The sequence below is a fragment of the Cellulomonas sp. ES6 genome (genome assembly GCF_030053835.1).
Lineage (GTDB): Bacteria > Actinomycetota > Actinomycetes > Actinomycetales > Cellulomonadaceae > Cellulomonas.
This window is the reverse complement of record NZ_CP125655.1, coordinates 1,877,576-1,934,753: the sequence shown is the minus strand read 5'-3', so window position 1 is coordinate 1,934,753 and position 57,178 is coordinate 1,877,576. Positions and strand designations below refer to the sequence as shown.

Annotated in this window: 54 protein-coding genes (2 of these 54 cut by a window edge); 42 read left to right on the top strand and 12 right to left on the bottom strand. The window is 75.6% G+C overall.

What is annotated here, in order from left to right:
- From P9841_RS09130 to mmsB, 15 genes are all read left to right on the top strand, one after another.
- Positions 1–781: the final stretch of an Ig-like domain-containing protein gene (locus P9841_RS09130; protein WP_283321701.1), read on the top strand. The gene continues 1,421 nt to the left of window position 1, outside the view; 781 of the gene's 2,202 nt are visible here — the last part of the coding sequence; the start codon falls outside the window, past its left edge; the stop codon is at positions 779–781.
- 26 nt (positions 782–807) lie between these two features.
- Positions 808–2,355 (top strand): DUF7059 domain-containing protein, encoded by a 1,548-nt coding sequence (locus tag P9841_RS09125; protein ID WP_283321700.1) that lies wholly within the window; start codon positions 808–810, stop codon positions 2,353–2,355.
- Between the two features lie 139 nt (positions 2,356–2,494).
- Positions 2,495–3,784, top strand: a complete 1,290-nt coding sequence (locus P9841_RS09120) for an efflux RND transporter periplasmic adaptor subunit (RefSeq protein WP_283321699.1) — start codon at positions 2,495–2,497, stop codon at positions 3,782–3,784.
- Entirely contained in the window at positions 3,777–4,514 is a 738-nt protein-coding gene (locus P9841_RS09115; protein WP_283321698.1) for an ABC transporter ATP-binding protein, read from the top strand. The genes P9841_RS09120 and P9841_RS09115 overlap by 8 nt, the downstream gene beginning before the upstream one ends.
- A complete protein-coding gene (locus tag P9841_RS09110; RefSeq protein ID WP_283321697.1) occupies positions 4,511–5,743 on the top strand; it encodes an ABC transporter permease in 1,233 nt (410 codons plus the stop codon). Before P9841_RS09115 ends, P9841_RS09110 begins: the two co-directional genes overlap by 4 nt.
- Positions 5,744–5,769: 26 nt before the next feature.
- The gene (locus tag P9841_RS09105) at positions 5,770–6,705 is read left to right on the top strand and encodes a hypothetical protein (RefSeq protein WP_283321696.1); all 936 of its coding nucleotides are present in this window, start codon (positions 5,770–5,772) and stop codon (positions 6,703–6,705) included.
- Positions 6,698–8,977, top strand: coding sequence for a permuted SH3 domain-containing protein (locus P9841_RS09100; protein WP_283321695.1), 2,280 nt, complete (start codon positions 6,698–6,700; stop codon positions 8,975–8,977). Before P9841_RS09105 ends, P9841_RS09100 begins: the two co-directional genes overlap by 8 nt.
- Positions 8,978–9,129: 152 nt before the next feature.
- Entirely contained in the window at positions 9,130–9,978 is an 849-nt protein-coding gene (gene proC, locus P9841_RS09095; protein WP_283321694.1) for a pyrroline-5-carboxylate reductase, read from the top strand.
- A gap of 40 nt (positions 9,979–10,018) precedes the next feature.
- Positions 10,019–11,017 carry a LacI family DNA-binding transcriptional regulator gene (locus tag P9841_RS09090; protein ID WP_283321693.1) on the top strand — a complete coding sequence of 333 codons (999 nt, stop codon included), beginning with the start codon at positions 10,019–10,021 and terminating at the stop codon, positions 11,015–11,017.
- A gap of 131 nt (positions 11,018–11,148) precedes the next feature.
- The gene (locus P9841_RS09085) at positions 11,149–12,750 is read left to right on the top strand and encodes a xylulokinase (protein ID WP_283321692.1); all 1,602 of its coding nucleotides are present in this window, start codon (positions 11,149–11,151) and stop codon (positions 12,748–12,750) included.
- Between the two features lie 31 nt (positions 12,751–12,781).
- The gene (locus P9841_RS09080) at positions 12,782–13,537 is read left to right on the top strand and encodes an L-ribulose-5-phosphate 4-epimerase (protein WP_222171165.1); all 756 of its coding nucleotides are present in this window, start codon (positions 12,782–12,784) and stop codon (positions 13,535–13,537) included.
- Complete coding sequence (araA, locus tag P9841_RS09075) at positions 13,534–15,039, top strand: L-arabinose isomerase (protein ID WP_283321691.1); 1,506 nt, start codon at positions 13,534–13,536, stop codon at positions 15,037–15,039. Before P9841_RS09080 ends, araA begins: the two co-directional genes overlap by 4 nt.
- A gap of 429 nt (positions 15,040–15,468) precedes the next feature.
- Positions 15,469–16,614: a multiple monosaccharide ABC transporter substrate-binding protein gene (gene chvE, locus P9841_RS09070; protein WP_283321905.1), complete on the top strand. Its 1,146-nt coding sequence runs from the start codon at positions 15,469–15,471 to the stop codon at positions 16,612–16,614.
- A 104-nt stretch (positions 16,615–16,718) separates the two neighbouring features.
- The gene (gene mmsA, locus P9841_RS09065; RefSeq protein WP_283321690.1) at positions 16,719–18,257 is read left to right on the top strand and encodes a multiple monosaccharide ABC transporter ATP-binding protein; all 1,539 of its coding nucleotides are present in this window, start codon (positions 16,719–16,721) and stop codon (positions 18,255–18,257) included.
- Positions 18,254–19,435 (top strand): multiple monosaccharide ABC transporter permease, encoded by a 1,182-nt coding sequence (mmsB, locus tag P9841_RS09060; protein WP_222171168.1) that lies wholly within the window; start codon positions 18,254–18,256, stop codon positions 19,433–19,435. The genes mmsA and mmsB overlap by 4 nt, the downstream gene beginning before the upstream one ends.
- Positions 19,436–19,555: 120 nt before the next feature.
- On the opposite strand, the gene P9841_RS09055 is transcribed toward mmsB, so the two are convergent.
- From P9841_RS09055 to P9841_RS09040, 4 genes are all read right to left on the bottom strand, one after another.
- Positions 19,556–20,776, bottom strand: a complete 1,221-nt coding sequence (locus P9841_RS09055) for a PP2C family protein-serine/threonine phosphatase (RefSeq protein ID WP_283321689.1) — start codon at positions 20,774–20,776, stop codon at positions 19,556–19,558.
- A gap of 157 nt (positions 20,777–20,933) precedes the next feature.
- Entirely contained in the window at positions 20,934–22,106 is a 1,173-nt protein-coding gene (locus P9841_RS09050; protein ID WP_283321688.1) for an ROK family transcriptional regulator, read from the bottom strand.
- A complete protein-coding gene (locus P9841_RS09045; protein ID WP_459349115.1) occupies positions 22,103–22,816 on the bottom strand; it encodes a potassium channel family protein in 714 nt (237 codons plus the stop codon). The genes P9841_RS09050 and P9841_RS09045 overlap by 4 nt, the downstream gene beginning before the upstream one ends.
- 25 nt (positions 22,817–22,841) lie before the next feature.
- Positions 22,842–24,218 (bottom strand): TrkH family potassium uptake protein, encoded by a 1,377-nt coding sequence (locus tag P9841_RS09040; RefSeq protein ID WP_283321687.1) that lies wholly within the window; start codon positions 24,216–24,218, stop codon positions 22,842–22,844.
- A gap of 111 nt (positions 24,219–24,329) precedes the next feature.
- Here P9841_RS09040 and P9841_RS09035 point away from each other — a divergent pair, with 111 nt between their 5' ends.
- The 8 genes from P9841_RS09035 (at position 24,330) to arfA (ending at position 32,616) form a co-directional block, all read left to right on the top strand.
- Complete coding sequence (locus P9841_RS09035; protein WP_283321686.1) at positions 24,330–25,508, top strand: acetoin utilization protein AcuC; 1,179 nt, start codon at positions 24,330–24,332, stop codon at positions 25,506–25,508.
- 203 nt (positions 25,509–25,711) lie between these two features.
- Positions 25,712–25,957 carry a helix-turn-helix domain-containing protein gene (locus P9841_RS09030; RefSeq protein WP_222171172.1) on the top strand — a complete coding sequence of 82 codons (246 nt, stop codon included), beginning with the start codon at positions 25,712–25,714 and terminating at the stop codon, positions 25,955–25,957.
- 195 nt (positions 25,958–26,152) lie between these two features.
- Entirely contained in the window at positions 26,153–26,251 is a 99-nt protein-coding gene (locus P9841_RS09025; RefSeq protein WP_003792170.1) for a 30S ribosomal protein bS22, read from the top strand.
- 356 nt (positions 26,252–26,607) lie between these two features.
- Positions 26,608–27,954, top strand: a complete 1,347-nt coding sequence (locus P9841_RS09020) for an extracellular solute-binding protein (protein ID WP_283321685.1) — start codon at positions 26,608–26,610, stop codon at positions 27,952–27,954.
- Positions 27,955–27,970: 16 nt separating this feature from the next.
- Positions 27,971–28,945, top strand: a complete 975-nt coding sequence (locus tag P9841_RS09015) for a carbohydrate ABC transporter permease (protein WP_222171174.1) — start codon at positions 27,971–27,973, stop codon at positions 28,943–28,945.
- Positions 28,935–29,858, top strand: coding sequence for a carbohydrate ABC transporter permease (locus tag P9841_RS09010; RefSeq protein ID WP_283321684.1), 924 nt, complete (start codon positions 28,935–28,937; stop codon positions 29,856–29,858). The genes P9841_RS09015 and P9841_RS09010 overlap by 11 nt, the downstream gene beginning before the upstream one ends.
- A 148-nt stretch (positions 29,859–30,006) precedes the next feature.
- On the top strand, positions 30,007–31,017 hold the full coding sequence (locus tag P9841_RS09005) for a LacI family DNA-binding transcriptional regulator (protein WP_283321904.1): 1,011 nt from the start codon (positions 30,007–30,009) through the stop codon (positions 31,015–31,017).
- 93 nt (positions 31,018–31,110) lie between these two features.
- Positions 31,111–32,616: an arabinosylfuranosidase ArfA gene (gene arfA / locus P9841_RS09000; protein WP_283321683.1), complete on the top strand. Its 1,506-nt coding sequence runs from the start codon at positions 31,111–31,113 to the stop codon at positions 32,614–32,616.
- 50 nt (positions 32,617–32,666) lie between these two features.
- Here the strand turns inward: arfA and P9841_RS08995 are convergent, their stop codons facing one another.
- A complete protein-coding gene (locus tag P9841_RS08995; protein WP_283321682.1) occupies positions 32,667–33,227 on the bottom strand; it encodes a GNAT family N-acetyltransferase in 561 nt (186 codons plus the stop codon).
- Positions 33,224–34,051 carry an HAD family hydrolase gene (locus P9841_RS08990; RefSeq protein ID WP_283321681.1) on the bottom strand — a complete coding sequence of 276 codons (828 nt, stop codon included), beginning with the start codon at positions 34,049–34,051 and terminating at the stop codon, positions 33,224–33,226. The genes P9841_RS08995 and P9841_RS08990 overlap by 4 nt, the downstream gene beginning before the upstream one ends.
- Positions 34,052–34,085: 34 nt before the next feature.
- Between P9841_RS08990 and P9841_RS08985 the strand changes: the two genes are divergently transcribed.
- Together P9841_RS08985 and P9841_RS08980 are read left to right on the top strand one after the other, a co-directional pair.
- A complete protein-coding gene (locus tag P9841_RS08985) occupies positions 34,086–34,391 on the top strand; it encodes a glutaredoxin family protein (protein ID WP_283321680.1) in 306 nt (101 codons plus the stop codon).
- Positions 34,392–34,400: 9 nt separating this feature from the next.
- Positions 34,401–35,075, top strand: coding sequence for a redox-sensing transcriptional repressor Rex (locus P9841_RS08980; protein WP_283321679.1), 675 nt, complete (start codon positions 34,401–34,403; stop codon positions 35,073–35,075).
- Positions 35,076–35,163: 88 nt separating this feature from the next.
- Here the strand turns inward: P9841_RS08980 and P9841_RS08975 are convergent, their stop codons facing one another.
- Positions 35,164–35,718 (bottom strand): YceI family protein, encoded by a 555-nt coding sequence (locus tag P9841_RS08975; protein ID WP_283321678.1) that lies wholly within the window; start codon positions 35,716–35,718, stop codon positions 35,164–35,166.
- Between the two features lie 164 nt (positions 35,719–35,882).
- Here P9841_RS08975 and P9841_RS08970 point away from each other — a divergent pair, with 164 nt between their 5' ends.
- From P9841_RS08970 to ccsB, 6 genes are all read left to right on the top strand, one after another.
- A complete protein-coding gene (locus tag P9841_RS08970) occupies positions 35,883–36,416 on the top strand; it encodes a MarR family winged helix-turn-helix transcriptional regulator (RefSeq protein WP_283321677.1) in 534 nt (177 codons plus the stop codon).
- A 61-nt stretch (positions 36,417–36,477) separates the two neighbouring features.
- Entirely contained in the window at positions 36,478–37,134 is a 657-nt protein-coding gene (locus P9841_RS08965; RefSeq protein ID WP_283321676.1) for a histidine phosphatase family protein, read from the top strand.
- Positions 37,131–37,733 carry a TlpA family protein disulfide reductase gene (locus P9841_RS08960; RefSeq protein WP_283321675.1) on the top strand — a complete coding sequence of 201 codons (603 nt, stop codon included), beginning with the start codon at positions 37,131–37,133 and terminating at the stop codon, positions 37,731–37,733. Before P9841_RS08965 ends, P9841_RS08960 begins: the two co-directional genes overlap by 4 nt.
- 50 nt (positions 37,734–37,783) lie before the next feature.
- Positions 37,784–38,608, top strand: coding sequence for a cytochrome c biogenesis CcdA family protein (locus P9841_RS08955; protein WP_502848878.1), 825 nt, complete (start codon positions 37,784–37,786; stop codon positions 38,606–38,608).
- A 1-nt stretch (position 38,609) separates the two neighbouring features.
- Positions 38,610–40,316, top strand: a complete 1,707-nt coding sequence (gene resB, locus P9841_RS08950) for a cytochrome c biogenesis protein ResB (protein ID WP_283321673.1) — start codon at positions 38,610–38,612, stop codon at positions 40,314–40,316.
- Positions 40,317–40,333: 17 nt separating this feature from the next.
- Positions 40,334–41,452, top strand: a complete 1,119-nt coding sequence (gene ccsB, locus P9841_RS08945; protein WP_283321672.1) for a c-type cytochrome biogenesis protein CcsB — start codon at positions 40,334–40,336, stop codon at positions 41,450–41,452.
- 31 nt (positions 41,453–41,483) lie between these two features.
- Here ccsB and P9841_RS08940 read toward each other — a convergent pair whose 3' ends face one another.
- On the bottom strand, positions 41,484–41,894 hold the full coding sequence (locus P9841_RS08940) for a PLD nuclease N-terminal domain-containing protein (RefSeq protein ID WP_283321671.1): 411 nt from the start codon (positions 41,892–41,894) through the stop codon (positions 41,484–41,486).
- 76 nt (positions 41,895–41,970) lie between these two features.
- Here P9841_RS08940 and P9841_RS08935 point away from each other — a divergent pair, with 76 nt between their 5' ends.
- Entirely contained in the window at positions 41,971–42,330 is a 360-nt protein-coding gene (locus P9841_RS08935; protein ID WP_283321670.1) for a DUF4229 domain-containing protein, read from the top strand.
- A 29-nt stretch (positions 42,331–42,359) separates the two neighbouring features.
- Here P9841_RS08935 and P9841_RS08930 read toward each other — a convergent pair whose 3' ends face one another.
- Both P9841_RS08930 and menE read right to left on the bottom strand, forming a co-directional pair.
- Positions 42,360–43,229 carry a 1,4-dihydroxy-2-naphthoate polyprenyltransferase gene (locus P9841_RS08930; RefSeq protein ID WP_222171186.1) on the bottom strand — a complete coding sequence of 290 codons (870 nt, stop codon included), beginning with the start codon at positions 43,227–43,229 and terminating at the stop codon, positions 42,360–42,362.
- Positions 43,230–43,307: 78 nt separating this feature from the next.
- Positions 43,308–44,492 (bottom strand): o-succinylbenzoate--CoA ligase, encoded by a 1,185-nt coding sequence (menE, locus tag P9841_RS08925; RefSeq protein WP_283321669.1) that lies wholly within the window; start codon positions 44,490–44,492, stop codon positions 43,308–43,310.
- 68 nt (positions 44,493–44,560) lie between these two features.
- Between menE and P9841_RS08920 the strand changes: the two genes are divergently transcribed.
- Complete coding sequence (locus tag P9841_RS08920; protein WP_283321668.1) at positions 44,561–45,625, top strand: DUF3048 domain-containing protein; 1,065 nt, start codon at positions 44,561–44,563, stop codon at positions 45,623–45,625.
- Between the two features lie 28 nt (positions 45,626–45,653).
- Here the strand turns inward: P9841_RS08920 and P9841_RS08915 are convergent, their stop codons facing one another.
- Entirely contained in the window at positions 45,654–46,634 is a 981-nt protein-coding gene (locus tag P9841_RS08915) for a 1,4-dihydroxy-2-naphthoyl-CoA synthase (RefSeq protein WP_283321667.1), read from the bottom strand.
- A 108-nt stretch (positions 46,635–46,742) separates the two neighbouring features.
- On the opposite strand from P9841_RS08915, the gene P9841_RS08910 reads away from it, so the two are divergent.
- From P9841_RS08910 to P9841_RS08890, 5 genes are all read left to right on the top strand, one after another.
- A complete protein-coding gene (locus P9841_RS08910) occupies positions 46,743–47,066 on the top strand; it encodes a DMT family transporter (RefSeq protein ID WP_283321666.1) in 324 nt (107 codons plus the stop codon).
- On the top strand, positions 47,063–47,677 hold the full coding sequence (locus P9841_RS08905) for a TetR/AcrR family transcriptional regulator (RefSeq protein ID WP_283321665.1): 615 nt from the start codon (positions 47,063–47,065) through the stop codon (positions 47,675–47,677). The genes P9841_RS08910 and P9841_RS08905 overlap by 4 nt, the downstream gene beginning before the upstream one ends.
- A 5-nt stretch (positions 47,678–47,682) precedes the next feature.
- Entirely contained in the window at positions 47,683–48,633 is a 951-nt protein-coding gene (locus tag P9841_RS08900) for an o-succinylbenzoate synthase (RefSeq protein WP_283321664.1), read from the top strand.
- The gene (menD, locus tag P9841_RS08895; protein WP_502848779.1) at positions 48,630–50,486 is read left to right on the top strand and encodes a 2-succinyl-5-enolpyruvyl-6-hydroxy-3-cyclohexene-1-carboxylic-acid synthase; all 1,857 of its coding nucleotides are present in this window, start codon (positions 48,630–48,632) and stop codon (positions 50,484–50,486) included. The genes P9841_RS08900 and menD overlap by 4 nt, the downstream gene beginning before the upstream one ends.
- Positions 50,487–50,609: 123 nt before the next feature.
- Complete coding sequence (locus P9841_RS08890; RefSeq protein WP_283321663.1) at positions 50,610–52,469, top strand: S1C family serine protease; 1,860 nt, start codon at positions 50,610–50,612, stop codon at positions 52,467–52,469.
- 289 nt (positions 52,470–52,758) lie between these two features.
- On the opposite strand, the gene P9841_RS08885 is transcribed toward P9841_RS08890, so the two are convergent.
- On the bottom strand, positions 52,759–54,090 hold the full coding sequence (locus tag P9841_RS08885; protein ID WP_283321662.1) for an isochorismate synthase: 1,332 nt from the start codon (positions 54,088–54,090) through the stop codon (positions 52,759–52,761).
- Between the two features lie 177 nt (positions 54,091–54,267).
- On the opposite strand from P9841_RS08885, the gene P9841_RS08880 reads away from it, so the two are divergent.
- The 4 genes from P9841_RS08880 to P9841_RS08865 form a co-directional block, all read left to right on the top strand.
- Positions 54,268–54,969 (top strand): demethylmenaquinone methyltransferase, encoded by a 702-nt coding sequence (locus P9841_RS08880; RefSeq protein ID WP_283321661.1) that lies wholly within the window; start codon positions 54,268–54,270, stop codon positions 54,967–54,969.
- A 144-nt stretch (positions 54,970–55,113) separates the two neighbouring features.
- Positions 55,114–56,409 (top strand): geranylgeranyl reductase family protein, encoded by a 1,296-nt coding sequence (locus P9841_RS08875; protein WP_283321660.1) that lies wholly within the window; start codon positions 55,114–55,116, stop codon positions 56,407–56,409.
- Between the two features lie 87 nt (positions 56,410–56,496).
- Positions 56,497–56,865 carry an NADH-quinone oxidoreductase subunit A gene (locus tag P9841_RS08870; protein ID WP_283321659.1) on the top strand — a complete coding sequence of 123 codons (369 nt, stop codon included), beginning with the start codon at positions 56,497–56,499 and terminating at the stop codon, positions 56,863–56,865.
- Between the two features lies 1 nt (position 56,866).
- On the top strand, positions 56,867–57,178 hold the 5' portion of the coding sequence (locus P9841_RS08865) for a NuoB/complex I 20 kDa subunit family protein (RefSeq protein ID WP_222171197.1). It continues 240 nt past the right edge of the window; only the first 312 of its 552 coding nucleotides appear in the window; its start codon is at positions 56,867–56,869; the stop codon falls past the right edge of the window.

The following is a 57,178-nucleotide window of genomic DNA, read 5'->3' as shown; positions in this document are numbered from 1 at the left end:
CACCTACGGCCTGCCCGCGACCCTGACGGCGACCGTGTCCGGGCTGGTGCCGGCCGGTGCCTCCGTCGCGGTCGACGGGGTGGAGCTCGGCGGCGTCACCAGCGACGGCGCCACGGTCACGGCGTCGGTCGCCGCCGCGGCGTACGACGTGGGCGACCACGAGGTGGCGGTCGCGGTGCGGCGCGAGGCCGGCGGCGAGGTCGTCGCGACGGCGACCGCGCTCCTGCGGGTGCTGCCGGCCGCCACCACCACGACGGTCGACCCGGGGCCGGGTGCGTCGCGCCCCGCGGGCGAGGCCCTGCCCGTCACCGGGACCGTCGCGGGCGAGCACGGCACGGTGCCCGGCGGCTCCGTCGAGCTGCTCGCCGCCGGGGAGGTCGTCGCGACCGCGGACCTCGGGGCGGACGGCTCGTACGCGACCGAGGTCCCCGCCCCGGCGGTCGTGCCCGGCGAGCTCGCCCTCGAGGCCCGGTACGCCGGCGACACGAACCACCTCGCCTCGTCCGCGTCGGCGAGCGTCCAGGTCCGTGCCTCCGACCCACCGGTCCCGACGCCCGAGCCGACGGAGCCGGTCGAGCCCGTGGACCCGGTCGACCCGGTGGACCCCGTCGACCCGGTGGACCCGCCCGCGCCGGCCGGCCCGGCGGGCGAGGCCGCGCCGAGCGGCCCCGCCTCGGCGGTCCTGGCGGTGACCGGGCCCGGCGGCCTCGCGGCCCTGCTCGCGGCGGCGGTCCTCGTCATCGCGCTCGGTGTCGTCCTCGTCCGGAGGCGGCGCGCCTGACGACGGCGATCGGGGAGGATGGGCGGGTGCAGCCCCCCACCTCCCCGGACGCCGCCCCCGTCGACCTGCTGGACGCCCTGCGCGCCGACCTCACCGGCGCGGGCTTCACGGTCGCGGGCGTCGCCGACCTGCTCGGCCCGGTGGCGTCGGCGGCGCTGCACCGGGAGGAGGCGGTCCCGGCGCTGCGGGTCACGGCCGCCGCCACCGACCCGCGGGCCACGCTCGTCCGCGCGCTGGTGCTCGGGGTCCCCGTGCCGGCGTCCCGCCTGGCCGCCGCGCTGCCCACCCTCGGCGTCGACGGTGCGCGGCGCCTCGGGCTCGTGTCCGCCGCGGGCTCGGCCCCGGACGACGAGGTGCGGGCGCTGGTCGACCTGCGGCCCTACGAGGCCGAGGACGGCGCCGGCGCCGTGGACTGGTGGATCGCGTCGGACCTGGGTGAGCTGGCGACCGGCGGCGCGCTGCGCACCGACCACGTGCTCGGCGTCGGGGGCGCGTCCACGACGCTGGCCCAGGTGACGGTGCGCGACCCGCGCGGCCGGACGCTCGACCTCGGCACGGGCTGCGGCATCCAGGCCCTGCACGCGTCGCGGCACTCGGCGTCCGTGGTCGGCACCGACATCTCCGCGCGGGCGCTGGCGTTCGCCCGGTTCAACGCCGCGCTGGCGGGGGTGGGCGCGCTCGACCTGCGGCTCGGGTCGATGCTGGAGCCGGTCGCCGGGGAGCGGTTCGACCTGGTGGTGAGCAACCCGCCGTTCGTGATCACGCCGCGGGCGGCCGGGGAGGTGCCCACGTACGAGTACCGCGACGCGGGCCGCACCGGGGACGCCGTCGTGGCGGACCTCGTGACGTCCGTCGGCGGGGTGCTCGCGCCCGGCGGCGTCGCGCAGCTGCTCGGCAACTGGGAGGTCCGCCGGGGCGAGCGGTGGGACGAGCGGGTGGGCGCGTGGCTCGACGCGTCCGGGCTGGACGGCTGGGTGGTGCAGCGCGAGCTCCAGGACCCCGCGCAGTACGCCGAGACGTGGATCCGCGACGGCGGGACGACGCCGGACCGGGACCCGGAGGCGTGGCGCACCCGGTACGCCGCGTGGCTCGACGACTTCGCGTCGCGCGATGTCGAGGCGATCGGGTTCGGGATCGTCGTCCTGCGCCGGCCCGGGTCGCACGGTCCCCTGGTGCGCCGGCTCGAGGAGGTCACCGGCACCGTGCGGCAGCCTCTCGGCCCGGCCATCGGGGCGAGCCTGGCCGCGCAGGAGCTGCTGCGCGGGCAGGACGACGCGGCGCTCGCGGCGGCACGGCTGCGCGTCGCGCCGGACGTGACGGAGGAGCGGTACCTGCGGCCCGGCGACGTCGACCCGCAGGTGGTGCTGCTGCGGCAGGGCGGCGGCTTCGGGCGCACCGTGCGCGCGGGCACCGCGCTCGCCGGGTTCGTCGGCGCCTGCGACGGGGAGCTGACCGTCGGGCAGATCGTCGGTGCGCTCGGTGCGCTGCTCGGCGTGGACGCCGCGGGCGTCGCGGCCGAGGTGCTGCCCGCGGCGCGCGGCCTGCTCGCGGACGGCCTGCTGCTGCCCGCCTGACCGGCTGGCCGGCACCCGGCCACGGCCTCCTGACGGCCGCCCACAGCCTCGGCACAGGTGGGTGATACGACCGCTCCAGGCACCCTCCCTACGGTCCTGACCAGCCGCGACACCGCGCGGGACCGTCGTGAGGGAGAACATGCTGAGGCTGTGGAGACGCACCCGCGCCTGGGTGCGCGTGGTGGGCGTGGTGCTGCTGGTCGGTGTGGCGGGGGCGGGCGGGTACCTGCTCGCGCTGCGGGAGGAGCCGGCGCAGGCCGCGGCCCCGGCGTCGACGACGAGCGCCGTCGCCGCGAGCCTGTCGACCATCGAGCAGTCCGTCTCGGCCAGCGGCACGCTGACGCCGGCCGTGCAGGAGGACGTCGCGTTCGCCGTGAGCGGGACCGTGCAGTCGGTCGACGTCGCGGCGGGGGACACCGTCACCGCCGGGCAGCAGCTCGCCACGGTCGACACCCTGCAGCTCGACGCGGCGCTGCTGTCCGCGAAGGCCGACCTGGCGTCCGCCCAGGCGTCGCTCGCGGACGCCGAGGACGAGGCGGACGGCTCGGACGCCTCCGACGCGCAGGTCGCCGCCCTCACCGCGCAGGTCGAGGTCGCGCAGGCGGCCGTGGACGCGGCGCAGGAGGACCTGGCCGGGGCGACGCTGACCGCACCGGTGGCGGGTCTCGTGACCTCGGTGGACCTGGAGGTCGGCGACGTCGTCGCCGGGAGCTCGGGGTCGAGCGGGTCGTCGACGAGCGGCTCGGCGGGTTCCGGTGCCTCCGGCGGGGCCGTCGGGGCCTCCCAGGGGTCCAGCGCGTCCAGCGCGTCCACGAGCAGCTCCACCGCGCAGTTCGTGATCGTCGGCACGGACGCCTGGCAGGTGTCCGTGTCGGTCGGGGAGTCCGACGTCGCGCTGGTCGACGTCGGCGACCAGGTGGAGCTGACCGTCGACGACGTGGCGGACACCGTCTACGGCACGGTCGGGGAGGTCGGGCTCGTCCCGTCGAGCTCCTCGGGCGTCGCCACCTACCCGGTGACGGTCGACGTCACCGGGTCCCCGGAGGGCCTGCACGACGGCGTGTCCGCGGACGTCTCGATCATCTACGAGCGCCGCACCGACGTGCTGACCGTGCCCGCGGCGGCGGTGACCACCGTGGACGGCCGCTCCGTCGTCACGCAGGAGGGTGCGGACGGCGAGCAGGTCACCACGGAGGTCACCGTCGGCGAGACCTCCGGCACCCTGGTGGAGATCACCGACGGGCTGGCCGAGGGCGACGAGGTGCTGGTCACGGCGTTCACGCCGCGCGCCGGCACGGGCTCCGACGACGAGCAGCAGGGCGGCGGCCAGGTGCCGGACTTCTCGGGCGGGATGCCGGACTTCTCCGGGGAGATGCCGGACTTCTCCGGCGGGTTCCCGGACGGGTTCCCGGGCGGCGGCAATGGCTGAGGCCGTGCTGGAGCGCCGGCCGCCGGACCCGACCCCGGAGGGCGCCCCGGTCATCGAGCTCGCCGGCGCCCGCAAGACCTACCGCACCGGCAGCATCGAGTTCGAGGCGCTGCGCGGGGTGGACCTCGGCATCGCGACCGGCGAGTACGTGGCGATCATGGGCCCGTCGGGCTCGGGCAAGTCCACCCTGATGAACATCGTCGGGTGCCTGGACGTCCTGACCGCCGGGACGTACCGGCTGGCGGGCGAGGACGTGGGCGACCTGGACGAGGAGGAGCTCGCGGAGGTCCGCAACCGGCGCCTGGGGTTCGTGTTCCAGCAGTTCCACCTGCTGCCGTCCCTGCCGGCCTGGCGGAACGTCGAGCTGCCGCTGGTGTACGGCCGGGTGCCGGCCGCCGAGCGGCGCGACCGGGCGGTGGCCGCTCTCGAGCGGGTGGGGCTCGGGGACCGGCTCGAGAACCGCCCGGGCGAGCTGTCCGGCGGTCAGCAGCAGCGCGTCGCGGTCGCCCGCGCCCTCGTCGGGGAGCCGGCGCTGATCCTCGCGGACGAGCCGACGGGCAACCTCGACTCGGCCTCCACCGAGGACGTGCTCGCGCTGCTGGACGACCTGCACGCGCAGGGCCGCACGATCGTGCTCATCACGCACGAGCTGGAGGTGGCGCAGCACGCGCGGCGCATCGTCTTCGTGCGGGACGGCGTCATCCAGTCCGACGAGGTGAACCCGCGATGACGTGGTCCGAGACCCTGCGCACCGGCTGGTCGGCGGTGCGCGGGCACAAGCTCCGCTCGCTGCTGACCGTGCTCGGCATCCTCATCGGCATCGCCGCGGTGATCCTCACCGTCGGCCTCGGCCTGGGCACCCAGAAGGACGTGAGCGAGCAGATCAGCGCGCTCGGCTCGAACCTGCTCATCGTGACGCCCGGGTCCTCGACGGACTCCGACGGGCTGCGCGGCGGGTTCGGCACCGGCGCGACGCTCACCCGCTCGGACGCCGAGGCGCTCGCCTCGCCGGTGAACGCCCCCGACATCGGGGCGGTGGCGCCGGAGAAGGAGTCGTCGCTGTCGGTCGAGGCGAACGACACGAACTGGACGACGAGCGTCGTCGGGACGACCGTCGACTGGCCGTCGGTGCGCTCGCGGACCGTCGCCTCCGGGGAGTTCTTCACGGCGGAGGACGACGCGGCGGGTGCCGCCGTCGCCGTGGTCGGCGCGACGACGGCCACCGAGCTGTTCGGCACCACCCGCGTCGTCGGGCAGCAGCTCACGATCGCCGACACCCCGTTCACCATCGTCGGGGTGCTGGCGGAGGCCGGGTCGAGCACGGACAGCGACCTGGACGACGTCGTCGTCGTACCGCTGACGACCGCGGCCGACACGGTCTCCGGCAGCCTGACGCGCAGCTCCCTCACCACCGTGTACGTGCAGGCGGCGTCGGCCGACCAGCTCTCGGCCGCCTACCAGGAGGCGCAGACGCTGCTGCTCAACCTGCACGGGATCACCGACGCGGACAGCGCCGACTTCAGCATCGACAGCCAGGACGCCCTGGTCAGCACCGCCACGTCCGTGTACCGGACGCTCACGGTCCTGCTCACCGGCATCGCGGCGCTGTCGCTGCTGGTCGGCGGGATCGGCGTCATGAACATCATGCTGGTGTCCGTCACGGAGCGGACCCGTGAGATCGGCCTGCGCAAGGCGCTCGGCGCCCCGCCGTGGGCGATCCGCCGGCAGTTCCTCGTCGAGGCCGCCGTGCTCGGCCTGGCCGGCGGCCTGCTCGGCGCCGTGCTCGGCGTCGTCGCGGCGGCCGTGCTGCCCGGCCTGCTCGGCACGTCGGTCGTCGTGTCCGGCGCCGCCGTCGCCGGTTCCGTCGCCGTGGCCCTCGCGATCGGCCTCGTGTTCGGCGTCTACCCCGCCACCCGGGCCGCCCGGCTCGCCCCCATCGACGCGCTGCGGTCCGAGTGACCCCCGCCCGCACCCCGAGGAGAGACATGACCACCACCACGCGCACCCGCCGGACGCTGCGACCCCGCGCCGGCAGGTCCGGCGCCGTCGGCGCGATCGGCACCGTGGCGCTGCTGACCCTGGTCGGCGCGTGCTCGTCCGGCACCGCCGCGTCCGAGGCGGCTCCGGCCGCGACCTCGGGGACCGCCCAGGACCCCGCCGCCGCGGCGGGCACGGGCCGCGGGCCGGGCGGCGGCACCAGCGGCGAGATCGCCGCCGTGTCGGACGCGCTGATGCAGGTGCAGGGCGACGACGGGCAGACCGCGGTGACGTGGGACGACGGCACGACGATCACGCAGACGGTCGCGGCGTCGCTCGCGGACGTGACCGTCGGGTCGTGCGTCGTCGTGCTCGGCGCGGGCGACGACACGGCGGCGACGAGCGTCGCCGTGAGCGCCGCGACCGACGGCGCGTGCACGGCGGGCCCCGGCGGCTCCGGCGGCGGCGCGTGGGGGGACGGCGAGCGGCCCTCGGGCATGCCGACGGACATGCCCGACGCGCCCGCGGACGGCGAGCGGCCCGACGGAGCCCCGACGGGCATGCCCGACGGGATGGTGCCCGGCGGCGGTCTGACCGCCGGGCTCGTCACCGAGGTGTCCGGCAGCACGATCACCGTGGAGAGCACCGGCATCCCGACGGGCGACGACGACGGCACGGCGGCAGGCGGCGACGCGACCACCACGACGGTCACCGTCGACGACGCGACGGCCTACACGACGACCGCCGCGACCGACGCGTCCGCCATCGCGGTCGGGCTCTGCGTGCTCGCGCAGGGCGAGGCCGACGACTCCGGGCAGGTCGCCGCCACGAGCCTGACGCTGTCCGAGCCGGGCGACGACGGCTGCACCAGCGGGTTCGGCGGCGGGTTCGGCGGGATGCCGGGCCGTCCCGGCGCCGAGGACGGGGAGGCCGCCGGTGCGTGACAGCCTGCGCCGCGTCCGCCCCCGGGTCCCGCGGCGGTGGCGGGACGGACCCGCGCGGCCGCCGCGGCCCTCGCGCCGCCCCCGCCGGCACCGGCGCGTCGTCGCGGGCGGCGTGGCCGGTGCGCTCGCCCTGCTGCTGGCGGGCGGCGGGGTGGCCCTCGCGCTGACCCGGACGTCCGGCCCGGGCTACCGGACCGCGACCGCGGAGCCCGGGACGGTGGACCAGACGGTCGACACCACCGGGACGGTCGCCTCCGCGACCCGCTCGGACCGGGCGTTCCCGGTCGCCGGGACGGTGGCGGACGTCGCCGTGGCGGTCGGCGACACCGTCACCGCGGGGCAGGTGCTGGCCTCGCTGGACCCCACCTCCCTGGAGGACGCCGTGACCGACGCGGAGCAGGCGCTCGCGGACGCGCAGCAGCAGCTCGAGGACGACATCGAGTCGCAGACCTCGACCAGCAGCACCTCGACCGACGCGTCGAGCGGGGCGTCGTCGGCCGGTGCCTCGGGCGCCGGGGATGCGACGGCCGCCGACGGCGCGGCCACCCCGTCCGCGCCCGCCGCGCAGACCTCGACGGGGTCGGGCAGCGGGGGCTCGGGCTCGTCGGGACAGGGCTCGGGCTCGTCGGACCCGGGCGGGTCGGGCGGCTCGGGCGGGTCGGACCAGGGCGCCGCCGCGGCTGCCGTCGCCGCGGTGACGGCGGCGCAGCGCGCGCTGCTGGCGCAGTACGAGACCGCGCAGGGGCTGCTGGTCACCGCCTCGGACGCGGTCACCACGGCCCGGGACACCTGCCAGCCGTTCCTCGACCTCGACGGGACCACGGACGGCGGGGGCGGGGACACGGGCGGCACGGACGGCGACGACGGGTCCGGCGGCACCGGCGGGTCCGGCGACGGCGGCGCGGACGAGGCGGGCGGCACCGCGGGCTCGGCCGACGGCGCCACCACCGAGGACGGCACGACCGAGGACGGCACCGCCACCGACGGCACCGCCACCGACGGCACCGCCACCGAGGACGCGACCACCGCGCAGACCAGTGCGCTCACCACCGGGTCGACCCCCGCGGTGGTCCTGGCGGCGGCCGTCACGACGGACGCCACGGGCACCGCCGACGCGCAGGAGCAGCTCGCCGCGTGCCAGGACGCGACCGCCGCGGTGCTCGACGCGCAGACCGCGGTGGACGAGGCGCAGAGCGCGCTGCAGCAGCTCGCCGCCGACCTGGACGAGGCTGTCACCGACGCGCTCGCGGCCCTGTCCTCCGGCACCGGCGGCACCGGCGGCACCGACGGCTCCGGCGGGTCGGGCACGGACGGCACCGACGGCACGGGCACCGACGGCACGGGCACGGGCACGGACGGCACGGGCACCGCGCCCACCACGGGCACGGGCGGGCAGGACGCCGGCGCGGAGGCTCCCGCCGGCACCACGTCGGGATCGGGTGCGTCCGCCTCCGGGACGTCCGCGGCCGGGGCCACGGGCGGCGGCGTGGTCGCGAGCGCCGCCGACCTGCTGGCCGACCAGGCCCGGATCGACGAGGCGGAGGCCGACCTGGCGGTGGCGCAGAGCCGGCTCGCCCTGGTGGACCTCACCACGCCGGTCGCCGGCACGGTGGCGGCGGTGTCGATCGCGGCGGGCGACACGGTCGAGGCCGGGTCGACGTCGGCGGTCATCACCGTCCTGGGCGACGACGGCTGGACCGTGTCGACCACGGTGCCGCTCACCCAGGTGGACCTGCTCGAGGTCGGGCAGTCCGCGGACGTCTCCGTGGCGACCTCGGACGCGGACCTCACGGGGACGGTGACGGCGATCGGCGTGCTGAACGCGTCGACCTCGTCCGCGGACCCGTCGTACACCGTGGACATCGCCCTGGACGCGCAGGAGGCGGCCCTGTTCGACGGGTCGTCCGCGCAGGTGTCGGTCGCGGTGGCGTCGTCGGCGGACACGCTGACGGTGCCGTCCTCCGCGGTGCACCTGGACGGCACGACGGCGACGGTGCAGGTGCTGCGCGACGGCGTGGTGCAGGACGTCGAGGTGGAGCGCGGGGCGGTCGGCGCGGAGCGCACGGAGATCGTCGAGGGGCTGTCCGCGGGCGACGAGGTCGTCCTGGCGGACCTCGGCGTGGAGCTGGACCCCGGCGACGACGCGTCGAGCTCGGGGCTGACGGGCCTGTCCGGGTCGTCGAACGACAACCGGCAGCAGGTCGGAGGCGGCATGATGGGTCCGGGTGGTGCAGCCGGCGGCGCCCAGGGGATGGCCCCGCCGGGCTCCTGAGCCGCTCCCACGGACGGCGTCCGGTCCGACCCGCCTCCCCCTGCGCCGGTCGGGCCGGGCGCCCCGCGTCCCGCCCGGGGTCCGCGTGCCGGACTAGGCTCGCCCACCGACGGCCGGTGCGCGCGGCCGCGTCCCCGGCACGAGGAGCGTCCATGTCCGACAGCACGGCTCGACCGCACACGGCGGTCCTCGGCGGCGGCGTCATGGGCGAGGCCCTGGTCACCGCCCTCCTCGCGGCGGGCTGGACGGCGGACGACGTCGACGTCACGGAGCGCTCGGCGGCGCGGGCGACCGAGCTGTCGGGCCGCTACGGCGTGCGGGCGGCGGACCCGAACGCGAAGGCCGCCCGCCGGGCCGGCCTGGTGCTGGTGGCGGTCAAGCCGCAGGTGGTGCCGGAGGTGCTGGCGGAGATCGCGCCGGCGCTGCGCCCGGGGACGCTCGTGGTGTCCGTCGCGGCGGGCGTGCCGCTGGCGGTGTACGAGAACGCCCTGCCCGAGGGCACCCCGGTCGTGCGGGTCATGCCGAACACGCCGGCGCTGGTCGGCAAGGGGGCGAGCGCGATCGCCGCCGGGACGCACGCGACCGAGGAGCACCTGGCGCTGACGGAGACCGCGCTGGCGGCGACCGGCCTCGTGGTGCGGGTCGCGGAGAAGGACCTCGACGCGGTGACGGCGGTGTCCGGCTCCGGCCCGGCGTACGCCCTGTACCTGGTGGACGCCATGGCCGAGGCCGGCGTGCTGCTCGGGCTGACCCGCGAGCTCGCGACGCGGCTGGCGGTCGCGACCGTCGAGGGCGCCGGTGCGCTCGCGGCGTCCACGGGCGACCACCCGGTGGTGCTGCGCGAGCGCGTCTCGTCGCCCGGCGGGACCACGGTGGCGGCGGTGGCGCAGCTCGACGCCCACGGCGTGCGGGCGGGCGTCGTCGCGGCGGCGCGTGCGGCGTACGACCGGTCCCGGGAGCTGGGCGCGGCCGCCCGGCCCGCCCCCGGCGCGGAGCGGTAGGCCCGCCGTGGCCGGCGTCCCGGCCCGCCGCCCGCCGGCGATGAGCGACGTCGCCGCGCTCGCGGGCGTCTCGCACCAGACGGTGTCCCGGGTGCTGAACGAGCACCCGAGCGTCCGCCCGGAGACCCGCGAGCGGGTGCAGCGGGCCATCGCCGAGCTCGGGTACCGGCGCAACAGCGCGGCGCGGGCCCTGGTCACGCGTCGCTCGGGCGCCCTGGGGGTCGTCACGACGTCGTCGGCGCACCACGGGCCGACGAGCACGCTGCTCGGCCTGGAGAGCGCCGCCCGGGAGGTCGGCTACTACGTGAGCGTCGCCGCGATCGACCGGTTCGACGCCGGCACCCTGCGCGGGGCGCTCGAGCACTTCCTCGACCAGGGCGTCGAGGGCATCGCGATCATCGCGCCGCAGGTCGACGTGGCGGACGCGGTGGCGGAGGCTGCCGCCCCGGTGCCCGTGGTGACGGTGACGTCGGGGCCGCTGGTCGAGCCCGCCGCGCAGCACGCGCGCATCGTGGCGGTGGGCGTCGACCAGCGCGACGGCGCCCGCTCCGCGACCCGTCACCTCGCGGGGCTCGGCCACCGGGAGGTCGTGCACCTGGCGGGACCGCAGGACTGGTTCGACGCGCGCGAGCGCCTGGCGGGCTGGCGGGAGGCGTGCGCGGCGGCGGGTGTCGCGGCACCGGACCCGGTGGAGGTCGACTGGTCGGCGGAGTCGGGCTATCGCCAGGGGCTGCGGATGGTCGAGGACGGGTTGCCGACGGCGGTGTTCGCGGCGAACGACCAGCTCGCGCTCGGCCTGCTGCGGGCGTTCTGGGAGCGGGGCCTGCGGGTGCCGCAGGACGTCTCGGTGGTGGGGTTCGACGACGAGGCGGGCGCGGCGTACTTCGTGCCGCCGCTGACGACCGTGCGGCAGGACTTCCCCGCGCTGGGGCGGTCGGCGATCGCCGCGCTGGTGCGCGCGCTCGCCGACGAGGACGTGCCCCGCACCCTGCTCCCGGCCACGCTGGTGGTCCGTGCGAGCTCCGCCGCGCCGCGCTGACCGGCACGGTTGGCGCGGCCGTGTGTGAGCGCTAACATCGTGCGCGGTGACCGGCGCCGCGGACGGGTGAGCGCCGGCCGGGCACGCCACGCCCCGGGCAGAGCAGCCCGCACGAGGGACGGAGCACCGCCATGGCGCAGGAGCACGACGACGTCGCACGCGCGGCGATCACGCAGGGACGCACGTCGCTGGGCATCGAGCTGGGCTCGACCCGCATCAAGGCCTGCCTCATCGGGCCGGACCACGCCCCGCTCGCCACGGGCAGCCACGCGTGGGAGAACCAGCTCGTCGACGGGGTCTGGACCTACTCGCTCGACGCGGTGTGGGAGGGCCTGCGCGCAGCGGTGGCCGACCTGCACGCCGACGTCGAGCGCCGCCACGGCGTCCGCCTCGGGTCCGTGGGCGCCCTCGGCGTCTCCGCGATGATGCACGGCTACCTCCCGTTCGACGCGCAGGGCGAGCTGCTCGTCCCGTTCCGCACGTGGCGCAACACCTCGACGGGCCCGGCCGCCGCCGCGCTCACCGAGCTGCTCGGGTACAACATCCCGCTGCGCTGGTCGGTCGCGCACCTCTACCAGGCGGTGCTGGACGACGAGCCGCACGTGCCGCAGATCGCCTCGTTCACCACGCTGGCCGGCTACGTGCACCGGCGCCTCACGGGGCGCCACGTGCTGGGCGTCGGCGACGCCTCGGGCATGTTCCCGGTGGACCCCGCGACCCGCGACTACGACGCGCGGATGCTGGCGCAGGCCGACGAGCTGATCGCCGCGCGCCGGCCCGGGACGTCGCTGCGCGACCTGCTGCCGGAGGTGCTGGTCGCCGGTCAGGACGCGGGCCGGCTGACCGAGGAGGGCGCCGCCCTGCTCGACCCGTCGGGGGCGCTGCGCCCCGGCACGCCGCTCTGCCCGCCCGAGGGCGACGCCGGCACCGGCATGGTCGCGACCGGCTCCGTGGCGCCCCGCACCGGCAACGTCAGCGCGGGCACCAGCATCTTCGCGATGGTCGTGCTCGAGCAGCCGCTGCAGCGGGTGCACCACGAGCTCGACCTCGTCACGACGCCCGCGGGCGACCTCGTCGCGATGGTGCACTGCAACAACGGCGCCTCGGAGCTGGACGCGTGGGCCGGCCTGTTCGGCGAGTTCGCGACCGCGCTGGGCGCCCCCGCGGGTGCCGACGCGGTGTTCGGCGCGCTGTTCCGCGCGGCGCTGGACGGGGAGGCGGACGGCGGCGGCCTGCTGGCGTACAACTACCTCGCCGGCGAGCCGATCACCGGTCTGGAGGAGGGGCGGCCGCTGGTGGTCCGGACGCCGGGCAGCCGCCTGACGCTCGCGAACTTCATGCGCACCCAGATCTCCTCGGCGTTCGGCACGCTCGCGCTGGGCATGCGCGTGCTGTCCGGCGAGGGCGTCGCCATCGACTCGATGTTCGCGCACGGCGGCATGTTCAAGACCGCCGGCGTGGCGCAGCGCCTGCTGGCCGCCGCCGTCGACGCGCCCGTCGCCGTCGGCGAGACCGCGGCGGAGGGCGGCGCGTGGGGCATCGCGGTGCTCGCGGCCTACCTCGACGCGGCGGGCGACACCGACCTGGGCACCTACCTGGCCGAGCGGGTGTTCGGGGACGTCGTCCTCGACACGGTGACGCCGGACGCCGCCGACGTGGCGGGCTTCGCCGCGTTCCTCGACCGCTACGAGGCGGGGCTGGCCGTCGAGCGCGCCGCCACCACCGCCCTGTGACCCGCTCCCCGACCCTGGAGGCAGACCCGCGATGACCACGACCCTGGCCGACTACCCGCAGGAGGTGCGTGACGCCGTCGCGCGCACCCGCGAGGTCGTCTCGGCCCTGCACGCCGAGCTGCCCCGCTGGGGCCTGATCGTCTGGACGGCCGGCAACGTCTCGCAGCGCGTGCCGGTGTCGCCCGACGGCACGCCGTCCGAGGCCGACCTGTTCGTCATCAAGCCGTCGGGCGTGACGTACGACGAGCTGACCCCGGAGTCGATGGTGGTGTGCGACCTCGACGGGAACCTCGTGGAGGGCACCCGCTCGCCGTCGTCGGACACGGCCGCGCACGCGTACGTCTACCGCCACATGCCGCGCGTCGGCGGCGTCGTGCACACCCACTCCACCTACGCGACCGCCTGGGCCGCCCGGGCCGAGCCGGTGCCGTGCGTGCTGACGATGATGGCGGACGAGTTCGGCGGCGACATCCCGATCGGCCCGTTCGCGCTGATCGGCGACGACTCCATCGGCCGCGGCATCGTCGAGACGCTGCGGGACTCCCGCAGCCCCGCGGTGCTCATGCAGAACCACGGCCCGTTCACGATCGGCAGGGACGGCAAGGCCGCGGTGAAGGCGGCCGCGATGGTCGAGGAGGTCGCGCGCACCGTGCACGTCTCCCGCCAGCTCGGGGAGCCGCTGCCGATCCCGCAGGAGCAGGTCGACTCGCTGTACGCCCGGTACCAGAACGTCTACGGCCAGGGCAGCACCGGTGCTGCCGCCACCACGAAGGAGCAGGACGCATGACCAAGCCCTACGCACGCGAGATCTGGTTCTTCACGGGGAGCCAGGACCTGTACGGGGAGGACACCCTCCGCCAGGTGGCCGAGCAGTCGCAGGAGGTCGCGCGCCTGCTGGACGCGTCCCCGGACGTGCCGGCGACGGTCGTCTGGAAGCCGGTGCTCAAGGACTCCGTGTCGATCCGCCGGGCGATGCTCGACGCGAACTCGGACGACCGGGTGCTCGGCGTGATCACGTGGATGCACACGTTCAGCCCGGCGAAGATGTGGATCGCGGGCCTCGACGCCCTGCGCAAGCCCCTGCTGCACCTGCACACCCAGGCCGGCGTCGAGCTGCCGTGGTCCACCATCGACATGGACTTCATGAACCTCAACCAGGCCGCGCACGGCGACCGGGAGTACGCGTACATCGCGTCCCGCCTGGGCGTCGCCCGCACGACCGTCGTCGGCCACGCGTCGAACCCGGCCGTGACGAAGCGCGTCGGCACCTGGGCCCGCGCCGCGGCCGGCTGGGCGGCGACGCACGAGCTGAAGCTCGCCCGGTTCGGGGACAACATGCGCAACGTCGCGGTCACCGAGGGCGACAAGACCGAGGCCGAGCTGCGGTTCGGCGTCTCGGTCAACACCTGGGGCGTCAACGACCTGGTCGCGGCCGTCGACGCGGTCGCGGACTCCGACGTCGACCGCGTCGTGGCCGAGTACGAGGACCTGTACGACGTCGTGGCCGAGCTGCGCCGCGGCGGCGAGCGGCACGAGTCGCTGCGGTACGCCGCCCGGCAGGAGGTCGCGCTCGAGACGTTCCTGACCGGGCTGGGCGCGAAGGCGTTCACGACGAACTTCGAGGACCTCGGCGCGCTGCGCCAGCTCCCGGGCATCGCCGTGCAGCGCCTCATGGCGAAGGGCTACGGGTTCGGGGCGGAGGGCGACTGGAAGACGGCCGTCCTGGTGCGCGCGGCCAAGGTCATGGGCGAGGGCCTGCCCGGCGGCGCGTCGCTGATGGAGGACTACACCTACGACCTGACGCCGGGCGCGGAGAAGATCCTCGGCGCCCACATGCTCGAGATCTGCCCCTCCCTGACCACGTCGACGCCGAAGGTGGAGATCCACCCGCTCGGCATCGGCGGCAAGGAGGACCCGGTCCGCATGGTGTTCGACGCGGATCCGGGCGAGGCCGTCGTGGTGTCCCTGGCGGACATGCGGGACCGGTTCCGCATGACCGCGAACGTCGTGGACGTCGTGCCCCCGACGCACGAGCTGCCGAACCTGCCCGTGGCCCGCGCGGTGTGGGAGCCGCGGCCGGACTTCGCGACGTCGGCCGAGGCGTGGCTGACGGCGGGCGGCGCGCACCACACGGTGATGTCGACCGCGGCGGGCGTGGAGGCGTTCGAGATCTACGCGGACATCGCCGGCACCGAGCTGCTGGTGATCGACGAGCACACCACGCGGCGCGGATTCCGCGACCAGGTGCGGTGGAACCAGGTGTACTACCGCCTCGCCCAGGGGCTCTGAGCCCGCAGCGCGAGCCGCGACGGCCCGTCCCGCACCCCGCGGGGCGGGCCGTTGCTGTGTTCAGGGCCGGCGGGGCGCGGACCGTCGTGGAGCCGATCACACGGGAGAAACCGACCGCATGAGTTCGGCCGCCAAACTCAAGATCGGCAGACGAGTGTGGGCCGAACGGGGGTCCGCGGGCGCGGAAGTGAGCGCGCACAAACGCCCTGACCTGCACGTACACACGTCGTGATCGACCGTTATCCATCTGCAACCTTCGAGCCCGAACCTTGGCTTGACTTCCCGAACTCAAGCCCGGGAGAGTGTGCTCCGTGCTCGCCGACGACGGGGGTCCGTGACCCCCCAGGGCGGAGCAGGGCAGGACGGGCGACGGCGCATGACGTGCCCGCAGACGACGAGGTCAGCAACCCTCTCGAGGAGGAGAAGGACATGAAGAGCATCCGGTTCGCCGCGCTCGGCGGCGCGCTCGTGCTCGCTCTCGCGGCATGCTCCGGCGGTGGCGCCGGCAGCAGCGAGGGCGGCGACGGCGGCAGCACCGCGGAGCCCAGCGACCAGACGATCGGCGTCGCGATGCCGACCGAGACCTCGGAGCGCTGGATCGCCGACGGCAACGCCGTCAAGAGCCAGCTCGAGGACCTCGGGTACTCGGTCGACCTGCAGTACGCGGCCGACGACATCCCGACGCAGTCGCAGCAGATCGAGCAGATGATCACGAAGGGCGTCGACCTGCTGATCGTCGCCTCCATCGACGGCACCGCGCTGGCCAACCAGCTGCAGTCCGCCGCCGACGCCGGCATCCCGGTCATCGCGTACGACCGCCTGATCCGCGACACCGAGAACGTCGACTTCTACGTCACGTTCGACAACTACAACGTGGGTGTCCAGCAGGCCACCTCGCTGCTCGTGGGCCTCGGCCTGCTCACCGAGGACGGCTCCGAGGGCGACGCCACCGGCCCGTTCAACATCGAGCTGTTCGCCGGCTCGCTGGACGACAACAACGCGCACTTCTTCTTCCAGGGCGCGATGGACACCCTCCAGCCGTACATCGACGAGGGCACCCTCGTCGTGAAGTCCGGCCAGACCGACATCGAGCAGGTCGCCACGCTCCGCTGGCTGCAGGAGACCGCCCAGAAGCGCATGGAGGACCTCCTGACCTCCACGTACGCGGACGGCTCGAAGGTCGACGGCGTGCTGTCGCCCTACGACGGCATCTCCCGCGGCATCATCACGGCGCTGCAGAACGCGGGCTACGGCCCGGGCATCGACGCCGGCCTGCCGATCGTGACCGGCCAGGACGCCGAGATCGCCTCCGTCAAGCTCATCAACGACGGCGTGCAGTTCTCGACGATCTTCAAGGACACCCGCAAGCTCGCCGAGCAGGCCGTCGTCTCCGCGCAGGCGTTCCTCGCCGGCGAGGAGCCGGAGGCCAACGACACCGAGACGTACGAGAACGGCGTCAAGGTCGTCCCGTCCTACCTGCTGGAGTCGGACATCGTCTACGCCGGCAACATCCAGTCGCTCCTGATCGACTCGGGCTACTGGACCGAGGAGCAGGTCGCGAGCGGCCAGGCCTGATCGCCTGACAGCACCCGCGTCACCCCTGGCCGGCCGGCACGAGTCCGGCCGGCCAGGGCCGCGGCGCCCCCCATCGCCCGACGAACGAGGACGGTCGAGGCCGCATGAGCGACCACATCCTGGAAATGCACTCCATCACCAAGACCTTTCCCGGGGTCAAGGCTCTGCAGGACGTCAACCTGAGCGTCAAGCGGGGGGAGATCCACGCCATCTGCGGCGAGAACGGGGCCGGCAAGTCCACCCTCATGAAGGTGCTGTCGGGCGTGTACCCGCACGGCACCTACGACGGTGAGATCCGCTTCGACGGGGAGACGGTCGAGTTCGGCTCGATCAACGACTCCGAGCACAAGGGGATCGTGATCATCCACCAGGAGCTCGCCCTGGTGCCCTACCTGTCCGTCGCCGAGAACATCTTCCTCGGCAACGAGCGCGAGAGCCGCGGCTTCATCGACTGGAACCGGGCGAACTCCGAGTCGGCGGCGCTGCTCGCGCGGGTCGGCCTCGACGAGAACCCGACCACCCCGATCGGCCAGCTCGGCGTCGGCAAGCAGCAGCTCGTGGAGATCGCCAAGGCGCTCTCCAAGAAGGTGAAGCTGCTCATCCTCGACGAGCCGACCGCGGCCCTGAACGACTCGGACTCCGAGCACCTGCTCGACCTGCTCCGGCACCTCAAGGGCCAGGGCATCACCTGCATCATGATCTCGCACAAGCTCAACGAGATCGCCGAGATCGCCGACTCCACGACGATCATCCGGGACGGCCGCACCATCGAGACGCTCGACATGGTGGCCGACCAGGTGACGCAGGAGCGGATCATCAAGGGCATGGTCGGCCGCGACCTCGAGCACCGGTACCCGGAGCACGTGTCGCACGTCGGCGAGGAGGTCTTCCGCGTGGAGGACTGGCACGTCGAGCACCCGACGCAGCCCGGCCGCGTGGTCGTCGACGGCGCGTCGTTCGAGGTCAAGGCCGGCGAGATCGTCGGCATCGCGGGCCTCATGGGCGCCGGGCGCACCGAGCTCGCGATGAGCATCTTCGGTCGCTCCTACGGCCGGAACATCTCCGGGAAGGTCTTCCTGCACGGCAAGGAGATCTCCACCCGCAGCGTGGCCGAGGCCATCAAGCACGGTCTGGCCTACGCCACGGAGGACCGCAAGACCTACGGCCTCAACCTCATCGAGGACATCCGCCGCAACATCTCGGCCGCCGCGCTCGGCAAGCTGTCGAAGGGCGGCTGGGTCAACGGCAACGAGGAGATCAAGGTCGCCGAGGAGTACCGGCGGTCGATGAACATCAAGTCGCCGACGGTCATGGCCCTGGCGGGCAAGCTGTCCGGCGGCAACCAGCAGAAGGTCGTCCTGTCCAAGTGGATCTACACCGACCCCGAGGTGCTGATCCTGGACGAGCCGACCCGCGGCATCGACGTCGGTGCCAAGTACGAGATCTACACGATCATCAACAAGCTCGCTGACTCCGGGAAGGCCGTCGTGGTCATCTCCTCCGAGCTGCCCGAGCTGCTCGGCATCTGCGACCGCATCTACACCCTGGCCTTCGGCCGGATCACGGGTGTGCTGCCGCGTGCCGAGGCGACCCAGGAACGGCTCATGGAGCTCATGACGAAGGAAAGGGAGACGGTCCGATGACGGCGGTCGACGGCCTGCGGGACATCTTCACGAAGAACCTGCGGACGAGTGGTATCTACATCGCGTTCGTCGCGATCATCGCGCTGTTCGCGTTCCTGACGGACGGCCTGCTCCTGGCGCCGAACAACGTCACGAACATCGTGCTGCAGTACTCGTACATCCTGATCCTCGCGATCGGCATGGTGATCGTCATCATCGGCGGGCACATCGACCTGTCGGTCGGGTCGGTCGTGGCGCTCACCGGTGCGGTCTCCGCGATCCTCGTGATCAAGAACGGCCAGCCGTGGTGGGTCGGCATCCTCGCCGCGCTCGTGGTGGGCGTCCTGGTCGGTGCGTGGCAGGGCTTCTGGGTCGCGTACGTCGGCATCCCGGCGTTCATCGTGACGCTGGCCGGCATGCTCCTGTTCCGCGGCCTCACCTACGAGGTGCTGGACAACATCTCCCTGTCGCCGTTCCCGCAGACCTACCAGAAGGTGGCCGGCGGGTTCCTCAACGGGCTGTTCGGCGGTCCGGGCTACGACGTGTTCACGCTGGTCGTCGCGGCGCTCGCCGTGGTCGCCTTCGCGATCAGCTCGTGGCGGTCCCGCATGGGCCGGATCCGGTACCAGCAGGCCGTCGAGGCGATGCCGCTGTTCGTGCTCCGCATCGTCCTGGTCGCCGCGGTCGTCATGGCGTTCGCCTGGCAGCTCGCGCACTCCCGCGGCCTGCCGATCGTGCTCATCATCCTCGCGGTGCTGATCCTCGCCTACAACGTCGTGACGAACCGGACGGTGTTCGGCCGCCACGTGTACGCCATCGGCGGCAACCTCAACGCCGCGCAGCTGTCCGGCGTGAAGGTCAAGCAGGTCAACTTCTGGATCTTCGTCAACATGGGCCTGCTCGCCGGTGTCGCGGGTGCGATCTACTCGTCCCGCTCCAACGGCGCCCAGCCCGGCGCGGGCAACATGTTCGAGCTCGACGCCATCGCCGCCTGCTTCATCGGCGGCGCGTCGACCACCGGCGGTGTCGGCCGCGTGACCGGCGCCATGGTCGGTGGCCTGATCATGGCCGTCATGTCGAACGGCATGCAGCTCATGGGCGTGCCGCAGTCGACGCAGCAGATCGTCAAGGGCCTCGTGCTCCTGCTGGCCGTCGCGTTCGACATCTTCAACAAGCGCCGCGCGGGCGCCGCTCGCTGAGCACGCCGCGCAGCACGGCCGGGGGCCGGGACGGAGCGATCCGTCCCGGCCCCCGTCGCGTGTGCACAGGGCGGGCACGGGGCGGGCGCAGGGCGGGCACGGGGTGCGCCCGGGACGGGGTCAGGCCGGCGTGCGGCGCAGCGCGACGACCGTGATGTCGTCCGGCCGCGGGTCCGCCACGGCGGCGAGGCGCAGCAGGCGCTGCACGGCCTCGTCGGCGGACGGGCAGTCCAGCAGCTCGCCGGCGATGAGCGGCAGGCACCGCAGGGACCCGTCGAACAGGTCGAGCACCCCGTCGCTGAACGTCACCAGCAGGTCGCCGCGTTCGAGGGTCGTCCGCCCGAGCGCCCGAGCGGCCTCGTCGGAGGCTCCGAGCGGGAGGCCGAGCGCGTCGAGCCGCTCCCACGTCCCGTCCACCCGGACCACGAGGGTCAGGCCGTGGCCGGCGTCGGCGTACGCGAGGTCGCCCGTGGCCGGGTCGAGGCGCGCGTGGAACGCGGTCGCGAACAGCCCGGAGTCCGACAGGTCGGTCTGGAGCACCGCCCCCGCGTGCAGCATCGCCCGGTCGACGGGCTCGCCGTGGGCGGACTCGCGCAGCAGCTCGCGCACCGCGGCGGCCAGCACGGCGGCGGCGGGCCCGCGGCCCATGACGTCCGCCAGGGTCACCACGAGCCCGTCGCCGGCCGCGTACCAGTCGTAGAAGTCGCCGCCGACGGTGCGGCTCGGCAGGCACGCGCCGGCCAGCTCGTACCCCGGGACCCGGGGGGTCTCGCGCGGGAGCAGCCCCATCTGCACCTGCTGCGCCCGGCCGAGCTCGGCGTCCACCCCGAGCTCGTGCGCGACCCAGCCCGCGAGGTCCCGCAGGAGTGCCGTCTGGTCGGCCGTGAACGTGCGCGGCCGGGTGTCGGCGATGCACAGCGTGCCCATCGTGCGGCCGTCGGCGCCGAGCAGCGGGTGCTCGGCGTAGAACCGCAGGCGGACGTCGGGGCCGCGGTCCTCGAGCACGGCCGGTGCCGCGGCGTCCCGCGGCGCGTCCGCCCCGATCAGCGACACGGTCGCGGTCGGGACGTCGAAGACCAGCCGCGCCAGGCGCACCACGCGGTCGAACCGGGGCTCCGGCCCGGCGGCCACCGCCCCCAGGCGCTCGAGGGCCTCCAGCCGGCGGGCGATCGCCGACGGTCCCGGCCCGGCGCCGTCGGCGTCCTGCGCGGGGACCCCGGCCGGCGACCCGGTCGCGCCGGGCTGCCGCGGCACCCCGGCCGGCCCGGGGGAGTCCGGGGTCGCCTGGTCGCCGCCGCGGGGTCCGGGCGCCGGCGATCCGGCGGTCACCGGTGCGGACACCTGGCACCTCCGGTCCCTGCCGCGCCACCTCCGGCGGAGATGGTCCTACATGCGACGGTATCGGCAGATCCGGGGCCGACCTGAGCCCTTCCCGCCCGTCCCACCAGGCACGCCGCGCCCCGGCGGACACCGGTCGGCCCGCCCCGGCGGCCGCGGGTCACCCCGCTGCGGCGTGACCCGCCAGCACCGCGTCGCGCGCGAGCAGCAGTGCGCCGCGCGCGGGGGCGGCGGCGCCGAGGTGCCCCGCGACGACGTCCACGACGGCGCCGGACGTGACGGCGGTGCGCTCGGCCAGGACCTCGCGCAGCGGGTCGAGCAGCAGGTCACCCGCCTCGGCGAGCACGCCGCCGACCACGAGCACGTCCGGGTCGAGCACGGTGCAGACCGACGCGAGCGCGGTGCCCAGGTGCCGGCCGACGTCGGACAGCACCCGCCGGCAGCCGGGGTCGCCCTCGGCCGCGCGTGCCAGGACGTCGCCCAGCGTCATCGGGCCGTGGCTGGCGAGCAGCAGGTCCAGCACCCCGGCCGACCCGGCGTACACCTGGAGGCAGCCGCGGTTCCCGCACGAGCAGACGGGCCCGTCGGGGTCGATGGTCAGGTGGCCCAGCTCGCCGGCGGTGCCGGTGCGGCCGTGCACGACCTCCCCGCCGACCACGATGCCGCCGGAGACCCCCTCGCTGAGCGCGACGTGCACGACGGTGCCGCAGCCGCGCCCGGCGCCCAGCCGGGCCTCCGCCAGCGCCCCGAGGTTGCCGTCGTTGTCGAACACCACGGGCACCCCGGGGGCGGGAGCGAGGAGGCCCGGGGCCGCGACCATGCCGCCCCACCCGGTGCGCACGCCGGAGCCGGCCACCCGGCCCGTGCGCACCTCCACGGGAGCGGGCACCCCGACGCCCACCGCCGCGACGGCCGCGGGGTCGGTCCCGGTCTCCGCCAGCAGCGCGTCCAGCGCCGCCCGGGCCTCCCGGACGGCGCGCTCCGCCCGGTGGCCGCCGGGCAGCGGCACGGACCGTTCCACCGGCACGCCGTCGCCGAGGTCCAGCAGCACCCGGGCCTCGTCGAGGTAGCAGTGGACGCCCGCGAGCACGCCGCCGGGCGTCGCCAGCCAGACCGCCCGCGCGCGCCGCCCGGACCGCGTGGTCGGCGCGACCCGCACCAGGCCCTCCGCGTGCAGCGCCGCCACCGCGGTCGACACGGTGCCCGGCGACAGGCCCGTCGCCGCGACCAGCTCCACCTGGGTGAGCGCGTCCGCCCGGCGCAGCGCGTCCACCAGCAGCGCGCGGCTGTCCCGCGGTCCGGGGCCGGCCGGGCCGCCGCCCCGCCGGTTCACGGCCGGGCCGCGAACCGCTCGAGCAGGTCCGCGTGCCCCGACACGATCAGCAGGTCGTTCGCGGAGATCCGGGTGTCGGGCGTCGCGTAGACGAAGTCGACCCCCGGGCTCTTCACGCCGATCACCGTCACGCCGTACCGCTCCCGGATCCGCGACTGCCCGATCGTGAAGCCCTGCGTCTCGCGCGGCGGCTTCATCTTGACGATCGTGAAGCCGTCCTCGACCTCGATGTAGTCGAGCATCTTCCCCGAGACCAGGTGCGCGACGCGGGACCCGGCGTCCGCCTCCGGCAGCACGACGTGGTGCGCGCCGATGCGCTGCAGGATGCGTGCGTGCTCGGTGCTGATCGCCTTGGCCCAGATCTGCGGGGTGCCGAGGTCCACGAGGTTGCCCGTGATGAGCACCGACGCCTCGAGGTAGGACCCGACACCGACCACGGCGACCGCGAACTCGCGCGCGCCGAGCTGCTCGAGGGCCTCCGGGTTCGTCGCGTCCGCCTCGACCAGCGGGATCCGCCCGGTCCACTGCGCCACGAGCTCCGGGTCGCGCTCGACGGCCAGCACGTCCTGCCCCAGCCGGTCCAGGGTGCCGGCGATCGCCGAGCCGAACCGGCCCAGCCCGATGACGAGGATGCCCGCGTCCCGCTTCGGCTCCTTGCCGGGGCGCGCCTCGTCGCGGGCACGGGGCTGCGCGCCGCCGAGCGGACGCAGCCCGGTCGCCCCGGTCCGCTTCAGGTCATCCAATGATCGGCCTCTCCTCGGGCAGCCGGATGACCCGACGACGGCTGCGCAGCGCGAGCGCCGCGGCCAGCGTCATCGTGCCGGTCCGGCCGATGAACATCAGGACGGTGAGCACGTACTTCCCGGCGTCGGGCAGGTCGCCGGTGATCCCGGTGGACAGACCGACCGTCGCGAACGCCGAGATCACCTCGAACAGCACCACGTCGAGCGTCAGCCCGGTGATCGCGAGCAGCAGCAGGCAGGCCACCAGGACGATCGTCGCACTGACGAGCGACACCGCGATGGCGACCTGCAGCGCCTCGCGCGGGATGCGGCGCCCGAACGCCTCGACGTCGCGGTCGCCCCGGGCCTCCGCGACGATCGCGAGCAGCATGACGGCCAGCGTCGTGACCTTGATGCCGCCGGCCGTGGACGCCGAGCCGCCGCCGACGAACATCAGCGCGTCGTTGAGCAGCCACGTGCCCTCGTGCATCGAGCCGACGTCCACCGTGGAGAACCCGCCGGACCGCGGCATGACCCCCGCGAACAGGGCCGCGAGCAGCGTCTCGCTCCAGCTCAGCGGCGCGAGCGTGCGCGGGTTCGTCCACTCGAACGCCGCCACCACGACGGAGCCGAACACCACGAGCGCGGCGCTGGTCGTGATCGTCAGCTTCGAGTGCAGGCTCCACCGGCGGGGACGCCGCCACGTGCGCGCGACGTTGAGGATCACGGGGAACCCGAGCGACCCGATGAACACGCCGACGATGATGGGCAGCAGCACCCACCAGTCCGAGGCGTACGGGGCCAGGCCCTGCTCGGTGGGGATGAAGCCGGCGTTGTTGAACGCGGACACGGCGTAGAAGCCCGCGTGCCAGACGGCCTCGGCCCAGGAGTCGCCGAGCATCCGCAGCCGCGGCAGCAGCACGAGCGCGATCATGACCTCGAGCAGAGTCGAGGTCATGATGACGGTCTTCACCAGGGAGCCGACCTCGCCGAGCCGCGTGGTCTTCGTCTCCGAGCTGACCAGCAGCTTCTGGGTCAGCCCGATCCGCCGCGACACCGCCAGCCCGAGGATCGACGCGAGGGTCATGACGCCCAGCCCGCCGATCTTGATGCCGACGAGGATCGTCGCCTGGCCCGCGCCCGACCAGTACGTGCCGGTGTCGACGGTGACCAGGCCCGTCACGCAGACCGCCGAGGTGGCGGTGAACAGGGCGTCGACGAACGGCGCGCGCTCCCCGCTCGCCGTGGCCCACGGCATCGACAGCAGCACCGTGAACAGGGCGACGACCGACGCGAAGACGCCGAGCGCGAGCCGGGCCGGCGACTGCCGGGCGAGGCGGTCGACGAGCTCGCGCCCCGACCACAGCACCCCGGGGAGACCCCCAGCCATCCGCCCTCCCGCCCGCCGTCCGACCCCGGTCGCCCGGCCTCCGGGCCGCGCGCGGGCTCCACTGTGGCACGCCCGCGCTGTCCCCGGCGTGCAGCGGCTACGGTGTGGGTCATGACCGGGGTGCGCGTGGTGTGGACCCCCGAGCTCCTGGACTACGACTTCGGACCCGGGCACCCGATGGCGCCCCTGCGCCTCGACCTCACGGTGCGGCTCGCGCGGGCGCTCGGCCTGCTGGACCTGCCGGGCGTCGAGGTGGTCGGCGCCGACCCGGCGTCGGACGCGCAGCTCGAGACCGTCCACGAGGCCGCGTACGTCGAGGCCGTCCGGCGGGCGTCCGACGGCGGCCGGGGTGACGCGTCGCGCGGCATCGGCACCGAGGACGACCCGGTGTTCCCGCGGATGCACGAGGCCGCTGCCCGGATCGTCGGCGGCAGCCGGGAGGCGGCGCTCGCGGTGTGGCGCGGCGAGGCCGACCACGCCGTGAACCTCACGGGCGGGATGCACCACGCGATGCCCGGCGCGGCGTCCGGGTTCTGCCTGTACAACGACGCCGCCGTCGCGATCCGGGCGCTGCTGGCGGACGGCGCCGAGCGGGTCGCGTACGTCGACGTCGACGCCCACCACGGGGACGGGGTCCAGCGGGCGTTCTGGGACGACCCGCGCGTGCTGACCGTGTCGGTGCACGAGAGCGGCGCGACGCTGTTCCCCGGCACCGGGTTCCCGGACGAGACCGGCGGGCCCGGCGCCCCGGGGTCGGCCGTCAACGTCGCGCTGCCGTCCCACACGCAGGACGCCGCGTGGCTGCGCGCGATCGACGCGGTGGTGCCGCCGGTGCTGCGCGCCTTCGCGCCGCAGGTCATGGTCACGCAGCACGGCTGCGACGCGCACGTCGAGGACCCGATCGCGAACCTCGACGTCTCCGTCGACGCCGAGCGCCTGGCGTCGTCGTGGCTGCACGACCTCGCGCACGAGGTGTCCGGCGGCCGGTGGCTCGCGCTGGGCGGCGGGGGCTACGCGGTCGTCGACGTGGTGCCGCGCGCGTGGACGCACCTGCTCGCGATCGCGGCGCACCACCCCCTCGACCCCGCGACCCGGATGCCGCCGGAGTGGCGCGCGCAGGTCGTCGAGCTGTACGGCCGGGAGGGCCCGGGGTCGATGTCCGACGGCGCCGACCTGCGGTGGACCCCGTGGTCGGCGGGGTTCGACCCCGCCGACGACGTGGACCGGGCGGTGCGGGCGACGCGGTCGGCCGTGTTCCCGCTCCTGGGCCTGGACCCCCTGCACGACTGACCGCGGCCGGCCCGGGGGTCGCACCGGTGCCGCCCGCGCCGTGCGTCCGTGGCGTGCGTCCGTGGCGTGGCACCGACCCGCACGGGTGGTCACACCCGCCTCCTCTTTCACAGCAGCCCCACCAGGCTCTAGGGTGTCAGCGCGGCGAACCGTCGCCGCACCCCGTCCCGCGCCCCGAGCGCGCACGAACGAGAAGAGCGGCCATGACGAGCGAGCAGCCCGGGCGCGTGCGGTTCCTCACCGTGGCCGAGGTCGCCGAGGTCATGCGGGTCTCGAAGATGACCGTCTACCGGCTGCTGCACTCCGGCGAGATGCCGGCGGTGCGCGTGGGGCGCTCGTTCCGCGTGCCGCAGGACGCGCTCGACCACTACCTCGCGACCGCGCGGCTCGACCAGGACGTGGACGGCGACGCCGGCGAGGGCCCCCGGGCCGGGCGGCTGTCGTCCTGAAGCAGGTCCTCCCGGTCGTTTCGGCGGCGACCCGCCGGATCGCGTAAGGTGGGGGGCGGACTTTCCCGTGCGTGGGCGTTCCGCGGCAGCCGGGCCGAGGTGATCGGACCGGCTCCCCGGCCGGTCGTGCCGCGCGTCGAACGACCAGAACTGGCGGACGCCCGAGCGCTCGCCACCGGAAGCGAGTGAGGACCCATGGGCTCCGTCATCAAGAAGCGCCGCAAGCGCATGGCGAAGAAGAAGCACCGCAAGCTGCTGCGCAAGACGCGCCACCAGCGCCGCAACAAGAAGTGACCCGCCGCCGCTGACGCGGCGCGGGGACGAGGGCCCGGCCACCCGTAGCGGTGGCCGGGCCCTCGCGCGTCCGCCCACCGCGTGCGTCGAGATTGCCGTCGTTGCTGGGTTCCCGGCTCCGAACCCCGCGTCTGCTGCAATCTCGTCGGGCCGCCTCGGGCCTGGACGGGTCGCGAGAGGCCAGCACGTGGCCGGTCGCGGGCGGGCGGACGCCCCGGTGGTGGCCTCTCGGCGCACGCACGCGGCGCCGCGCGCGGGCGCCCCGCCTTGACGGGTCCGCGTGGCCTTGATTCACTCGCAAGCGTTCTTCAACGATGAAGATCCCGGTGCGCGCACCGGGGCGAGGGGGTCGGGCGATGATCTCAGCAGCGCGCGGCGGACCCGGGGGCACGGCGTTCAGCCGGCGTTCGGTGCTCCGCGGGGCGGTCGCCGGCGCGGGTGCGCTGGCGGGGGCGTGGGCGTTGAGCGGGTGCGGGGGGAGTGCGTCGGCGGCGTCCGCGGACACCCGGATCCAGCTCTGGCACCTGTTCTCCGGCGGCGACGGCGGCATCTTCCAGCAGATGCTCACGGAGGTGCAGCAGGAGGACCCGACGGTCGGCATCGACCCCGTGGTCCTCACCTGGGGCGCCCCGTACTACACCAAGCTCGTCATGGCGTCGGTCGGCGGCCGGTCCCCGGACCTCGCGGCCATGCACCTGACGCGGGTGGCGGGCTGGGTGCCGGGCGGGGTGCTCGACCCGTGGGACCTGGACCGGCTCGCGGACCACGGCGTGACCGAGGACCTGTTCGCGCCGGCCCTGCGGGAGCGGGCGGTGGTCGACGGCCGGCTGTGGGCGGTCCCGCTGGACTTCCACGCGTTCCTGCTGTTCTACGACCGGGGGCTCGCCGACCGGGCGGGTCTGCTGGGCGGCGACGGGAAGCTCGTCGGAGTGGACTCCCCGGACGGCTTCGTCGAGGCCGGCCGGGCGATGGCCGAGGTCACGGGCTACGCGGGCGTCGGGTACGGCTACACGGGCGACGGCGCGCAGATGTCCCGGATGCTGTGGGGCCTGTACGCGCAGACCGGCGCGGAGGTCGTCCTCGACCCCGGCGAGAGGGCCCAGGTCGACCGCGACGCGATGGTCGAGGTCGTCAGCTGGGTGCAGTCGTGGATGGACGACACCGTGGCGATCGCGAACAGCGACTACCCGTCGGCCGTCGCGAACTTCTCGACCGGCCGCGTCGGCATGTGCTTCAACGGCAACTGGGAGCTGCAGTCGTTCCTCACCGCGGGGGTCGACGTGGACGCGATGCCCATGCCGACGGTCTTCGGCTCGCCCGCGACGTACGGCGACTCGCACGTGTTCGTGCTGCCGCACCAGGCGGACCCCGACCCGGACCGCCGCGAGGCGGCCTACGCGACCGTGGCGGCGATGCTCCGCAAGTCGCTGCTGTGGTCGGACGGCGGGCACATCCCGGCCAACCGGGAGGTCACGGCGTCCGCGGAGTACCAGCAGAAGGTGCCGCAGTCGCACTACGCGGTCGCCGCGGAGCAGGCCGTCTTCGACCCCCAGGCGTGGTTCACGGGCTCGGGGTCGGACTTCCAGGCGCGGGTCGGGGAGGCGCTCCAGGGCGCCTGGCTCGACAAGTCGTCGCCCGAGGCGGCGGTCGACCGGCTCATCGCCGCGCTCGACGCCGCCCTGCAGACCAAGCCGCCGGCGTGACAGGGGGGACGCAGCCATGAGCACGGTCACCACACCGCAGCAGTCGCAGGCCGCCACCGGCCCCGTCCAGCCGCCGCGCACGCCGGAGCCCCCGGTGCGTCGCGGCAGGTCCCGCCGCGAGGGCAGCGGCTGGCCGTTCGTCATCCCGTTCGTCGTCGTCGCCGTGCTGTTCCTGGTGGTGCCGACGCTGTGGGGCCTGGGCCTGAGCTTCACCGAGCAGTCGCTGATGGGCAACGGCGGCTGGGTCGGCGTCGACAACTACGCCGAGGCGTTCGGCGACGCGACCATGTGGTCCACCCTGGGCAACACCGTCGCGTTCACGCTGATGAGCACCGTCCCGCTCGTGCTGGTGGCGCTCGCGATGGCGCTGCTGGTCTACACGGGGCTGCCGGGGCAGTGGGTCTGGCGGCTGGCGTTCTTCGCGCCGTACATGCTGCCGGTCGCGGTCGTCGTGCAGATCTGGGTGTGGCTGTACCAGCCGGAGATCGGATTCTTCAACTACTGGCTCGACCGGCTGGGGCTGGAGAAGGTCGGCTGGCTGACGGACCCGTCCGTGGCGATGTGGTCGATGGCCCTGCTGACGCTCTGGTGGACGGTCGGCTTCAACTTCCTGCTGTACCTGTCGGCGCTGCAGGCGATCCCCGACCAGATGTACGAGGCGGCGGCGCTGGACGGCGCGGGCTCGTGGCGCCGGCTGTGGTCGATCACGCTGCCGCAGCTGCGGGCCACGACGGTGCTGATCACCGTGCTGCAGGTGCTGGCGTCGCTGAAGGTCTTCGACCAGATGTTCATCGCCTTCAACGGCGGCAGCGGCCCGGACGGGGTGACCCGCCCGATCCTGCAGTACATCTACGACACCGGCTTCACGGGCTACCGCATGGGCTACGCCTCGGCCATGTCGTACATCTACTTCGCCCTCATCATCGTGGTCGCCGTGGGGTTCCAGGTGCTGACCACGGCCCGCCGGAAGGAGCAGGCCCGTGGCCGCTGAGACGATCTCCGCCCCGGCCGGGGGGTTCCGCCGGGCGTACGCCGAGCGCCGGGACGAGAACCGGCGCACCCGGGCCCTCGTGCTGGGCCGCAGCCGGGTCGCGACGGTCCTGGCGGTGGTGCTGCTGGTGGTGATGGCCGCGACGTGGCTGCTGCCGCTGCTGTGGGCGGTCGACACGTCGTTCAAGACGGAGGCCCAGGCGCAGGCCGTCCCCCTGCGCTGGTTCCCGGAGGGCGGCTTCACGCTCGAGAACTACCGGACCGTGTTCGAGCGCGGCGAGGTGGGGCGCTGGATGGTCAACACCCTGCTGGTCGCCGGGTCGGTGACGGTCCTGACGGTCGCGGTGTGCGCGCTCGCGGGGTACGGGTTCGCCCGGACGCGGTTCCGCGGCAAGAACCTGCTGTTCGCGGCGACGATCGCCCTGATCGCGGTCCCGGGGCAGATCCTCATCGTCCCGCTGTTCCGGCAGATGGAGGCGCTGGGGGCGGTCGACACGTACCAGGGCGTGATCCTGCCGCAGCTCGTCGCGCCGGTGATGGTCTACATCTTCTCGAGGTTCTTCGCGGAGGTGCCGCAGGAGATCGAGGACGCCGCCCGGGTCGACGGCGCCGGGCACTGGCGGACGTTCTGGTCGATCGTGCTGCCGATCTCGCGGCCGATCGTGTCGGCGGTCGCGATCTTCGTGTTCATCGGGGCGTGGAACAACTTCCTGTGGCCGTTCATCGTCACGAACAACCCCGACCTCATGACCCTGCCCGTCGGGCTCTCGACGGTGAAGAACGCGTACGGCACCATCTACGCCCAGACGATGGCGTCGGCCGTGATCGCCGCCCTGCCGCTGATCCTGCTGTTCATGCTGTTCCAGCGGCAGATCGTCAAGGCGGTCGCGACGACCGGGCTCGGGGGCCGCTGACGCGGGTCGCCGGCGGGGCCGCCGCGCGCACCCGACCCGGGCGCCGCGCGGCGGGCCCCTACGCTGGGCTCGCGCGGCGCCGGGGAGGTGCCGGGCGGGCAGGACGGGAGGTCGGGACGTGGCCGGGAAGCGCCAGGGCGCCGCGACGATGCACGACGTCGCGGCGGTGGCCGGCGTGTCCATCAAGACCGTCTCGAACGTCATCAACGGGTACCCGTACATCCGGGCGGAGACGCGCGCGCGGGTCGAGGCGGCGATCGAGCAGCTCGGCTACCGCGTGAACCTCACGGCACGGAGCCTGCGCCGGGGCCGCACGGGGATGATCGGGCTGGCCGTGCCGGAGCTGCGGCTGCCGTACTTCGCGGAGCTCGCGGACTCCGTGATCCGGGCGGCGGACGTGCGGGGCGTGGTCGTGCTGATCGAGCAGACCAGCGGCAGCCGGGAGCGCGAGCTCGAGGTGCTGCACGGTCCGCGGCGGCACCTCACGGACGGGCTGATCTTCTCCCCGCTGGCCCTGGGCCCGCAGGACCACGACGAGTTCGCGGTCGACGTCCCGATCGTGCTGCTCGGCGAGCGGATCTTCGGGGGGCCGGCCGACCACGTGACGATGGACAACGTGGCGGCCGCCCGCGCCGCCACCCGGCACCTGCTGGGGCTGGGCCGCCGCCGCATCGCGGTGGTCGGCGCGCACGAGGGCGAGGACATGGGGTCGTCGGCGCTCCGCCTGCGCGGCTACCGCGAGGCGCTGGCGGAGGCGGGCGTGCCGTACGACCCGGCGCTGGTCGCGGAGGCGGGGACGTGGCACCGGGCGACCGGTGCGGGGGCGATGCGCCGCGTGCTGGACTCGGGGGTGGCGGTCGACGCCGTGTTCGGCCTGAACGACGCCCTGGCCCTGGGGGCCCTGCACGAGCTGCGCCTGCAGGGGTACGCGGTGCCGGACGACGTGGCCGTGGTGGGCTTCGACGACGTGGACGACGCGGCGTTCGCGTCCCCGGCCCTGACGTCCGTCGCACCGGGACGCGAGCAGATCGCGCAGACCGCCGTGGACCTGCTGCTGGCGCGCGTCGCCGGCACCGCGCCAGGTGAGCCGGTGCAGGTCGTGGCGGACTTCGAGCTGGTCGTGCGGGAGTCGACGGCGGGCTCCGCCGCCCTCGTCTGACGCCGGCAGGGCCGCCGGTTGACGCGGTGGGTCCCGGCTCGGCAGGATGGGTAGTACAACGATGAAGAGACGTCAGCGAAGGAGCTGCGCCGCATGCCGACCGTCACCCTCACCCTCGACCCCGCGTTCCGCGTCGGTCCCGTCCGCCGCGGCACCTTCGGCGCCTTCGTGGAGCACCTGGGCCGCTGCGTGTACACGGGCATCCACGACCCGGGCCACCCCACCGCGGACGCCGACGGGTTCCGCGGCGACGTCATCGAGCTCACCCGCGAGCTCGGCGTCTCCACGGTCCGCTACCCCGGCGGCAACTTCGTCTCCGGCTACCGCTGGGAGGACGGCGTCGGCCCGCGCGAGCAGCGTCCCCGCCGGCTCGACCTGGCGTGGCACTCCACGGAGCCGAACCTCGTGGGCGTCGACGAGTTCATGCGCTGGACGAAGGCCTCCGGCACCGAGGCGATGATGGCCGTCAACCTCGGCACCCGCGGCGTCCAGGAGGCGCTCGACCTGCTGGAGTACTGCAACGTCAAGGGCGGCACCGCGCTGTCCGACCAGCGCCGCGCGAACGGCGCGCCCGACCCGTACGGCATCCGCATGTGGTGCCTCGGCAACGAGATGGACGGCCCCTGGCAGGTCGGCCACAAGACCGCCCTCGAGTACGGCCGGCTCGCCGCCGAGACGGCGCGCGCCATGCGGATGGTCGACCCCGGCCTCACCCTCGTGGCCTGCGGGTCCTCGGGCGTCGGCATCCCGACGTTCGGCGAGTGGGAGCAGATCGTGCTGAGCGAGACCTACGAGGAGGTCGACCTCATCAGCGCCCACGCGTACTACGCCGAGGAGGACGGCGACCTCGGGTCGTTCCTGGCGTCCGCGATGGACATGGACCACTTCATCGAGTCCGTCACCGCGGTCGCGGACGGCGTGCGGGCGCACAAGAAGCTGTCCAAGCGGATCCACATCTCGTTCGACGAGTGGAACGTCTGGTACCAGAAGCGCGCGGAGTCCGTCCCGCCCTCGGGTGATGACTGGCCCGTCGCCCCGGTGCTGCTCGAGGACAAGTACAACGTCGCGGACGCCGTCGTGGTCGGCAACCTGCTGATCTCGCTGCTGCGCCACACCGACCGCGTGCACTCCGCGTCGCTCGCCCAGCTCGTCAACGTGATCGCGCCGATCATGACCGAGCCCGGCGGGCGCGTGTGGCGGCAGACGACGTTCCACCCGTTCGCGCAGGCGTCCCGGTACGCCGCGGGCGACGTGCTGCAGGTGGCCGTCGAGGCGCCGACGTACGAGACCGCGAAGTTCGGGGACGCGCCGCTGGTCGACGCCGTCGCGACGCGGGACCCGGACACCGGTGCCGTCGCGCTGTTCGCGGTGAACCGCTCGACCACGCAGACCGTGACCCTGGAGGTCGACACCCGCGCGATCCCCGGCCTGCAGGTGGTCGAGGCCACGAGCCTGTCGAACCCCGACCACACGTGGGTGGCGACGGCGGACGACGACACCTCCGTCGCGCCGCGGCCCAACGCGACGGCGGCCGTCGACGGCGGCCGGCTCACCGTCCAGGTGCCGCCGGTGTCGTGGAACGTGGTGCGCCTGGCCTGAGCCGGGACGACGCGGGGCGCGGCCGGCACGCCGGCGGCGCCCCGCGTCGGTCAGAACGGCCGGTGCAGCACCAGGTCGTCGTGCCGCTGGTCGCCGACCTGGAACGTCCGCGTCCCGACGACGACGAACCCGGAGCGCCGGTAGAACGCCTGCGCCCGCAGGTTCTCCCCGTTGACGCCCAGCCAGACGCCGGCGGCGCCCCGGGCGCGCGCGACGTCCAGGCTCGCGGCCATGAGCTCACGGGCGACGCCGCCGCCGTGCCGGCCCGCCAGCACGTAGCACTTGCTGAGCTCGACCGTCGGGCGCAGCGGGACGACGGCGGCGACCTCCGGCGCGTACGGCTCGCCGGCCACCAGCAGCGTGTAGCCGACCAGCTCGCCGTCGTCGTCCGCGACGAGCACGTCGCGCGCCGGGTCGGCCAGGTGGTCCGCGAAGTGGGCGGTCGTCAGGTGCGCCGCGACGAAGGCGGCGTGGTCCTCAGGGGTGGACGACGGCGGGCACGCGAGCGGGAACGTCGCGGCGGCGAGCCCGGCCACCGCGACGGCCTCGTCCGGGCGGGCCCGGCGCACGGTCGCGCCGGGACGGTCCGGCGTCGGCCCGACGGCGCTCACCGGCCGGCCCAGCGGGCCCGCAGCGCGCGGCGGACGGCGCGCACGACCAGCCCGACCACCCACACGGACCCGGCGACGGTCGCCGCGTCGACGCCGCGACGGGTGGCGTTGCGGCGGCCGCGGAACTCCCGCACCGGCCAGCCGACCTCGGCCGCGTGCCGCCGGAGCCGCCCGTCGGGGTTGATGGCGCACGGGAAGCCGACCTCGGACAGGATCGGCACGTCGTTGGTGGAGTCGCCGTACGCGAACGACTGCGACAGGTCCACGCCCTCCCGCTCGGCGAGCGCGCGCACCGCGGACGCCTTCGCCTTGCCGTGGAGCAGGTCGCCGACCAGGCGGCCGGTGTAGAAGCCCTCGCGGTGCTCCGCCACGGTGCCGATCGCCCCGGTGGCGCCCAGGCGCCGCGCGATGAGGTCGGCGATCTCCACGGGGGTCGCGGTCACGAGCCACACCTGGTGGCCGGCGCGCAGGTGCTGGTCGAGCAGCCGCTGGGTGCCGGGGAAGATGCGCAGGGCCAGCACCTCGTCGTAGATGTCCTCCGCGATCGCGACGACCTCCGCCACGGACCGGCCCTGCATGATCTCGAGCGCCCGCTCCCGGACCTCGTCGATCTGCTGCCGGTTCTCCCCGAACGCGAGGTAGCGCGCCTGGTGCCCGGCGAACCGCACGATGTCGGAGCTGCGGAAGAACCCGCGCCGGTACAGGCCGACCGCCAGGTGGAACGAGCTGGCGCCCCGGATGATCGTGTTGTCGACGTCGAAGAAGGCGGCCACCCGGCCCGGCTGCACGGCGGCGCCGGTGTCGGGCTCGGAGGGCTCGGGCACGCCGCCACTGTAGCCAGATGCCTACGCTCGTGCCGTGCAGCCCACCGGTCCCCTCGTCCCCGCCAGCCCCGTCCCCGCGCGCGTGGTGCTCTACGTCCGCGCGGGCTGCCACCTGTGCGACGACGCCCGCGCGGTGGTCGCCGCCGTGGCCGCCGAGCGCGGCGCGACGTGGGCCGAGGTCGACGTCGACGCCGGGGGCGTGGTGCCCGACGGCCGGTCCCTCGCGGACGTCCACGGCGAGCTGGTGCCGGTGGTCGAGGTGGACGGCGCGCGGGTGGGCTACTGGCAGATCGACGCCGACCGTCTGCGGGACGCGCTGGCAGCGCCGCCGACCGCCTAACCTGGGGGGGTGCGAGCCCTGCCGCCGACCACCGTCGCCCGCCTCCCCGGATACCTGCGCTCCCTGGGTGGCCTCGCCTCGGAGGGCGTGACCACCACCTCGTCCGACCAGCTCGCGGAGCTGGTGGGCGCCTCGCCCGCGCAGCTGCGCAAGGACCTGTCCTACCTCGGGGCGGGCGGGCGCCGCGGCGTGGGGTACGAGGTCGACCACCTGCGCAAGCAGATCGCCGGCGCGCTCGGCATGGCCGAGGAGCGCCAGCTCGTCATCGTCGGCATCGGCAACCTGGGTCACGCGCTCGCCACGTACTCCGGGTTCGCGGACCGCGGGTTCGTGCTGGTCGGCCTGTTCGACACGCACGCGGATCTGGTGGGGACGCGCGTCGGCGGCCACGTGGTCCAGCACGTCGACGAGCTGGAGCGCGTCATCGACGAGACGGAGGCCAGCGTCGCGGTCGTGGCGACGCCGGGCTCCGCCGCCCAGGCGACCACCGACCGGCTCGTCGCGGCCGGCATCACCGGCATCCTCAACTTCGCGCCCCGCACCGTGCGGGTGCCCGACGGCGTGGACGTGCGGGAGGTGGACCTGGGGTCGGAGCTGCAGATCCTCGGGTTCCACGCGCGGCAGCGGGCCCGTCGTCCCGCCGCGGCTCCCGCCGCCGAGCCGGAGCCGGTCGCGGCGGACTGATCCCGGCCCCGCACGGGACCCCGGACGTGCACGAGGGCCCGGTCGCGGCAGGGGGTGCGCGACCGGGCCCTCGTGGACCAGGGGGAGGTCAGGCCTGCTTGATGGCCGAGACCTCGAGGGAGATGACGACCTTGTCGCTCACCAGGACGCCGCCGGCCTCGAGGGCCGCGTTCCAGGTGATGCCGAAGTCCTTGCGGGAGATCGTCGTGGTGGCGGAGAAGCCGGCGCGCTGGTTGCCGAACGGGTCGGTGGCCGCGCCGCCGAACTCGACGGCCAGGTCGACGGACTGCGTCACGCCGTGGATGGTCAGGTCGCCGGTGACGACGTAGTCGTCGCCGTCGGGGCGCACGGCGGTGGAGGTGAAGGTCCACTCGCCGAAGGTCTCGACGTCGAAGAAGTCGGCGCTCTTGAGGTGGCCGTCGCGGCCGGCGTCGTTGGTGTTGATCGTCGTCGGGTCGAGCGTCGCGGTCACGGCGGACAGCGTGAGGTCCTCGGCGACGGTGATCGCGCCGGAGGTCACCGCGACGGTGCCGCGGACCTTGGAGATACCCGCGTGGCGGACCGTGAAGGACGCCTCGGTGTGCGAGGGGTCGAGGGTCCAGGTGCCGGCGGTGAGACCGGTGGGCAGCGTGGTGACGGACATGGTGCCTCCTGCATTGGTTGAAGCGTCAACTGCGGTTAGTTGAGATTTCTACTACACTGCGGACGAGGGCGCAACACCTGTGGGACGATCAGCGACCGACGTCACAGTGCGGGCCCGTGCGACCGCGGCAGCCCGCCGGGGACGCCCCGGGAGGAGGACCGGCGATGAGCAGCGCCACGGAGCAGACCACGCGCGCGACGCGCGCCCACGACGACGTCCGCTGGCTGTCGGCGGACGAGCAGCAGGCCTGGCGCGCGTACCGCGACGGCACGGCCCGGCTGATGGACGTCCTCGCGCACGACCTCGAGGAGCAGACCGGGCTGTCGCTCGGCGAGTACGAGGTCCTGGTCCGGCTGTCCGAGGCGCCCGGACGCACGCTGCGCATGTCCGAGCTGGCCGGCGAGCTCGCCCACTCCCGCAGCCGGCTCACGCACACCGTGCGCCGCATGGAGGCCGACGGGCTCGTCGAGCGCGCGCCGTGCCTCGAGGACGCGCGGGGCGTGAACTGCACCATGACGGACACGGGCTGGCGCCGGCTCGTCGAGGCCGCCCCCGCGCACGTCGAGTCCGTGCGCGAGCGCCTGGTCGACGTGCTCACCCCGCAGCAGCTCCAGGCGCTCGGCGACGCGATGGCCGCCGTCGGCGCCGCGCTGCAGGCCGGGTGCGCGGCCGCCCTGGCGGACGCCGAGCGCGCGTAGCCGGCGGACGGCGGCCACCGGCCCGGCCCGAGCACCCAGCCGGGTTTGCGAGACTGACCCCATGGTCGCGACCACCATCCACCTCATGCGCCACGGCGAGGTCCACAACCCCACCGGCGTCCTGTACGGGCGGCTGCCCGGCTACCACCTGTCCGCGCGCGGGCAGCAGATGGCCGAGCGGGTGGCGGCGTACCTGGCGGGCGACCTCGGCTCACCGCGCCGCGACGTGACCGTGCTGGTCGCCTCCCCGCTGCAGCGCGCGCAGGAGACCGTCGCGCCGATCGCCGCGGCCCTCGACCTGCCCGTCACGACCGACGAGGGCCTGCTCGAGGCCGAGAACCGCTTCGAGGGGCTGACCTTCGGCGTCGGCGACGGCTCCCTGCGCCACCCGCGGCACTGGCCGCTGCTCGTCAACCCGTTCCGGCCGTCCTGGGGCGAGCCGTACCGGCAGCAGGTCGCGCGCGTGCTCGGCGTCGTCGACCGCGCCCGCGAGGCCGCGCGGGGCCACGAGGCGGTGCTCGTCAGCCACCAGCTGCCGATCTGGGTCACGCGGCTCGCGCTCGAGGACCGTCGCCTGTGGCACGACCCCCGCCGGCGCCAGTGCTCGCTGGCCTCCCTGACGTCCCTCGTCTACGAGGACGACCGCCTGGTGCGCGTCGGCTACACCGAGCCGGCGGCCGACCTGCTGCCGGGCGCCTCCGCCGTGGCGGGCGCATGAGGGTCCCCGCCAGGCCGCGCGCCGCCGCGCTCGCCGCCGCCGTCGTCGTCGCGCTCGCCGGCTGCTCCGCGGGCGGCGGCACCGGCACGGGGTCCGGCGACGACGTGCCCGACCAGGGCTACGTCTCCGGCGACGGCTCGGTGACCCAGTGGGAGCCGGGGGACCGCCAGGGCCCGGTCGAGGTCGCCGGGTCGGACTTCGCCGGGGACCCGGTCGACACCGCGGACTGGCGGGGCGACGTCGTGGTGCTCAACACCTGGTACGCGCAGTGCCCGCCCTGCCGCGAGGAGGCGCCGGACCTCGTGGCGGTCGCCGAGGACTACGCCGACCAGGGTGTGCACGTGCTCGGCATCAACGGGGTGGACGACGCCGGGGCGGCCGAGTCGTTCCAGGACGCCTTCGACGTCCCGTACCCGAGCATCGACGACCGGGAGAAGCGGGCCGTCGCCGCGCTCCAGGGCGTCGTGCCGATCCAGGCGACCCCGACCACGGTCGTGCTCGACCGCGAGGGGCACGTCGCCGCGCGGGTCGTGGGCCTCGTGGAGGGCTCGACGCTGCGGGCCCTGGTCGACGAGGTGCTGGCCGAGGACGCGCCGTGATCGCCGCCGACGTGGGGGACGCGTTCGCGCAGACCGCCGCCTCCGGGTCGCTGCTCGCGGCGGTGCCGGTCGCGCTGCTGGCCGGCCTGGTGTCCTTCGCGTCGCCGTGCGTGCTCCCGCTCGTCCCCGCCTACGTCGGCTACCTCGGCGGGATGTCCGCCGCGACCGCGCCGCGCCCGGCCCCCGCCCCGCGGGCCGTCGCGACCGCCGCCGGACCCGCCCCGCTGGACCTCGCGGCCCACCTGCCCGCGCAGCCCGCGCTCGCCGGGACCCCGGCCCCGCCGCCCTCGCGGAGCCGCGTCGTGCTGGGCGTGCTGCTGTTCGTCGCCGGGTTCACCGCGGTGTTCCTCGCGTACGGCTCGCTGGCCGGGACGCTCGGCTCGTTCCTGCTGCGCTGGCAGGACCCGCTGTCGCGCGTGCTCGGCGTCCTGACGGTCGTCATGGGCCTGGCGTTCCTCGGGCTGCTGCCGTTCCTGCAGCAGGACCGGCGCACGCTCGTCGCCCCGCGCGCCGGGCTGTGGGGCGCGCCCGTGCTCGGGGTGACGTTCGGCATCGGGTGGACGCCGTGCATCGGCCCGACGCTGGCCGCGATCCTGCTGCTCTCGCTCGACGGCGGGTCGCCGGGCCGCGGGGCGCTGCTCGCGCTCGCGTTCTGCGCCGGGCTCGGGCTGCCGTTCGTCGCCGTCGCGCTCGGCCTGCAGCGCAGCCGCCGCGCCCTCGACCAGCTCGCCCGGCACCGCCTGGCGATCATGCGCGTCGGCGGCGGCCTGCTCATCCTGCTCGGCGTGGCGCTGGTCACCGGGCTCTGGTCCGCGTGGGCGAGCTGGCTGCAGGGCCTGCTCACCGGCGCCCAGCCGTTCGTCCCGGCGGTGTGACGTGACCGAGCGACCGACCACCGGCTACCGGCCCGAGGGGCTCGAGGACGCGTTCGTCGACGGCGCCCCGCCCGCGCCACCCGCCCCGCCCGCGGCCGCCGGCACCCCGCCCGGCGGCGAGGCCCCGCAGCTCCCGGCCCTCGGCCTCGTCGGGTGGCTCCGCTGGGGCTGGCGGCAGCTCACGTCCATGCGCGTCGCGCTGCTGCTGCTCATGCTGCTCGCCGTCGCGGCCGTCCCCGGCACCGTCTTCCCGCAGCGGCCGCAGGACCCGGCCCGCGTGGCGACCTACCTGAGCGACCACCCCGACGTGGGGCCGCTGCTGGACCGGCTCGGGTTCTTCGACGTGTACGCGTCGGTCTGGTTCTCCGCGATCTACCTGCTGCTGTTCGTGTCGCTCGTGGGCTGCATCCTGCCCCGCAGCCGCACCCACCTGCGGGCGCTCCGGGGGCGGCCGCCGCGGGCGCCGCGCCGGTTCGACCGGTTCCCGGCGCAGGCGGCGCTCGCCCTGGACGCCTCGCCGCAGGAGGTCGCCGAGCGGGCCGCCGCCGCGCTGCGCGGGCCCCGCTGGTGGCGCCGGTTCCGGGTGGACGTCCGCGACGAGGGCGCCGGCGTGTGGAGCGTCGCCGCCGAGCGGGGCTACCTCCGCGAGACCGGCAACCTCGTGTTCCACCTCGCGCTCGTCGGCCTGCTCGTCGCGATCGCGACCGGCCAGCTCCTGCACTACCGCGGCCAGGCGATCGTCGTCGAGGGCCGCGCGTTCGCCAACACCCAGAGCGACTACGACAGCTTCGAGGCCGGCAGCGCGTTCCGCCCGTCCTCCCTCGAGCCGTTCGCGCTGCGCCTCGACTCGTTCGAGTCCCGGTTCGACCCCGACACGCTCCAGTCGCGCGACTTCACCGCCCGGGTCACCGTCACCGAGCCGGGCGCCGACCCGGTGGCCGACACGATCAAGGTGAACCACCCGCTCGAGGTCGGCGGCGCCAAGGTGTACCTGCAGGGCAACGGCTACGCGCCGCAGGTCACCGTGCGCGACGCCACGGGTGCGGTGGCGTTCGAAGGGGCCGTGCCGTTCCTGCCGCAGGACACCGTCTACACCTCCCAGGGCGTCATCAAGGTGCCGGACGTGACCACCGGGCCGCAGATCGGCCTGCAGGGCGTCCTGCTCCCCACCGCGCAGCAGCTCTCCGACGACATCTGGCGCTCCGTCGACCCGCAGCCCACCGACCCGCTGCTCGCGCTCGCCGTGTGGACCGGGGACCTCGGGCTGGACGACGGCATCCCCCAGAACGTGTACCAGCTGGACGAGTCCGGGCTGACGCAGGCCACCGGGGAGGACGGCCGGCCGCTCACGCTCTACGTGCGCCCCGGCGAGACGGTGGACCTCCCCGACGGCCTGGGGACGCTGACGTTCGACGCCCTGCCGCGGTTCGTCGCGCTGGACCTGCGCCACGACCCGTCGCTCGCGTGGGTGCTGACCTTCGCGCTGCTGGCGTTCGCCGGCCTCGCGGCCTCGCTGTTCGCCCCGCGGCGGCGCGTGTGGCTGCGGGCGTCGTCCGCCCCCGAGGGGGACGAAGGTCCCGGGTCAGGTCGTACAGTGGTCACCGCCGCGGCCCTCGCGCGCGGCGACGACGTCGGACTGCAGGCGGAGCTCGACCGGGCGGTGGACCGGCTCCGACCGGCCGGGCGCGACCTGCCCGCCGCCGGCTGACCCGGAAGGTGGAGGACATGGCACTGGGCGACATCAGCACCCTGCTCGTGTGGGGTGCGGCGACGGCGTTCACGATCGCCCTGGTCGCGTACTCGGTCGCGCTCGCCCGTGTGGCCGACGTCGCCTCCCGCGAGCACCGCGCCGCCCGGCAGGCCCGCGTGGCCGCCGCCCGGCAGGCCCGCGTGGCCGCCCGGGAGGCCGTGGGCGCAGGCGGGCCGTCGTCGCTCGTCCTGCCGGCCGACGCGCCCGCGGAGGTGCCCGCCGCCGCCGAGCCGCCCGCGTCCGGCGCCGGGGACGACGGCTCCGGCGCCACCGCGGCGCCCTCGGCCGCCACCGGCATCGCCCGCTCCACCACCGCGCTCGGCATCGTCCTGCTGCTCGTCGGCATCGTGCTGCGCGGCGCCGCCGCCGGGCGCTGGCCCACCGCGAACATGTACGAGTTCACGCTCGTCGGGACCCTCGTGGCGTCCGTCGTCCTCGCCGTCGTGCAGCGCCGCCGCGTCGTGCCGTTCCTCGGCGTCGTCGTCATGGGCATCGCCGTGCTGGCGCTCGTGCTCGGCCTGAACGCGTTCTACGTGCAGGCCGACGCCGTCCAGCCCGCGCTCCAGAACTACTGGCTCGTCATCCACGTCGGCGTCGCGATCATCGCCACCGGCATCTTCACCGTGGCGTTCGCGACCGCCGTGCTCCAGGTGCTCCAGGACGGCCGCGAGACCGGGCGCTCCCACCTCGACCACCCGTGGAGCCGCCTCGACGGTCTGCGCCGGCCGCTCGCGCGCTGGCGCGTCACCGGGCCGGCCTGGTCCTGGCTGCGGACGGTCCCGCCGGCGCGGCAGCTCGAGGCGCTGTCCTTCCGCCTGAACGCCATCGGGTTCGTGCTCTGGACGCTCACGCTGATCGGCGGGGCCATCTGGGCCGAGCAGGCCTGGGGACGGTACTGGGGCTGGGACCCCAAGGAGGTCGGCACCTTCGTGGCGTGGGTCGTGTACGCCGCGTACCTGCACGCGCGGACCACGCGCGGCTGGGCGGGTCGTCGCGCCGCCTACTTCGTGTACGTGGGCTACGCGGTGGTGCTGGCGAACTTCACCGTGGTGAACCTGTTCGTCTCCGGCAAGCACTCGTACTCCGGCCTCTGACCGGCCGCCCCCGCCGGGGGCTCAGCGGGGCTCAGCCGCGGGCGTCGCCCGGGAGGTCGCCGTCGCGCTGCTGCGGCTGGTCGTCGCGCCGGGGAGGCGCGTCGTCGTCCGGCCGCCCCTGGGCCTCGCGCTCGCGGCGGAGGTGCTCCTGCTCGAGGCGCCAGAGGAACTCCGGGTCGTCGTCGGGTGCCACCGGGCCGCCGCGGCGCGGTCCGGGCCGGCCGGACGGGCCCGCTCCGGCGCTCCCGCCGCCCGCACGCCGCGCGCGCTGGGAACGGCGGACGAGGATCCACGCGACCGGACCCACGAACGGGACGAGCGCCACCAGCACCCACGGCAGCCGCGGGACCCCGAGGCGGTCCTCGTCGTCGCTCGAGACGATGTCGGCGACGGCGTACACCGTCAGTCCGATCATCGCGAGGAGGAGCAGCGCTCGGGCCATGCGCCCCACCCTAACCAGCGCGGCGCCGGGGTACCGAGCCGGGCGGTCCGTCCCTGCTGCGGCCTACGCTGGGCGGGTGCCCGTGGTGACGTACTCCCTGCTCCGCCTCGCCCTGTTCGTGGTCTGCCTGGCCGGCCTCGTGCTCGCCGGGACGGGCTGGCTGCTCGGCGTGGTGCTCGCCGCGGTGCTCGCGGCGCTGCTGTCGTACCTGCTGCTCGCCGGCCCGCGCGACCGTGCGGCGCTCTGGCTGCAGGCCCGCTCGGAGGCGCGCGGCGACCGGCCGCGCTTGTCGCGCCGGGCCACGGAGGACGCCGCCGCCGAGGACGCGGCCGTCGACGCGGCGACCGACGGGCCTGCCGCGCCCGCCGGGCCCGCCGCGCCCGCCGGGCCCGACTCGCCCCGCCCGGACGGCCCGACCCCGGGCCGCCTGTTCTGACCGGCGTCAGAGCGCTGTTCTGACCGGCGTCAGAGCGCCAGGCCGAGCCCCAGCAGCACGCCGAACGCGAGCTCGTACATCCCGGTCCCGGCGAGCACCGGCACCAGCGCGATCCCGCGGGCGCCGACCAGCACCGTGAACGCGAGCAGCCCGGCCGGCAGCGCCAGCAGCATGACGAGCAGCGCCCACGGGTTCGCCAGGGCGCAGGCGACGCCGAGCAGGACGGGCAGCACCACCATCACCGCGTAGACGACGCGCGCGCGCCGCTCGCCGATCCGCACGGCGAGCGTGCGCTTGCCGACCAGGGCGTCCGTGGGGACGTCCCGCAGGTTGTTGACCATGAGCAGCGCGCACGCGATCAGCCCGACGGCGACCGCCCCCACCCAGGCGGGCCAGGTGAGCCGCCCGGCCTGGGTGTACGTGGTGCCGAGCACCGCGACGAGCCCGAAGAACAGGAACACGCCGACCTCGCCGAGGCCCAGGTACCCGTACGGGCGCCGGCCGCCGGTGTAGAACCACGCCGCCAGGACGCACAGCGCGCCGACCGCGAGCAGCCACCACTGCCCGGACAGGGCGACCAGGGCGAGGCCCAGCACCCCCGCGACGCCGAACGCGGCGAAGGCCGCCCCGCGCACCGCCCGCGGCCGTGCGGCCCCGCTGGCCGTGAGCCGCATCGGGCCGACCCGCTCGGTGTCGGTCCCGCGCACCCCGTCGGAGTAGTCGTTCGCGTAGTTCACGCCGACCTGCAGGGCCAGGGCCACCCCCGCGGCGAGCAGGGCCCGGCCGAGGTGCGCCGCATCGACCTGCGCGGCGGCGCCGGTGCCGACCAGCACGGGCGCCACGGCGGCGGGCAGGGTGCGCGGGCGGGCGCCGGCGATCCACTCGGACGAGGTGGCCATGGTGCTCCTGGGGTCGGGGTGCGGGCGGGTCGGGTGCGGCGGGCGGGAGCCGGGTGCGACCGTACCTCGCCGGTCCGCTCAGGCCGGTGGCGGGGCCGCGCGGGCGAGGGAGCGACCCGCCAGGTCGGCGGCCGCCCTCCGGTCGGGCTTGCCCGGCCCGCGCAGCGGCAGGGCGTCGACCAGGACGAGGTGCCGGGGCGCGGCGGGCGCGGTGAGCCGCTCGGCTACGGCGCGGCGCAGCGGGGCGAGCTCCGGCACCGGCGCGGCGGGGTCCGGGACGACGACGGCGACGAGCGCCTGCCCCCACTCGGCGTCGGGGACGCCGACGACCAGCACCTCGCCGACGCCCTCCTGCGTCGCGAGCACCCGCTCGACCGCGGCGGGCGCGACCTTCACCCCCCCGGTCACCAGGACGTCGTCCGCCCGGCCGAGCACCTCGAGGCGCGCGGGGCCGTCGCCGGTCGGGGCGGCCCACCGGCCGAGGTCGCTGGTGCGCAGCCACCGGACGCCGTCGCGCCGCTCGAACAGCTCCGCGTCCAGGTCGGGCCGTCCGCGGTAGCCCGCGGCGAGCACGGGCCCGGCCAGCCGGATCCGGCCGTCGTCGTCCAGCGCGACGGAGACGCCCTCGAGCGGCTCGCCGTCGTACACGCAGCCGCCGCAGGTCTCCGACATGCCGTACGTGGTGACGACCCGGGCGCCCGCGTCACGGGCGCGACCGACGAGACCGGGCGGGCTCGCCGCGCCGCCCAGCAGCACCGCGTCGTAGGAGGCCAGCGCCGCCCGGCCCTCGGCGTCGGCGAGCAGGCGGTGCACCTGCGTGGGCACCAGCGACGTGTAGCGGCGGGTCGGGCCCGGCAGCGCGCGGGTGGCCGCCGCGAAGGCGTCCGGGCGGAACGGCCCGCCGAGCACGGCGGGCTCGGTGCCGGCGACCAGCGACCGGACGAGCACCTGCAGCCCGGCGACGTGCGCGGGCGGCAGCGGCAGCAGCCACCGGCCCGGGCCGCCGAGCCGGCGGTGCGTCGCCTCCGCGGACGCCCGCAGCGCCGCGGCGGTCAGCATCACCTCGCGGGGCGCCCCGGTCGACCCGGAGGTCCGCACGAGCAGCGCGACGTCGTCGGGCACGGTGCCGCCGTCACCGTCCGGCGCGGCGTCCTCGACGGGCAGCACCGCCGGGCCCGTCCCGTCGAGCGCGGCGGCGAGCGCCTCGCGCAGCGCGGGGACCCCGGCGGCGGTGGCGGTCACGGCGCGGACGGGTCGGCTCACCCGGCCAGGGTAGGTCCGCCCGTAGAGTGTCGCGGAACGCACGACGGCGGCACGGAGGTCCGGAAGAGATGGTCCACACCACGACGCGGCGGCTGCGGCGCGCAGGCGCGCTGGCGGTCGCGGCGACGCTGCTCGTCGCCGGGTGCTCCCAGCAGGAGGCGCCCGCGCCCGAGGCCACCACGGTGGCTCCGGTGCTCGACCCGCACAAGACGGCGGCGCCCGAGCCCGTCGTGCCCGCCACCTGGCCGCTCACCGGCGTGGCCGGGGAGATCGCGAACCGCCCGGCGCTCGCGGTGAAGGTCGAGAACACGGCGACCGCCCGCCCGCAGTCGGGGCTCCAGCAGGCCGACGTGGTCTGGGAGACGATCGTCGAGTTCGACGTCTCGCGCCTGGTCGCGGTCTTCCACTCGCAGATCCCCTCGGAGATCGGCCCGATCCGCTCGGTGCGCCCGATGGACCCGGACATCGTGGCCCCGCTCAACGGCCTGCTGACGTTCTCCGGCGGCCAGCCCGGCATCCTCGCGCTCGTGGACGCCAGCCCCGTGCAGCCGATCAGCCACGACGCCGGCGCCGCGGGCCTGTACCGCGTCAGCAGCCGCAGCGCGCCGCACAACGTCTACGGCGACCCGAACGCCCTGTGGGCGCAGGCCGACGCCAACCACCAGAACAGCCCGGGGCAGCAGTTCGACTTCGCCCGCACGCCGGAGCGCGCGACGGCGGTCACCGACGGCACCCCGGCGACGACCCTGGCCTTCGACCTGTCCAGCCAGTCGAAGCCGTCCTGGACGTGGAACGGCACCGTCTGGGAGCGATCGGAGGGGACCACCCCGGCGACCGACGCGACCGGCGCGCGCCTCACGGCGACCAACGTCGTGTCCATCGTGGCGGACCACCCGGGCACCGGGTTCGGCGCCCAGAACGGCGCGACGGTGCCGACGTACGTGCTCGGTGGCGGCTCCGGCGAGGGCACGCTGGCCACGGGCGGCAGGACGGTCGCGGTCCGCTGGCAGAAGGAGTCGCGCGACGCGCCCCTGGTGCTGACGACCGCGGACGGGAAGACCGCGGAGCTCGCCCCGGGCAACACCTGGGTGGAGCTGGTGCCGAACGGCTCCGGGTCGCTGACCGTCTCCTGACGGCCCCGGCGCCCCGGCGTGCCCCGCGTCAGTAGGCGTACGGGAACCGGCTCCAGTCGGGGTCGCGGCGCTCCAGGAACGCGTCGCGGCCCTCGACGGCCTCGTCGGTCATGTACGCGAGCCGCGTCGCCTCGCCCGCGAAGACCTGCTGCCCGGCGAGGCCGTCGTCCGCGAGGTTGAACGCGAACTTCAGCATCCGCACCGCCTGCGGGGACTTCGTGGCGATGATCCGCGCGTACTCCAGCGCGGCGTCCTCGAGGTGCTCGTGGTCGACCACGTCGTTGACGGCGCCCCAGGCGTAGGCCTGCTCCGCGGAGTACTCGCGGGCGAGGAAGAAGATCTCCCGGGCGCGCTTCTGGCCCACCTGGCGGGCGAGCAGGGCGGAGCCGTACCCGCCGTCGAACGAGCCCACGTTCGCGTCGGTCTGCATGAACCGCGCGTGCTGCCGGGAGGCGATGGTCAGGTCGGCCACGACGTGCAGCGAGTGGCCGCCGCCGGCGGCCCAGCCGTTCACCACGGCCACGACGACCTTCGGCATCGTGCGGATGAGGCGCTGCACCTCGAGGATGTGCAGCCGCCCGGCGCGCGCGGGGTCGATGTGGTCGGCCGTCGCCGCCTCGGGGGAGTCGGTGTAGCGGTAGCCGTCGCGCCCGCGGATGCGCTGGTCGCCGCCCGAGCAGAACGCGTACCCGCCGTCCTTGGGGCTGGGCCCGTTGCCGGTGAGCAGCACCGTCCCCACGTCCGACGTCATGCGCGCGTGGTCGAGCACCCGGTACAGCTCGTCGACGGTGTGCGGCCGGAACGCGTTGCGGACCTCCGGCCGGTCGAACGCCACGCGCACGACGGGCAGGTCGCGCACGGTGCCGTCCGCCGCCCGGGCGACCCCGCGGTGGTACGTCAGGTCGGTGAGCTCGCCGACGCCGGTGACGGTCCGCCACCGGGAGGGGTCGAAGGTGTCGGAGACGCGCGGGGGCACCGGCGGCGCAGCGGGGCGGGTGGGCTCGGTCACCCGCCCAGCGTAGGGCGCCCGGCACTCTGGTACGCTCGTACCAGAAAGGTGGGCGCGGGACGGCGGACGAGGCCACCCGGCGCGCCCGCCGCGAAGGGTGCGTGCCGCATGGCGTGGGTCGTCCTGATCCTGTCCGGGCTGCTCGAGGCCGGCTGGGCCCTCAGCCTCAAGGCGTCCGACGGCTTCAGCAGGCTGTGGCCCAGCGTCGCGTTCGTGGTGCTCGCCGTCGCGTCGTTCGCCGGCCTGAGCTGGGCGCTGCGTGAGCTGCCCGTCGGTGCGGCGTACGCGGTCTGGGTCGGCGTGGGTGCGGCCACCACCGCGATCCTCGCCGTCGTCCTGCTGGACGAGCCGCTCTCGGTGCTCAAGGTGGTGTCGCTGGTGCTCATCGTCGCCGGCGTCATCGGGCTGAACCTGTCGGGCGGGCACGGGTGACGACCGCCGCCCGCCCGGCCGGCACGGCCAAGGGGGAGCGCCGCCGCGAGCAGCTCGCCCGCGCGGCGGCCGACCTGGTGCGCGAGCAGGGGCCGGCCGCGCTCAGCCACCGGGCGGTGGCGGCCCGGGCGGGGCTCCCGCTCGCGGCGACCACGTACTACTACCGCGGTCTCGACGACCTGGCCGCCGCGGCCGGCAGCGCGCTGGTGGCGGACTGGGTCGCCCACGCGGACGGGGTGCTGCGGCGCGTGCGGTCCGCCCCGGCGCCCGACCCCGTCGCCGCGGTGGTGGAGGCGGTGCTGCCGCCCGGCGACGACGCCGCCGTCCGCGCGCACTACGAGCAGCTCCTCGCGGCCGCTCGGGTGCCGGCGCTCGCGGCGGCGATCGGTGCCGGCCGCGCCCGGCTCGACGCGGTGCTGGAGCGGCTGCTCGACGCGCTCGGGCTGCGCGACGTGGCCGCCGGGACCGCCCTCGCGGTGGTGGACGGCGCCGTGGTCGCCGCCGCGAGCGAGGGCCGCCCGGTCCGGGAGACGGCCCGCGCCCTGCTGGCGGGAGCGCTGCCCGGGGGTGTGCCGGCGCCCCGTGGCGCGGGCGCCGACGCCGTACGCTGAGGCGCGTGCACGTCTACGCGATCCCGCTGCGCACGCGCTTCCGCCGGATCACGGTGCGCGAGGGCGTCCTGCTGCGCGGCGACGCCGGGTGGGGCGAGTTCAGCCCGTTCTGGGACTACGACGCCGCCGAGTCCGCGGCGTGGTGGCGGGCGGCGCGCGAGGGCGCGGACCGGGGCTGGCCGGAGCCGGTCCGCGACCGGGTGCCCGTCAACGTGACCGTCCCGGCGGTCGGGCCGGACGCCGCGCGACGGATCGTGCTCGCCTCCGGCGGCTGCACCACCGCCAAGGTGAAGGTCGCCGAACCCGGCCAGGGCGCCGCCGAGGAGGCCGACCGGCTCGCCGCCGTCCGCGAGGCGCTCGGCCCCCACGGGTCCATCCGGGTCGACGCGAACGCCGCCTGGGACGTCGAGACCGCCGTCGACCGGCTCGCGCTGCTGGACCGCGCCGCCCGGGGGCTCGAGTACGCCGAGCAGCCCGTCGCGTCGGTCGACGACCTCGCGCGCGTCCGCCGGGCGACGCACGTGCCCATCGCCGCGGACGAGTCCATCCGCCGGGCCGAGGACCCGCTGGCGGTGGTGCGGGCCGAGGCCGCCGACGTCGTGGTGCTCAAGGTGCAGCCCCTCGGCGGGGTGCGCGCCTGCCTCGAGCTCGCCGAGCGCGTCGGGCTGCCGGTGGTCGTGTCCTCCGCGCTCGAGTCCTCCGTGGGCCTGGCCGCCGGGGTCGCGCTGGCGGCCGCGCTGCCGGAGCTGCCGTTCGCCTGCGGGCTGGCGACCGCGCAGCTGCTGACCGCCGACGTGGCCGCGCCGCCGCTGCTGCCCGTCGACGGCGCGCTGCGCGTCGCGGACGCCCTCGCCGTGGCCCCCGACCCCGAGCGGCTCGCCGCGACGGCCGCCGACGCCGCGACGGCGCAGCGGTGGGCGGACCGGGTCGCGGCGGTGCGGGCGGTGGCCGCGTGACCGGGGAGGCCGCCGTGACCGGCCCCGCGCCGGCGGAGCGGGACGGCTCGTCGGCCCCGGTGGCTCCGCCGGCCCCGCCCGCGCCGCCCGCGCCGCACGCCGCGCGCGTCCTGCTCACCGAGCTCGCGGCCCACGGCGTGCGCGACGTCGTGCTCGCGCCCGGGTCCCGCAGCGCGCCGCTCGCCGCCGCCCTCGCCGACGCCGCCCTCCCCGCGGGCGAGCGCCCGGCCGGCGCTCCGGCGCTCCGGCTGCACGTGCGGGTCGACGAGCGCGACGCCGCGTTCCTGGCGCTCGGCCTGGCGCGGGCGGCCGTCGTCGAGGGCGCCCCGCGCCCCGTCGCGGTCGTGACGACCTCCGGCACGGCGGTCGCCCACCTGCACGCCGCCGTGCTCGAGGCGCACCACGCGGGCCTCCCGCTGCTGCTGCTGACCGCCGACCGGCCGCACGAGCTCCGCGGCACGGGCGCGAACCAGACCACCGTCCAGGCCGGCATCTTCGGTCCCGCGGTGCGACTCGACGCCGACGTGCCGGCGCCCACCGGACGCCCCGGCGAGGACCGCGACCTGCGGCACCTGGTGACGCGGGCGGTCGCCGCGGCGCTCGGCACCCGCACCGCCGACCCCGGCCCCGTGCACCTCGACCTGGCGTACCGCGAGCCGCTCGGCGTCGACGACGCGGCGTGGCCCGCGCCGGACGCGGCCGGCCGGCCGGACGTCGTGGCGCGCGTGCCCGCGGGGTCGCCGCGCGCGGACGGGTGGGGCGCCCCGGAGCCCGCGGATCCGCCGGGTCCCGTCGTGGTGGTGGCCGGTGACGCCGCGGGGCCGGACGCGCGCCGGCTCGCGGAGGCCCGGGGGTGGCCGCTGCTGGCGGAGCCGTCGTCGGGCGCGCGCGGCGGACCGAACGCCCTGGCGGCCTACCGCCTGCTGCTCGCCGACCCGGACCTCGGCGGTCGGGTGCGGTCGGTCGTCCTGCTCGGCCGGCCGACGCTGTCCCGCCCGGTGAGCGCGCTGCTCGCCCGCGACGACGTCGACCTGACCGTGGTCGCGCCGTCGGGCGCGGGCTGGCCGGACGCCGGACGCGCGGCGGACCGCGTGCTGCCCGGTGTGCCGTCGTCCTGGCTGGCGGGTCCCGCGGGCGACCCCCGCTGGCTGGCGGCCTGGCAGCGCGCGGACGCCGCCGCGTCCGAGGCCCTCGACGCGCTGCTGGACGACGACCCGTCGGCGCCCCCGATCCGCGGCACGCCCCCCATGACCGGGCCGCGCGCGGTGCGGCACGTCGCGCGGGCGTGCCTGCCCGGCGACGTGCTCGTGGTCGGCTCCTCGAACCCCGTGCGGGACCTCGACCTGGTGGCGCGCTGGGACTCCCCGCCCGCGGTGGTCGCCAACCGCGGCCTGGCCGGCATCGACGGCATGGTGTCCACGGCGGCCGGGGTCGCGCTCGGGCTGCCCGGGCGCCGGGTGCGGGCGCTCGTCGGCGACCTCACGTTCCTGCACGACGTGGGCGGCCTGCTGGTGCCCACGACGGAGCAGGTGCCGGACCTGCAGGTCGTGGTCCTCAACGACGGCGGCGGGTCGATCTTCGCGACCCTCGAGCACGGCGCGCCGGAGCGTGCCCGGGCGTTCGAGCGGGTGTTCGCGACGCCGCACGCCGCCGACCTCGCGGCGCTGTGCGCGGGGTACGGGGTACGGCACGTGCGCGTCGGCGACGGGCCGGCGCTCGACGCCGCGCTCGCGGCGCCCGGCCGGGGGCTGTCGGTGGTCGAGGTCCGCGTCGACCGCGCCGACCGGCGCGCGCTCGGGGACCGGCTGGCGGCCGCGGTGAGGGACGCGGTCCGGGGGCCCGCGGGGCGCTGACCTCCGTCGGCGCGCCGGTGGTCGCTCGCCGTCGTCGCCGAACTCGCAGCAGACTCCCAGGTTCCCCCGAGCGTCGCTCCAGGGGCGAGGAGTCTCATGGTCGGCGAGAAGGAGGAACCGACCATGACCAGCACCCCCGAGGGACACCGGCCGGACGCGGGCGCCGCGCAGCCGCAGCGTGACGAGCAGCTCGCCGCCGCGCCGCAGGCGCCCGCCCCCACCCAGCCCGTGCCCGCGCCGCAGGGCACCGCCCCGACCGAGCACCTCCCGCAGCACGACCGCGCCGCCGCCACCGAGCCGCTGGCGGCCACCCCGGCCGCCGGGCCGCAGGACCAGCCGCCGGCCGGCCCGCCCGCGTCCGCGACGCATCCGCAGGAGGCCCCGACCCAGCGCATCACGCCCGCGGCGACGCAGGCGGTGCCGCAGGCCGCCGCCCCGCAGCCCCCGTACCCCGCGCCGTACCACCACGGCGCGCCGCAGGCCCCCGCGCCGCAGCCGGGCCCCTACGCCCACGCCGCGGCGCAGCAGCCCGCCCCGGCACCGCAGCCCGCCGCCGGGCAGCCCGCCGCCGGACAGGGTGCCGCGGGCCACGACCCGCTGGCGGCCTTCCGCCGGCCGGCCCCGGCGGGCGAGGCCCCGGCCGGTCCGGGCGGCCCGGCCGTCCCCGGCCCCGGAGCCCCCGAGGGCGGGTCGCGGTCCCCGCGCAACCGCCTGTGGCTGCCGGTCGTCGGCGTCGCCGCGGCCGCGGCCCTGCTCGGCAGCCTCGGCACCGCGGCGCTCACCGGCGCGTTCGACGACCAGGACGGCGGCGGCTCCCGCGCCGCGGACATCTCGTCGATCGGCCGCTCCGAGAGCGACACCGTCCCGGTCTCGGGCTCCTCCACGGAGGACCCCGACTGGCAGGCCGTCGCGTCGGCCGTGCAGGCGTCCGTCGTCGCGATCCAGGTCACCACCAGCAACGGCGGGGCCGAGGGCTCCGGCGTGATCGTGGACTCCGAGGGTCACGTCGTCACCAACAACCACGTCGTGTCCGGCGCGGAGAACGGCGAGGTGCAGGTCACCCTCACCGACGGCCGCATCTTCACGGCCGACGTCGTGGGCACGGACCCGACCACGGACCTGGCCGTCGTGCAGCTGCGGGACGCCCCGGACGACCTGTCGCCCGCCACGTTCGGCAGCGTCGGGGACGTCGCGGTCGGCGACCCGGTCATGGCGGTCGGCAACCCGCTCGGCCTGGCCAACACCGTGACCACCGGCATCGTGTCCGCGCTCGACCGACCGGTGTCGACCACCGAGTCCGGGGCGTCCGACACCGTCGTGACGAACGCGATCCAGATCGACGCGGCCGTGAACCCCGGCAACTCCGGCGGTCCGCTGTTCGACGCGCAGGGCCGGGTCATCGGCATCACGTCGTCCATCGCCACCACGTCGAGCCAGTCCGGCTCGATCGGCCTGGGCTTCGCGATCCCGGTCGACGTGGTCGACATGATCTCCGGCCAGCTCATCCAGGACGGCACCGCGGAGCACGCGTTCCTCGGCGTCACCCTGGGCGACGGCACGGCCACCGCCGACGGCGTGACGCGCGCCGGGGCGACGGTCAAGAGCGTCTCCGACGGCACGCCGGCCGCGAAGGCCGGGCTGGAGCCCGACGACGTCATCGTGGCGATCGACGGTCGCGCCGTGGGCGGGGCGGAGTCGCTGACCGGCTACGTCCGGGCGCACGCGTCCGGCGACCAGGTCACCCTCACGGTGGTGCGCGACGGGAAGTCGATGGACGTCGACGTGACCCTCGCGACGCTCGAGGCCACCGCGACGCAGGACCAGGGCTCGGGCCAGGGCGGCTCCGAGCAGGGTGGTTCGGAGCAGGGTGGGTCCGAGCAGGGTGAGCAGCAGTCGCCCGGCCAGGGCCCCGGCAGCCTGGAGGACATGACCCCCGAGCAGCTCTGGGAGTGGTTCCAGCAGCAGCAGCAGGGCCGCGGCTGACCCCGCGCCCCACGACCGCCCGGGCGGGTGACCCCCTGCCCCGTCCGGGCCTCCGGCGGCGGGTCCTGCCCCCCGCCGCCGCACCGACGGCCCCCGTCGCAGCGCCCACCCCCGGCGCGCGGCGGGGGCCGCCGTCCGTCCGGTGCGCTGCCGCACCGCCGGGGTCGCGCGGTGGACGTGCCGGCGTCGTGAGCAGACCAGAACCGGTGCGTTCGGATCCGTTCGCGCGGACGCGCGCGGCGTGTCGGTGCGTGCGGATCCGATCGTCCGGGCGACGTGGGCCGGCGCGTCAGTCCGTCGCGAGCGCCGTCCGCATCGGGACCAGCTTCGCCCGCGACTCCGCGAGCTCCGCCGCCGGGTCGGACGCCGCGACGATGCCGCAGCCCGCGAACAGCCGCAGCCGGTGCGGGTCGTCCGGGTCGAGCTCGGCCGAGCGCAGCCCGATGCCCCACTCGCCGTCGCCGTCCGCGCCGACCCAGCCGACGGGCCCGGCGTACCGCGCGCGGTCCATGCCCTCGACGCGTCGGATCAGCGCCCGGGCGGCGTCGGTCGGCGTCCCGCACACCGCGGCCGTCGGGTGCAGCGCGGCCGCGAGCGCGAGCGAGGTCGGGTGCGGCACGTCGCCGCCCTCGCCGGCACCCGCGAGCACCCCGGTCACGTCGGACGCCAGGTGCAGCACGTTCGGCAGGTGCAGCACGAACGGCGCGTCGGGCACGTTGGTGGACGAGCAGAACGGCGCGAGCGCCCGGGCCACGGAGGTCACCGCGTACTCGTGCTCCTCGAGGTCCTTCGACGAGTGCGCGAGGATCGCGGCGTGCGCCAGGTCGGCGTCGTCGTCGCCGGTGCGCCGGATCGTCCCGGCGAGCACGCGCGAGGTGACCAGGCCCTTGTCCGACCGGACGAGCAGCTCCGGCGTCGCGCCGATCAGCCCGTCGACGGAGAACGTCCAGCAGGTCGGGTAGCGCTCCGCGAGGCGCCCGAGCGCGTGCCGGACGTCCAGCGGCTCCGTGGTGGTGGCCACCTCGTCGCGCGCGAGCACCACCTTGTCGACCTCGCCGGCGCGGATCGCGGCGACGCCGCGAGCCACGACCTCCGGCCAGTCCTCGGCCGGGACGGAGCCGGAGGAGTACGTCACCTCGCCGGGGGCGCGCACGGGCGTCAGCCCGGCGACGTGCCGGGCGACCGTCGTCCAGTCGGGGGCGGGCCCGAGCGCGCCGGCCGTGCCGACCACCGTCAGCCAGGCGCGGCCGTCGCGGCGGCCCACGACGACCTCCGGCACCACGAGCACGCCGCCCGCCGCGGAGGCGTCGTCGAAGGCGAACGAGCCGAACGCCACCGGCCCGGTGCCGGGCAGCCGCACCTCGTCGCGGACCACCGCGTGCGCGACGACCTGCTGCCACGCCCGCTCGGCGTCGGCGAACCGCGTCGCGCCCGCGACCTCGACCCGCGCCGCCTCGCCCCAGCCGACCAGGCCGTCGCCGCGGCGCACCCACGTGAGCGGTGCGTCCTCGGGGAGCAGGGACAGCAGGTCGTCGGGGGCGTCGAGCGGGACGGTGCGCACCACGAGCGGCTCGGGGTGCGGGGACGCGGCGGTGCCGCGGTCGCCGAGGGGGCTGGTCATCGCCGACCAGGGTACGACCGCCACCGCCCTGCCCACGTCTTCGGCCCCGCCCACCCGGCCCCGTTCGGATCCGTCCACCCCGACGCGCCGGGCGTGCCCGTCCGTCCGGATCCGAACGCCGCCGGCGCCGGCCCCCGCGTGCGCGCCCGCCCCCGGCGGACCTGACACCATGGCCCCATGCCCCGTGCCTCCCTCGACAAGGACCCCCGCGACGTCGCCAGCATGTTCGACGGCGTCGCCCGCCGGTACGACCTGACCAACGACGTGCTGTCGCTGGGCCAGGACCGCGCGTGGCGCCGCGCGACCCTCAAGGCGCTCGACGCCCTGCCGGGGGAGACGGTGCTGGACCTCGCGGCGGGGACGGGCACGTCCAGCGAGCCGCTGGCGGACGCCGGCGTCAAGGTCGTGCCGTGCGACCTGTCGACGGGGATGCTCACGGTCGGCAAGCGGCGGCGCCCGGACCTGCCGTTCACCGCGGGGGACGCGACGGCGCTGCCCTTCGCGGACGGGGTGTTCGACGCGGTGACCATCTCGTTCGGGCTGCGGAACGTCGTGGACACGGTCCGCGCGCTGCGGGAGATGCGCCGGGTGACCCGGCCGGGCGGACGCCTGGTGGTGTGCGAGTTCTCGACGCCGTCCTGGGCGCCGTTCCGCGCCGTGTACGACGGGTACCTGACCAGGGCGCTGCCGGCGGTGGCGCGCGTCGTGGCGCGCGAGTCGGCGGCGTACACGTACCTCGCGGAGTCGATCCAGGACTGGCCGGACCAGGTCGGGCTGGCCCGGCTGCTGCACGAGGCGGGCTGGAGCTCGGTCGCGTACCGGAACCTGTCGGGCGGGATCGTCGCGCTGCATCGTGGGACGAATCCGGGACCCCGGTAGGACCAGTCGTGGGACGAAAGTCCCGCAGGTGCCCTGGTCAGGAGCGACGAGGCTACTGAGGCAAGCCTTCGCAGACAGGACCTTGGTCCGATCACTAGACTCGGCCTGAAACAGGTGTGAAGGCATTCACAAATGGGGCGAACTGTGCACAGTGGCAAGAGCGACGACGCGGACGTCATCGTCGTCGGCGCCGGACCCGGTGGGTCCAGCGCGGCCTACCACTGCGCCGCCGCCGGGCTGTCCGTGCTGCTGCTCGACAAGGCCTCCTTCCCGCGCGACAAGGTCTGCGGCGACGGCCTGACCCCGCGCGCCGTGGCGGAGCTCGCCCGCATGGGCGTCCCGCTGCGCGAGGAGGACGGCTGGATCCGCAACGTCGGCCTGCGCGTCCTCGGCGGCGGGCACGTCGTCGAGCTGCCGTGGCCCGAGCTGTCGTCCTACCCGTCGTACGGGCTGGCGCGCTCGCGGATGTCGCTGGACCACCTGCTGCTGGAGCACGCCCGCGCCGCCGGCGCCAAGGTGCAGGATCGCACCAACGTCACCGGCCCGCTGCTGGACGAGCGCACCGGCCGCGTGGTCGGCGTGCAGGCGCGCCCGGTCGACGCGGACGGCCGCCGCGCCGGCGACCCCGTCACGTACCGCGCGCCGGTGGTCATCGCGGCCGACGGCGTCTCCGCCCGCCTCGCGACCGGCCTCGGCCTGGAGAAGCGCGACGACCGCCCCCTGGGCGTGGCCGTCCGCACGTACTTCCGCACCCCGCGCCACGACGACCCGTGGATGGAGAGCCACCTCGAGCTCTGGGACGGCGTGCCCCACGCGTCGAACCTCATGCCCGGCTACGGCTGGATCTTCTCGCTCGGCGACGGCACCGCGAACGTCGGCCTCGGCTCGGTGTCCTCCACGGCCGCCGCCACGAAGGTCGACTACAAGGACCTCTTCGCGAAGTGGATGGCGAACGCCCCCGCGGAGTGGGAGTTCACCCCGGAGAACCAGCTCGGCCCCGTCCGCGGGGCCGCGCTGCCGATGGGGTTCAACCGCGGCCCGCTGTACGGCCGCGGCCTCATGCTGGTCGGCGACGCGGCCGGCATGGTGAGCCCGTTCAACGGCGAGGGCATCGCGTACGCCCTGCAGGCCGGCCGGGTCGCGGCGGACGCGATCGTCCAGGCCACCGCGCGGGGCACCGCCGCCGGACGGGAGCGCGCGCTCGCCACCTACGGCTCGCGCATGAAGGACGACCTGGGCGGCTACTACTCGCTCGGCCGGGTGTTCGTGAAGCTCATCGAGCACCCCCAGGTCATGCGCGTGTGCACGCGGTACGGGCTGCCCCGCCCGACCGTCATGAAGCTCACGCACAAGCTGCTCGCCGACTGCTACGAGCCGCGCGGCGGCGACTGGGCGGACCGGACGATCGCGGCGCTCGCACGGCTGGCGCCGGCCGCATGACCGCACCACCCTGACGAGGGGGACCTCGCCCGTCCCCGCCGTCCCACGACCGGCCCGCACTCCACCCCCCACCGGGAGAGCAAACCGATGACCAACCCGTACATCCCCCTCCTCGTCATGATGGGGGTGGCTGCCGTCCTCGCCGTCGGCGGCCTCGCCGCCAGCGCCGTGATCGGCCCCAAGCGGTACAACCGCGCGAAGCTCGAGGCCTACGAGTGCGGCATCCAGCCGACCCCGCACGCCGTGGGCGGCGGGCGGTTCCCGGTGAAGTACTACCTGGTCGCGATGACCTTCATCATCTTCGACATCGAGGTCGTGTTCCTGTACCCGTGGGCGGTGTCCTTCGCCGAGCTCGCGGTGTTCGGGCTGGTGGCGATGATGGGGTTCCTGGCGCTGATCACGGTGCCGTTCCTGTACGAGTGGCGCCGCGGCGGCCTGGAGTGGGACGAGGACTGACATGGGTATCGAAGAGGCCCCCTCGGGGTTCCTGCTGACCTCGGTCGAGACGCTCGCGGGCCTGGTCCGCAAGGCGTCGCTGTGGCCGGTGACGTTCGGCCTCGCGTGCTGCGCGATCGAGATGATGGCGACGGGCGGGTCCCGGTTCGACATCTCCCGGTTCGGCATGGAGGTGTTCCGGGCGTCGCCGCGGCAGTCCGACCTCATGATCGTCGCGGGCCGCGTGAGCCAGAAGATGGCGCCGGTCGTGCGGCAGGTCTACGACCAGATGGCCGAGCCCAAGTGGGTGCTGTCCATGGGCGTCTGCGCGAGC

Bases quoted from the DNA above. Each gene is read 5' to 3' on its own strand.
- P9841_RS09120 (WP_283321699.1), top strand. From the start codon at position 2,495: ATGCTGAGGCTGTGGAGACGCACCCGCGCCTGGGTGCGCGTGGTGGGC.
- P9841_RS09115 (WP_283321698.1), top strand. From the start codon at position 3,777: ATGGCTGAGGCCGTGCTGGAGCGCCGGCCGCCGGACCCGACCCCGGAG.
- P9841_RS09110 (WP_283321697.1), top strand. From the start codon at position 4,511: ATGACGTGGTCCGAGACCCTGCGCACCGGCTGGTCGGCGGTGCGCGGG.
- P9841_RS09105 (WP_283321696.1), top strand. From the start codon at position 5,770: ATGACCACCACCACGCGCACCCGCCGGACGCTGCGACCCCGCGCCGGC.
- proC (WP_283321694.1), top strand. From the start codon at position 9,130: ATGTCCGACAGCACGGCTCGACCGCACACGGCGGTCCTCGGCGGCGGC.
- P9841_RS09090 (WP_283321693.1), top strand. From the start codon at position 10,019: ATGAGCGACGTCGCCGCGCTCGCGGGCGTCTCGCACCAGACGGTGTCC.
- P9841_RS09085 (WP_283321692.1), top strand. From the start codon at position 11,149: ATGGCGCAGGAGCACGACGACGTCGCACGCGCGGCGATCACGCAGGGA.
- P9841_RS09080 (WP_222171165.1), top strand. From the start codon at position 12,782: ATGACCACGACCCTGGCCGACTACCCGCAGGAGGTGCGTGACGCCGTC.
- araA (WP_283321691.1), top strand. From the start codon at position 13,534: ATGACCAAGCCCTACGCACGCGAGATCTGGTTCTTCACGGGGAGCCAG.
- chvE (WP_283321905.1), top strand. From the start codon at position 15,469: ATGAAGAGCATCCGGTTCGCCGCGCTCGGCGGCGCGCTCGTGCTCGCT.
- mmsA (WP_283321690.1), top strand. From the start codon at position 16,719: ATGAGCGACCACATCCTGGAAATGCACTCCATCACCAAGACCTTTCCC.
- mmsB (WP_222171168.1), top strand. From the start codon at position 18,254: ATGACGGCGGTCGACGGCCTGCGGGACATCTTCACGAAGAACCTGCGG.
- P9841_RS09040 (WP_283321687.1), bottom strand. From the start codon at position 24,218: ATGGCTGGGGGTCTCCCCGGGGTGCTGTGGTCGGGGCGCGAGCTCGTC.
- P9841_RS09035 (WP_283321686.1), top strand. From the start codon at position 24,330: ATGACCGGGGTGCGCGTGGTGTGGACCCCCGAGCTCCTGGACTACGAC.
- P9841_RS09030 (WP_222171172.1), top strand. From the start codon at position 25,712: ATGACGAGCGAGCAGCCCGGGCGCGTGCGGTTCCTCACCGTGGCCGAG.
- P9841_RS09025 (WP_003792170.1), top strand. From the start codon at position 26,153: ATGGGCTCCGTCATCAAGAAGCGCCGCAAGCGCATGGCGAAGAAGAAG.
- P9841_RS09020 (WP_283321685.1), top strand. From the start codon at position 26,608: ATGATCTCAGCAGCGCGCGGCGGACCCGGGGGCACGGCGTTCAGCCGG.
- P9841_RS09015 (WP_222171174.1), top strand. From the start codon at position 27,971: ATGAGCACGGTCACCACACCGCAGCAGTCGCAGGCCGCCACCGGCCCC.
- P9841_RS09005 (WP_283321904.1), top strand. From the start codon at position 30,007: ATGCACGACGTCGCGGCGGTGGCCGGCGTGTCCATCAAGACCGTCTCG.
- arfA (WP_283321683.1), top strand. From the start codon at position 31,111: ATGCCGACCGTCACCCTCACCCTCGACCCCGCGTTCCGCGTCGGTCCC.
- P9841_RS08975 (WP_283321678.1), bottom strand. From the start codon at position 35,718: ATGTCCGTCACCACGCTGCCCACCGGTCTCACCGCCGGCACCTGGACC.
- P9841_RS08970 (WP_283321677.1), top strand. From the start codon at position 35,883: ATGAGCAGCGCCACGGAGCAGACCACGCGCGCGACGCGCGCCCACGAC.
- P9841_RS08965 (WP_283321676.1), top strand. From the start codon at position 36,478: ATGGTCGCGACCACCATCCACCTCATGCGCCACGGCGAGGTCCACAAC.
- P9841_RS08960 (WP_283321675.1), top strand. From the start codon at position 37,131: ATGAGGGTCCCCGCCAGGCCGCGCGCCGCCGCGCTCGCCGCCGCCGTC.
- ccsB (WP_283321672.1), top strand. From the start codon at position 40,334: ATGGCACTGGGCGACATCAGCACCCTGCTCGTGTGGGGTGCGGCGACG.
- P9841_RS08940 (WP_283321671.1), bottom strand. From the start codon at position 41,894: ATGGCCCGAGCGCTGCTCCTCCTCGCGATGATCGGACTGACGGTGTAC.
- P9841_RS08930 (WP_222171186.1), bottom strand. From the start codon at position 43,229: ATGGCCACCTCGTCCGAGTGGATCGCCGGCGCCCGCCCGCGCACCCTG.
- P9841_RS08920 (WP_283321668.1), top strand. From the start codon at position 44,561: ATGGTCCACACCACGACGCGGCGGCTGCGGCGCGCAGGCGCGCTGGCG.
- P9841_RS08910 (WP_283321666.1), top strand. From the start codon at position 46,743: ATGGCGTGGGTCGTCCTGATCCTGTCCGGGCTGCTCGAGGCCGGCTGG.
- P9841_RS08890 (WP_283321663.1), top strand. From the start codon at position 50,610: ATGACCAGCACCCCCGAGGGACACCGGCCGGACGCGGGCGCCGCGCAG.
- P9841_RS08885 (WP_283321662.1), bottom strand. From the start codon at position 54,090: ATGACCAGCCCCCTCGGCGACCGCGGCACCGCCGCGTCCCCGCACCCC.
- P9841_RS08880 (WP_283321661.1), top strand. From the start codon at position 54,268: ATGCCCCGTGCCTCCCTCGACAAGGACCCCCGCGACGTCGCCAGCATG.
- P9841_RS08870 (WP_283321659.1), top strand. From the start codon at position 56,497: ATGACCAACCCGTACATCCCCCTCCTCGTCATGATGGGGGTGGCTGCC.